A 57,671-nucleotide genomic window follows, 5' to 3' on the forward strand; every position below is an offset into this window, starting at 1 on the left:
ATGCTGTCCGAAGGCGGCTCGCCTCTGGTTCGGGAAATCCTGGCCGATGACAGGCGCGGCCCCGCTCTTCCGGTCAAGGAACGCTACGGCTGCCTGTTCACCAGTCTCGGTGCGCCGAAAAAGGACATCGTCCATATCGAGGAGGCAGAGGAGGACGACCGACGCTTCGTGCCGTGTGGCTGGGTCACCATGCGCGCCTCGGGCCTGCGGGTCGTCGAGAACTTCCTCGACATGGCGCATTTTCCCTTCGTGCACACCGACATTCTCGGCTCCGAGCCCCACACCGAGGTTCCGGGCTACCAGAGCGAAATCCGCCGCGATGTCGACGAGGTCTGGGCGACCAACTGCACGTTCTTCCAGCCGCGCATCGCCGCGACCGAGGACAAGGGAGATTTCGTCCACCTGACCTACCGCGTTCCATCGCCCTTCGTTGTCATGCTCTACCGCGTCTGTCCGACTTCGCCGAACCGGCTGGACGCGATCGCGCTCTTTATCCAGCCGATGGAGGAAGGCCTCTGCCGGGCTCAGCCGGTGATGTATCTCGTTGACCAGACCTCGACCCATAAGTCGCTTCTGAACTTCGAACAGGTCATTTTCCTGCAGGACCGGATCATCGTCGAGAACCAGCGCCCCTTGCTGCTGCCGCTCGAGCCGCGCGCCGAAATCCCGACACGGGCCGACTCGTCATCCATCGCCTACCGCCGCTGGCTCAAGGAAAAAGGCATCCGTTTTGGCACCACGGCGGGAGGGCACTGATGCGCGGCGGGCAGCTTGTGACCTTCCGAAGGAAAGGGGCCGCATGCGCGTATTGAAACCCGCCTCCCTTCAAGAGGCACTCGGCATCACCTCATCCGATCCCGACAGCCGTCTGATTGCCGGCGGTACGGCGCTGCAGCTTGAATGGGCCAGGGGCCTGCCGAAACCGTCGACGATGATCACTCTTGCGAACCTGCCCGAATTGCGGGGAATCTCGCAGGAAGGGGACTCGATCCGCATCGGGGCGCTGTGCACCCTCGCAGACCTTATCGGCGAAAAAGCCATAGCCGACCATTTGCCGCTTCTCCATTCGGCTTTCAAGATTGTCGCCGGACCGACAGTCCGCAATCTCGCGACAATCGGCGGCAATATCTGCGGGCGAAACGGCTGCCTGCTCCCGGCGCTGCTGGCACTTGATGCGGAGCTCGAAGTCGCAACCGCGAACGGAACGGAAAGAGGCACGCTGGCAGAATGGCTTGCCGCGCCAGTGGTTCAAGCCGCTGTTCTCGTTGCGATTCACCTCCGTCCGCAGCTATCGCGTGAACGCTATACATTCCGCAAAGTGGGCCTGCGCGCCGCCTTCACGCCGAGTGTGATAAACGTCGCGGGACGGTTCCGTCTTCACGAAGGACATGTCGCCGACCCGCGGTTTGCGGTCGGCGGAGGCGTCGTTCCTGTCACTCGCCTGACCGAGGCCGAAGAGATGCTGGCAGGAGCAGACGCAGGCTCCATCGACTGGGCCGCGTTGCACGCCTGCCTGCTCGACACCATTGCCGCTCCGGACGACGATTTCCGCTCCGGGAGCTACCGTCGCCGCGTCGCTGCAAACGCACTTGTTCATGGATTGGGAGGCCCCTTGCCTCCGATACGCTCGATACATCCGACCACCCCGCTTCCGCAACCAGAGCCGCTGGACAGCGAAATCGTGCTTTCCCGCGCGCGACAGGGCAACCGCTGGCACATACGGCCGGACATGGCTGACAAGATACGCGGCAGGCTCGGCTACCTCACGGACAAGCGCGAGTATGGCATGCTCGTCGGTCGCATCCTGCGGGCAGGCCTTCCACACGCCCGCATTCTCTCCATCGACACGACTGCCGCGGAAGCCCTGTCGGAGGTCGTCGCTGTTGTCACCCATCGCGATATCGCAGGATCGAACGCCTTCGGCATTGTCATCCAGGACCAGCCGGCGCTCTGTCACGACAAGGTCCGCCACAAGGGCGATCCGGTGGCGGCGGTGGCAGCCCTGGACGCGGAGACGGCAGAAAAAGCACTTACGCTGATCAAAGTGGAATACGAGCCGCTGCCGCTCGTCGACACCCCCGAGGCAGCGCTCGCCGAAAATGCCGCGCTTGTTCATGATGGTGGCAATCTGCAACGGGAGCTGTTCTTCCGCCGTGGCGACGTTTTGGTCGGCTTCGACACTGCAGCGTTTGTCCTGGAAGAGACTTACGTCACCCCGCGCCAGATGCACGGTTTCATGGAAACCGAAGGCGGTTACGCCTTCGTGGGATCAGACGGAACGCTCAACGTCTTTGTCGGTGGCCAGCACGGTGGTCGCGACCGGCTGCAGCTGTCACGGATACTGGCAATGCCTGAGGAAAAGATCCGCGTCGTCACCTCGCCCACGGGCGGCGCCTTCGGCGGCAAGGACGAACTGTCGGTCCAGCCGGCGCTGGCCTTGCTGGCGCTGAAATCGGGAAAGCCCGTCCGATTGCAACTGTCCCGCTCGGAGTCCGTGCTCGCCGGCCAGAAACGCAATCCGATGACCATCCGGATGAAGACAGCATGCGATGCAGATGGTCTTCTGCTTGCGCAGGAGGTAGAGGTCCTCGCCGATGCCGGAGCCTACGCATCCCTTGGCCCCGGCGTGCTGGAAACAGCGCTCGAACACGCGACCGGTCCCTATGCGGTGCCGAACGTGTCCACCCATGGACGGTTGGCCTGTACCAACAACGGCACCTGCGGCGCCTTCCGCGGCTTCGGCGCCAACCAGATGAACTATGCCGTTGAGTGCCAGATGGATCGTCTGGCGCGACTCACAGGACTGTCACCCACGGAAATTCGCGCCCGCAATCTCCGGTCCGCCGGAACGCCAGGCTATCTCGGACAAGTGGTCTCGAAATCGGAGCGCATCGCCGAGATGCTTCAGGCCGCCTCGGCTTCGGAACTCTGGCGCAAGGCTCAGGGAACCTCGGAGGACGGAGAATGGATCATCGGCACCGGCATGGCCATGAACTACCAGGGCAACGGCCTGGGCTCGGTTGTACCGGACCCCGCCGGTGGACGTCTGGCACTGACTTCAGACGGTTTTATCGAAGGAGCCTACGGTCTGGATGAAATGGGTCAAGGACTGCTGCCCCTGATCCGGGCGACGGTCGCCGCCGAACTCGGCTGCGCTCGCGAGGATGTGAAAGCGACCTTTGGGGACACCGCGCTAGCTCCCGAATCCGGTTCCACCACAGCCTCCCGCGGCACCTATGTCGTCTGGGAATCCGCGAGAAGGGCGGCGCCGGAGTTTTCGCGGCAAGTCCGCGCCGCGGCAGGCCGGCTGCTCGATCGCGATCCCGATACGCTTGTCTTCGCGCCCGGCGGACTGGCCGAACGCGGCTCAAACAGTGGTACCGTCCTGGTCTCCTACCGCGAGCTTGCAGCGGCCATCCCCGAAGCCGATCTACCGAACGTGACGGTCGCCTACGAATTTCCGAAGACCGATTATCCGACGGCCAATGCCCGCTACATCTTCGCATTCGGCGCCACGATAGCCCGCGTCGCGGTGAGCCGCGTCACCGGGCAGGTTCGCGTTCTCGACCTCCACCAGCACTCCGCCGCCGGTCCCGTCATGGACGTCGCCGCCTATCTTGGCCAGCTCGAAGGTGGTGCCGTGCAGGGGCTGGGCTTTACCCTGACGGAGGACACCCCGATGCGCGATGGCGGCTATCTCACCGCCAACCTCGACACGTACATGCTGCCCGGTATTCAGGACACCCCGGAAACCATGAGAATCTTCGCGCTCGAGGGACTGGATGCGGACGATGACCTCGGCCCCCGGGGATCCGGCGAGCTTGGCATCGGCGCGGTCACGCCGGCGATTGCCAATGCCGTGGCCTCAGCGATCGGCTATTCGCCCGCCGTGACCCCCGTCCCGCCCGAAGCGATTCTCGAAGCCTTGGCGGTGAGAGCATGACGACACGCTTTCATTTGAACGGTCAGCCCGTCGTCTTGGACTGCGCGCCGGACATCCGCCTTGCCGACATCCTGCGCGACCACCTTTCGTTGACCGGCACAAAGGTCGGCTGTTCTATAGGTCGTTGCGGCGCCTGTACCGTGCTGATGAACGGCAAGGCGGTGAACGGCTGCCTTCTCATGGCCTTCCAGATCGACGGTACGGAGATCGTCACCATCGAGGGTTTGAAAAGCCACGCGCTCGGTGCTGCCATTGTGGCGGGACTGGAAGAGGAAAACGCTTTCCAGTGCGGCTATTGCGCGCCGGGCTTCACGATCGCCTTGACCGCCCTTCTGGACGAGAAGCCGGATGCGACGGAAGCGGACATCCGCGCCGGGCTGGAAGGCAATATCTGCCGCTGCACCGGCTACCATTCCATCATTCGCGGAGCGCTGAATGCCGCCCGCCGCGTTCGCGAGCAATCTCGCGCCAACGGAGACTGACATGACGATCGCCATCACCAACTCCGAGCCTCGCACCGAAGGCGCGAAAGCCTTTCTCGCTAAGCGTAGGAAGCAGCTATTCATCGACGGTACCTGGCGGGACGCGTCCGACGGCGGCTCCTTCGAGACCTTCGATCCGGCATCAGGGAAGCTTCTTGCCGAGCTTGCCGGAGGAACGGCCACCGATGTCGACGCGGCCGTGGCCAGCGCCCGCTCCGCACTTGGTTCCCACGAATGGAAAGGCCTCACCCCGTCGGCCCGCGGCAAGCTACTCTGGAAGATCGCCGAACTGATCGAGGCGCATGTCGAGGAACTGGCGGAGCTCGAAACGCTGGACCAGGGCAAGAGCTACAAGACAGGTCGCTTCGGTGAGATTCCGGCTTCGGCCGAACAGTTTCGCTACTACGCCGGCTTTTGCACGAAGATATTGGGGACCACCATCCCGACGTCCATCGCCTACCAGCCCGAGGGCAAGCAGATCTTCGCCTATACGACCCGAGAGCCGATCGGAGTCGTGGCTGCAATCACACCCTGGAATTCGCCCATGCTGATGGCGGCCATGAAGCTGGCACCGGCGCTCGCCGCCGGTTGTACGGTCGTTCTGAAACCCGCGGAGGAAACCTCGCTGACAGCAAGCCGGCTGGTCGAACTCATGATCGAGGCGGGACTGCCGAAAGGTGTGGTCAATCTCGTCACCGGTTTCGGAGAAACCGTGGGTGCGGCCCTCACAGCTCATCCCGATGTGGACAAGATGGCCTTTACGGGGTCGACCGAGGTCGGCAAGCTGATCGTCAAGGTCGCCCAGGGCAACCTCAAGAAACTGACGCTCGAGCTCGGCGGCAAGTCGCCGGCGATCGTGATGCCCGACGCGGACATGGCGCTGGCGATCCCGGGCATCGCGCGCGGCATCTTCTCGAATTCCGGCCAGGTCTGCGTCGCCGGCTCACGCGTCTATGCCCATCGCAAAATCTTTGAGGAAGTCGTCGAAAAAGTATCGAAAGCTGCCAGCGCCCTGAAGCTCGGCCACGGCCTGGATGAATCCACCGATCTCGGACCCCTCGTCAACCGCAAGCAGGCGGACCGCGTGGCGGACTTCATCAACGAGGGTACCGCCGAAGGCGCTCACATCGCAGCCGGAGGCCGGCAGGACGGTGAGTTCGGCACCTTTTTCGAACCCACCGTCGTGACATCGGTCCGGCCGGACATGCGGCTGATGCGCGAGGAAATCTTTGGCCCGGTAGTCGCTGTCACGCCCTTCGACGACGTGGAGGAAGCCATCATCTACGCCAACGACAGCCCCTACGGTCTGGCTGGGAGCATCTGGACGCAGGATCTCTCCGCCGCGCACCGCCTTGCCGCCAGCGTCAAAGCCGGCACGATCTGGATCAACTGCCATTCCTATTTCTCGCCCGAACTACCCAAGGGCGGACACAAGCAGTCCGGCTGGGGATACGAGAACGGCGCCCAGGGTCTCGAAAACTACCTGGAAACCAAGACGGTGTGCGCGGTCATCTGACAAATGGCTATTGCGGCGTGATCGCGAGTTTCACCAGCCGGAACGGACTGGAGACGGTGTTGGCCGCGACGTCGAGGATGAAGCCGCCGACGCTGCTCAGATCCTGCCGTTCGGCGGTGAGCTTCGGATAGAGAGCCGCAAGCTGGACGTAACGATCGTGGTTCAGCGGATTGGTCGGCGAGATACCCGACACATCGACGAGCAGGATTTTCTCTCGTTCCGCCACCTGCGCGACCACCGGATCGGCAACGTCGAGAGCGCCGATCCGGCCGTTGCCGGTCAGGAACTGCGACGCCTGCAGCGCCCGATCGTCCTTGGAAACCAGGATCGTCAACGGCGGCGACATGGGACCTATCACTGCCATTTGCTGCCGGAACACATCGACGTCGATGTCGGGTGCCGCAAGCATGACGTTGAGTTTTGCGAGCACGTCGGACCGGTCGCTCAGCTTCAACTGCCGCAGCGTCTCGACCACGAGCCAGCCACCCATGCTGTGTCCGAAGAGAAGCACCCGGCCTTTGCCGCGACCGGCCGTCAAACGCGTCAGCGTCTCGGCGAGATAGTCCCGCGAATACGTCACGGATTCCTTGTCGGCAAGATAACCGGTCACCGCCGCCTGGGAAGGCCAGGCAAAAAGCACCGGCACGCCCTCGACATTGGCATCGGCCGACATCTGCACCACGCGGAAGAGAGACTCCTGAAAATTGAAGTTGAAGCCATGCACGAATACACCGACATCGGTGCCATCCGAAGCTTCGGTTTTGGCCTGATTGCCCACTTCCCGGTAAAACTCGTCCGCCGACAAGGTCCGTTGCGCCGTGACTGCAAATGTCTTGGCCGGATCGGGATTACCGCCTTTCGGCCACTCGATCTCGCCCGCCTTGTGCCCCGGAGGAACCGATACGGTATAAGCCGCAAAATTCAGTTCGGGTGCCTTGCCGTCGGTGTATCCGAGGCCTTCCTTGTTCTCGCGCGTGGTGGCGACGTAGACGGTGACCTGCTTGGTGTCCGGCAGCGCCGATTGAGACAGGCTCAGCGCCTCCGGCCCCGGTCTGCCGGCACAGGCGGTTAGCGATAACACCGCGCAAAGGCCAAAGACGAACTGAAAGGCGCGAACAAGAGTGATGCGCCGGGCGCCACCTGAAAACGTCATGTTGACTGCTCTTTCACCAACAGCTTGTGGGCCCGCCCAGATGCGCTGAATACCATCCTCACAGTGAAGGGCAAGGCCCCAGGCCGGCGGTCAAGCTACCCTTTATCACACGACAGCGACCGTGTCGCGAATCCAGCAGAGACGCGTCGCGAACACCGCATTGGGTGCGCTGCAAAACTGCTCTATTGTCAATCACAGGAGGTGCCGTCCGGACACGGGCGGAGAATTGGGAAGCCGGTCAGAATCCGGCGCTGCCCCCGCAACGGTGGTGGAGTGAAGAACCGGCAAATTGCCACTGGGAGGAGTCCTGGGAAGGCGTCGGTTTGGTCCGCAAGGATGCTCCAGAGCCCGGAAACCAGCCTCGGGAGATAAGTTCATTACGATCGCGGTGGGCGGTCGGGGACAGGTCGGGCACGTGCGTTTGCGCACGTGTTCAGTCCTGCTCGTCCACCGTCCATTTTTAAACGAGGACGAAGACATGGACTTGCAGAATACTGTGTTGCGGCAGTTGAAGAACCGCCGGGAAGGCTTCTCCCTCGAGCAGCCCTTTTACATCGATCCGGACTATTTCAAGCTCGATATGGAAACGATCTGGTACCGCGACTGGCTGTTTATCGGCCATGACTGCGAAGTGCCGCGCGCCGGAAACTATTTCACCGTCCAGATCGGCGATTATCCCGTCGTCGTCGTGCGCGGCAAGGACGGCGTTATCCGCGCCTTCCACAACACCTGCCGCCACCGTGGCCACCGCGTGTGCACGCAGGACAAGGGCGCATCCGCCAAGCTCGTCTGTCCCTATCACCAGTGGACTTACGACCTTGACGGCTCGCTTGTCTTCGCACGCCAGATGGGCGAGACCTTCGACAAGTCTGAATTCGGGCTGAAGCCGGTCGCCTGCGAAAGCGTCGCCGGCTACATTTTCATCTGCCTTGCCAACGAGCCGACTGACTTCGCACCCGTCCGCGCCACCATCGAGCCCTACATGGCGCCGCACCGCCTCTGGGAGGCGAAGGTCGCCGCCCGGACGACGATCATCGAAAAGGGCAACTGGAAGCTCGTCTGGGAAAACAACCGCGAATGCTACCATTGCGCCGGCAACCATCCGGAACTTTGCCGCACCTATCCGGAAGCACCGACCGCCACAGGCGTTCAGGGCGCGAAGGATGATCCCTTCATCGCCGAACACTGGAAACACTGCGAGGACGGTGGCCTTCCAAGCGAATTCAGGATGGACCCGACCGGCCAGTTTCGCGTCGCCCGCATGCCCCTCATTCAGGACGCGGTCAGCTACACCATGGACGGCAAGCCAGCCGTTCGCAGACCCCTCTCCGACGACGTAAAGATCTCGCGCATCGGCACCATGCTGCTGTTCCACTACCCGACGACGTGGAACCACATGCTCGGCGACCACGCGATCTCTTTCCGCGTCCTTCCGCTCTCGGCCGAGGAAACCGCCGTCACCACCACATGGCTGGTACACAAGGACGCCGTCGAAGGTGTCGATTACGACGTCGATCAACTGACCCATGTCTGGAACATGACCAACGATCAGGACCGCGCGATCGTCGAGGAGAACGCGTTCGGCATTCGCTCCCCCGCCTATGAGCCTGGTCCGTATTCGGTCGAGCACGAGGGTGGCGTCATGCAGTTCGTCGAATGGTATTCCAATTTCATGATCAACCGTCTGCAGGGCGATACGTCCCGCCTGTCCGCGGTGGCCTGACATGAACATAGCAGTCCCCAGCTATCGCCATGTCGACGAGATGCGCCCCTGGTCGGACCGGGAGCACATGCTCGAATGCGTCGCCGTCACGCCGGAAGCACCTGACGTCATGACCTTCACCTTCAGGCCGGATCGTTCCGGCCTGTGGTTTCGCTACCTTCCGGGCCAGTTCGTGACGCTCGAAATTCCTGTGGCCCCCGAGCCGGTGATGCGCACATACACGCTCTCCTCCAGTCCGTCACGGCCTTACACGGTGGCAGTGACGGTCAAGGCGCAGAAGGAGTCGATCGGCACCCGTTGGATGTTCGACAACCTGAAGCCCGGCATGCGGCTGAAGGCGATCGGCGCGCTTGGCGACTTCTCCTATGCAAAGCATCCCGGCCGGAAATACCTGTTCGTCTCCGCCGGCTCCGGCATTACGCCGATGATGTCGATGACCCGCGACATGAGCGACCGGGCTCCCGATAGCGACATCACCTTCCTGCACTGCGCCCGTTCGCCTGATGACATCATCTTTCGCTGGGAGCTTGAGGCCAAGGCGCGGGAAATGCCGAACTTCACGCTTGGCCTGATCATAGAACAGCTCGGTCGCGGCCAGCTCTGGTCGGGGCTCAAGGGCCGCATCGATAAGGCAAAGATCGCGCTTCTGGCGCCCGATTTCCTCGACCGGACCGTCTTCTGCTGCGGCCCCGAACCCTTCATGGCGACGGTCCGCGAGGCACTGGCCGGTGCCGGCTTCGACATGAAGAACTATCACGAGGAAGCCTTCCAGCCGGTGAAGCCGGAACCGCCGGTCGTCGTCGCCGACCATTCGGACGGCGCCCAGCCAACGAAGGTCGTCTTTGCGATGTCCGGCAAGACCGGCCTTTGCGAACCGGGGCATACGCTGTTGCAGGCGGCCCGTGCCAGCGGCGTCCGCATCGGCGCGGCCTGCGAATCCGGCCTCTGCGGCACCTGCAAGGTCATGAAGATTTCCGGGCAGGTCGAGATGAACCACAATGGCGGCATTCTCGATGACGAGATCGACGAAGGCTACATCCTCGCGTGCTGTTCGCGGCCTCTCGGCGAGGTCGAGATCGAGGCCTGAGATCGATATGAAAACGCCGGGCGTCCCGGCGTTTTTTGTGTAGCAGGCTAGGCGTCTGAAAGCAGTGCCTTCAGACTGTCAAGCGTATCCGCCTCGGCGGATGGCTTGTCCCAGCGCAGCCTCGAAATGCGCGGGAAGCGCATGGCGACGCCGGACTTGTGCCGGCTCGACCGGTTGAGCCCCTCGAAGGCGATCTCCAGCACCAGCCCCGTCTCGCGGTTCGCCCGTACCGAGCGCACCGGTCCGAAGCGGTCGATTGTGTTGTCGCGCACATATTTGTCGATCTGCCGCAACTCCTCGTCGGTGAAGCCGAAATAGGCCTTGCCGACAGGGACCAGTTGTAGCCCGTCTTCGCCCTCGTCCCAGACACCGAAGGTGAAGTCCGAATAGAGGCTCGACCGCTTGCCGTGACCGCGCTGCGCATACATCAGCACGGCATCAACGGTATAGGGATCGCGCTTCCACTTGAACCACGGCCCCTTCGGTCGTCCCGCGACATAGGCCGAGTCCTTGTGTTTCAGCATCACACCCTCGATCACCGGATGCGGTGGCGCAAGCCTCTGCCGGTCGAGATCGCTTACATCGGCATAGGAGACCTGGGGCGACAGGTCGAAGCGGCTCCGGTCGAGCCCGTCGACGAAAGCTTCCAGCAGTTTGCGTCGTTCATCGAAAGGTAACTGACGGGTATCCTTGCCGTCGAGCATCAGCAGGTCATAGAGCCGCACGAAAGCCGGATACTGCTTGATAAGCTTGTCGGGAACCGTCTTCCGGTTCAGCCGCTGCTGCAGGTCGGAAAAGGTGCCGACATGCTCGCCCGGCACGCCTACCAGCAATTCCCCGTCCAGCACCGCTTCGAAATCGATAGCGCCGAGCAGGTCCGGAAACGTGCCGGAGATGTCGTCACCGGTGCGGGTGTAGAGCCGCTGGACGCCGGCTTCCGACGAGACCTGAACGCGGATGCCGTCCCATTTCCACTCCGCGCGGTAATCGTCCGTGGTGATGCGTTCATAGTCGCCTGCCTCCAGCGGATTGGCGAGCATGACCGGGCGGTAAAGCGCCGCCGCGGCACTGACCGGCTTCGCCTCCCGGCCTTCGAGCCACGCGAAAAGCTCAAGGTAGGGCGGTTCCAGCCCGTGCCATAGCTCCTCGATTTCGGTAACGTCGACACTTCCCATATTGGCAAGCGCCTGTTTTGCGAGCCGCGCCGAGACACCGATGCGCATGCCGCCTGTCATGAGCTTGATCAGCGCATAACGGCCCGATGTATCGAGCGCGTCCATGAAGCCCACGAACTTTGCCGGTGCGGCGTTCCGTGATGTCGACTGGAGTGCTTCCACGACCTCGGCGAGTTTTGGCTCAGCCCGGTCATCTACGCCCGCATCGTCCGGCCATATCAGCGACACCGTCTCGGCCAGATCGCCGACATAATCATACGAGTAGCCGAACAGCACCTCGTCTATCCGCTCCATCGCCAGCCCGCGAATAACCGCCGGTTTGATACCGACGATATCGAGCCCGCCCGTCAGCGCCGCCAGCGCGTAACCGCGATCGGGATCCGGAGTGGAGGAGAAGTAATCCGCCATAAGCGTCAGCTTGCCGTTGCGTGACGGCGTGAGGACCAGGCGATCGAGCAGTTCGGAAAAGGCGCGCATCACTCGTTCTCGTCTTCATAGCCGACGAGGTGCAGCGGCTTGGCCCGGATCTGGTTGAGCTCGCACCAGCGCACCAGCGCTTCCTCGCGGCCATGGGTGACCCAAACCTCAGAGGCGCCCGTCTCCCGGATCGTCTGCGTAAGTTCCGGCCAGTCGGAATGGTCGGAGAGAATGAGCGGCAATTCCACGCCACGCTGCTTTGCCCGCTGGCGGATTCGCATCCAGCCCGAGGCGAAACATGAAATCGGATCAGCGAACCGCCGTGCCCAGCGATCAGCAAAGGCCGATGGTGGACCTATGACGATCGAGCCTGCGAAGTCATCCCGCCCACCCCGATCGACAGTCGCCGGTTCGAGCGGACCAAGATCGATACCGAGTCCTTGGTAGTAGTCGCAAAGTTTCTGAAGCGCGCCATGAATGTAGATCGGCTTGTCGTACCCGTTATCTCGCAACAGCCCGATCACCCGCTGCGCCTTGCCCAACGCATAGGCGCCGACGATATGAGTGCGCTCCGGAAACTGATCTACCGAATGCAGAAGCCGGCCGATCTCCTCGGCATCCGGCGGATGCGTGAAGACCGGCAGCCCGAATGTCGCTTCGGTAACGAAAACATCGCAAGGAACCACCTGGAAGGTGGCACAGGTCGGATCGGAGCGTCGCTTGTAGTCGCCTGATACGACGATCCTCAGCCCCTTGTGCTCGACGGCAATCTGCGCCGAGCCCAGCACATGCCCGGCCGGATGGAAGGAAACCCGGACTCCGTTGATGTCGACCGTCTCGCCATAGCCGATCGCCTGTCTTTCGCCGGTGAAATCCGAGCCGTAGCGGATCGCCATGATGTCGAGCGTTTCGGTCGTTGCAAGCACCTTCGCGTGTCCGGACCGCGCATGGTCCGAATGTCCATGCGTGATCGCGGCGCGCCCGACGGGACGAACCGGATCGATATGGAAATCACCGGGCGGGCAATAGAGACCCGCGGGAGTCGGGATCAGCAGTTCCGAAGGGCGGATCATGCTTTTGAAGATAGGGGCGTATTGAAGCTTTGCAAGCTGCCTCAACTTGCGGAAATGGCGGGTCCGGATGGGCCACAAAAAACGGCTCGAGGTCCGTTTCGGCGACCGCCTCGATCCTGTCCGGCGACCAGCGCGGATTGCAGTCCTTGTCGATCACCGCCGCGCGCACGCCCTCATAGAAATCCGGTAGATCGAGAATAGCCGCCGAACCGGCGAATTCCCGGTTGATGCACTCCTCCAGGCTGGCACTCGCCCTCCCCAGCCGCAACATCCTCACTGTGATCTTCAGCGAGGTTGGCGACCGCGCCAGCTGCCGCTCCCTGGTCTTCGCGGCGAACTCGCCCGGTTCGCGATCCAGGGCGGCAAGGATGTCCTCGATGGTGTCGAAGTCAAAGGCGCGGTCGATAACATCCACGTGCTCAGCCAGCGTAGGCGTTCCTGGATCGGTCGCGAACCTCAGCATAACCTCATCGACCTCCTCTCTCCCTGAATCGGAAGAAAGTGCCGCGAGAACGCCGCGAAGCTCCGGTAACCGATCGCTGGCAACGCAGAAATCAGCAAGCCCCGCAAGGATCGCATCCGCCGCGCCGATGATCTCGCCGGTCAGTCCGAGATAGGTGCCCAGCTCCCCGGCTTTCCGCGTCAGAAGCCAGGTTGCGCCGACATCGGGAAAGAAGCCGATCCCCGTTTCGGGCATTGCGAGCTTCAAACGCTCGGTCACGATCCGATGGCTACCATGGGCCGAGACCCCCACGCCGCCGCCCATCACGATCCCGTCCATGAAAGCGACATAGGGCTTCGAAAGGTGCGGAATGCGCGCATTCATGCGGTACTCTGCCCACCAGAACCGCAAACCTTGTCCGTCCGCGGCCTTGCCGCTCTCGTGCACCATGCGGATGTCGCCGCCGGCGCAAAGCCCCCTCTCCCCCGCCCCGGTGATCAGGATCGCCGCGATAGCCGGATCAGCTTCGAAATCATCGAAGGCGGCGTCCATGATATGCACCATTTCCAGGTTCAGGCTGTTGAGCGCCCTCGGTCGGTTGAGCGTGATGATGCCCAGAGAACCTTCCTTCGTGACGACAACAGGCGCTTCGTCCATGATCTTTCTCCGTGATGCTTGATGCGGATTGAAGCGTATGGGGCACCTCGTTCAAGCGCCACTTTCGTCGATTGATCAGACGATGTCGTAGGGCATCGCCCGGCGCACCGTGTGGTCGACCACAAGCTTCCGCTTGATCGGCGGCACAGCGCGGCTCGCGCATTTCGTCCGCTCGCAGATCCGGCAGGAAATGCCGATCGGGTCATAACCGGCGCGGTTGCCAAGATCGAGGTCATCGGCGTAGACGAAGGCATCGGCGTAGGAAATCTCGCAACCAAAGGCGAGCGCGTAACTGGGATGTGTCGTCCGGAAACCGCCTGCACCCTTGTTCACCTGCGTCGCAAGACAAAGGTACCGCACCCCATCCGGCGTCTCGGCCATCTGCCTGATGATCCGCCCCGGTGTCTCGAAGGCCTGGTGCACGTTCCAGAGCGGACAGGCGGCACCAAAGCGCGCGAACTGCAACTTGGCGGCGCTGTGGCGCTTGGTGATGTTGCCGGCGCGATCCACACGGGCGAAGAAGATCGGTACACCCTTCAGTCCCGGGCGTTGCAGGGTCGAAAGGCGATGACAGACCTGCTCCAGCGAAGCGCCGAAGCGGGCGCCAAGCAGTTCCACGTCGTGCCGCAACTCGCGCGCAGTGGCCAGGAACAGCCGATAGGGCAGGATCAACGCGCCGGCGAAATAATTGTGCAGGCCGATGCGACAGATTTCCTGCGCCTCCTCGGTGCGAAAAGCGGCTTGCCGCAGCACTGCGGCGATACCGTCGGCGGCCGCAAGTTGGGCGATGACCAGCGCCAGTTGGAAGTCGCGGGTCGCGGCTGGCGCATAGCGGTTGAGGGTCAGTACCTTCGTCTTGGGATCGAACCGCCTCAGCGTCTCGTCCGCCGCCTCGCCGCGCGCGACCCGGACGCCATGCTCCCTTTCGAGATAGGACACCAGCACCGCATGATTGTCGCCACCGCCGATCGAAATCCGTCCGGCAAGCGCCTCCGCCGCCATGTCGATCTCGTGGATATAGTTGTCGACGAAATGGAAGAAGTCCCGCACTTCCTCATAGGGCGTCGGCTCGACCGGCGCCACGCCCCCCAGCCGGTCGTCGAAGCTGGCAATCTGCTCGCTGGCGCGGCGATAGGCCTGGTGGCTGGCGATGAGCGCATGGGCGAAGCCCGGCGCGTTCTGCGTGACGAGCTTCAACTCCTGCAAGCTCGGCGAATAGGTTTCGTAAAGCGGATCGGAAAGCGCCTCGCTCAGCGCCGAAAGAAGCCGATCGTCCTGGCCGCTGGAGAGCGCGGTGATGTCGATCCCGAACTTCTCCGCCAGAGCGAGAAGCACGGCCGCCGAGACCGGCCGCTGGTTGTTCTCGATCTGATTGAGATAACTGGTCGAAATGCCGATCATATCGGCGAACTGCCCCTGCGTGGCGCCGTTCGTCTGGCGGATTTCCCGCACCTTGCGACCGATGAAGAGCTTGCCGACAGCCATTTTGCAATTTCGCAATTTACACTTCGCAAATTTATAATTCCGCAGTTGCACCTGTTCAATCATTTTCTTTGCCAACAGGGCCGGATATCTGCAGAAATCGAGAGGGTAAAACCTCTTTGGAAAGGCTTTTGGGATGTCGGGAGGAAACATGCGCGCCGTACTCGATCAGCTTGCCGCCCGTCGGGCCGAGGCCCATCTGGGTGGCGGCCAGCGCCGCATCGACGCGCAACACGCCAAGGGCAAATTGACGGCGCGCGAACGCATCGACGTTCTGCTCGATGAGGGCAGCTTCGAAGAATACGACATGTACGTCACTCACCGCTGCGTCGATTTCGGCATGGGAGACCAGAAAGTGCCGGGCGATGGCGTGGTCACCGGCTGGGGCACGATCAACGGCCGTCAGGTCTATGTCTTCTCCCAGGATTTCACCGTGCTCGGCGGCTCGCTGTCGGAAACCCATGCCCAGAAGATTTGCAAGATCATGGACATGGCGATGAAGGTGGGCGCCCCCGTGATCGGTCTCAACGATTCAGGTGGCGCTCGTATTCAAGAGGGTGTGGCCTCGCTGGCCGGCTATGCCGACGTCTTCAAGCGCAATGTCGACGCCTCGGGCGTCATCCCGCAGATCTCCGTCATCATGGGCCCCTGCGCCGGTGGTGCCGTTTACTCGCCCGCCATGACCGACTTCATCTTCATGGTCCGCGACAGCTCCTACATGTTCGTCACTGGCCCGGACGTCGTAAAGACCGTCACCAACGAGATCGTCACGGCGGAAGAGCTCGGCGGCGCCTCGACCCATACGAAAAAATCCTCCGTCGCTGATGGCGCCTACGAGAACGATATCGAAGCCTTGGAACAGGTCCGCCTGCTCTTCGACTTCCTGCCGCTGAACAACCGCGAAAAGCCGCCAGTCCGCCCATTCCACGACGATCCCGCCCGGGTCGAAAACCGTCTCGATACGCTAATCCCCGACTCGTCGAACAAGCCGTACGACATGAAGGAACTTGTCCTTGCGCTGGCCGACGAGGGTGATTTCTTCGAGATTCAGGAAGCTTTCGCCCGCAACATCATCACCGGCTACATCCGCATCGAGGGCCAGACCGTCGGCGTGGTCGCCAACCAGCCGATGGTGCTCGCCGGCTGCCTGGACATCGATAGCTCACGCAAGGCGGCCCGCTTCGTCCGCTTCTGTGATGCCTTCAACATTCCGATCCTCACGCTGGTCGACGTGCCGGGCTTCCTGCCTGGCACCGCCCAGGAATATGGCGGGGTCATCAAGCACGGCGCCAAGCTCCTCTTCGCCTACAGCCAGGCGACCGTGCCGATGGTCACGCTGATCACCCGCAAGGCCTATGGCGGCGCTTATGACGTTATGGCCTCCAAACATATTGGCGCCGACATCAACTATGCCTGGCCAACCGCCGAAATCGCTGTGATGGGCGCCAAGGGGGCAGCCGAAATCCTTTACCGCTCGGAACTCTCCGACCCCGAGAAGATCGCGGCGAGAACAAATGAATACGAAGTCAACTTCGCCAACCCGTTCAAGGCCGCCGAACGCGGCTTCATCGACGAGGTGATCATGCCGCACTCGTCACGTCGGCGAATCGCGCGGGCCTTTGCCAGCCTGCGCAACAAGCAGGTCGGCACGCACTGGAAGAAACACGATACCATACCGCTCTAGAGGCGGAGCGGAAACGACGGCTGAATAATTTTGAGTTGACGGATAAAAGGGAGGTCGGATCGAACTATTGCAGCGACAGCCACCTATATGGGGTACGTCACGCAATTTCGTGGACCGAGAAAGGACCGATTTCCATGAGCGACTCGAAATTTCCGCCCGAGAAGAACCTGCCCGCCGGCTACGTGCCGCCGAAAGTCTGGACCTGGGAGCCCGGCAACGGCGGGGCCTTCGCCAGCATCAACCGCCCCACCGCCGGTGCCCAGACCGAGAAGGAGCGCCCGGTTGGCAAGCATCCGCTGCAGCTCTACTCGCTGGCAACGCCGAATGGCCAGAAGGTAACGATCCTGCTTGAGGAACTGCTTGCCGCCGGCCATTCCGGCGCTGAATATGATGCCTGGCTGATCAACATCGGTAAGGGCGACCAGTTCGGGTCCGGCTTCGTCGAGGTCAACCCCAATTCCAAGATCCCGGCCCTGATGGACCACGCGCCCAAGGATGGCGGCAAGCCGATCCGCCTGTTCGAGTCCGCCTCAATCATGACCTATCTGGCCGAAAAGTTCGGCGCCTTCCTGCCGACGGATCTGCGCGCCCGCGCCGAGACCTTCAACTGGCTGTTCTGGCAGATGGGCTCCGCCCCTTTCCTCGGCGGCGGTTTCGGGCACTTCTATTCATACGCGCCGATGAAGATCCAGTACGCCATCGACCGCTATGCGATGGAGGTAAAGCGCCAGCTCGACGTGCTGGACCGTCATCTGGCCGACAACGAGTTCATGGCCGGCAGCGAGTATACTATCGCCGACATGGCAATCTGGCCGTGGTACGGCCGCATCGCCTTGCATGGCGCCTATGACGATGCCGGCACGTTCCTGTCCGTCGATGACTACAAGAACGTTCAGCGCTGGACCAAGCAGATCGCCGCCCGTCCCGCTGTCAAGCGCGGCGTCATGGTCAACAAGACCTCGGGCGACCCGTCCGAACAACTGCACGAACGCCACGACGCCTCCGACTTCGATACGAAGACGCAGGACAAGATCGGCAAGGCGTAAGGAGAACGCGGATGGCGAACCTGCCCGACATGACCAAACATCGCGGATTTCCGGGAGGCATGCCGGGCACCGGCGTCCAGTTCACCATCCGCCGCGCCAATCCCAGGGGTGTCACGCCCCTGAAAGCCCTGCCGCGCAAGGCGCGGCCGGGCACCAAGGAACACCGCATCGACGCCGCCTTCCTTCATGCGCTCTGGCATCACTTCGGATCGGAGCCGTTTGAGCGCGGCAACCTGGATGCAGCTCGACTGAGCCTGCTGTTCGGCCGCGAGGTGGTCCCCGCAGACAAGGATTTCGACCCGCTGTCATACGAGGCGATGCTTGTCATCGACGAGAAGGTCGCCCGGCAGAACTTCCCCGAATCCTTCGACGACGTGTTCGAGGTCTGACGGATGGCGAAGGAACCACTCATGCCGAAACACCAGGGCTTTCCACTCGGCCTGCCAGGCACGCAATGGCAATACACCCTGCGTCGTGCAAACCCGAAGGTCACCCCGCTCAGCAACTGGCCGCGCCACCGCACGATGGACCAGACGGTGGCCCTTGCCGACATTGGCTTCGTCCAGGCGCTCTGGCAGGCTTTCGGCACCGAACCCTTCGAGCGCGGCAATCTCGACGGCGAACGTCTGTGCCGTCTCTTCGGCCGGGAGGTGGTCGCCGCCGAACGCGGCTTCGATCCACAATCCTACTTCGCCAAGCTGAAGATCAACGAGCCGCTCGCCCGCAAGAATTTTCCCGAAGCCTTCGGCGAGGTGAAGGACGAGCAGAGCGTGTCCAAGGGCTTGAAGAGGAAGATCAGGGAATAGCGGGGAAGATGGACGGGGAAATGCGATGCTCGATCGTCTCTATGGCAACTGGGTCTATGGTGGAGCGCTGTCCGCCGTGCTGCTCCTTGCCCTCTGCCCCCTGTTCCTGTCCGGCTGGTCGGTTGCGATGATCGCAGTCTTCCTGCAGCTTCCGATCTACATGATCCATCAATATGAGGAGCATGATGACGGGCGCTTCGGGCGCTTCATCAATGCTGAGATCGGTGGAGGCAAAACCGTCCTCTCCGACGTTGCGATTTTTGTGATCAACGTTCCGGGCGTATGGGGCGTCAATGCTCTGTCGATCTGGCTGGCTACTTTGTTTGGCGTGGGTTTCGGTTTAATCGGCGTATATCTGACGCTGGTCAACGCCCTTGTGCATATCGGCCCTACGATCCGGATGAGGAGATCCAATCCGGGCCTGATCACTGCCGTCCTGCTTTTCCTGCCGGTCGGCCTCTGGGCCCTGATGGTTGTGGCCGCCGAGCCGGGTGTCAGCCTCGGCCACCACGCCCTTGGCATCGCCAGCGCCGTGCTCATCCATCTGGCCATCGTGGCCTTTGTCTTCAGCAACCGTCGTCGTCACAACGGGGGAACAGTCGTTCGATGATCCAGAAAATCCTTATCGCCAACCGCGGCGAAATCGCCTGCCGCGTGATCAAGACCGCGAAGAAGCTCGGCATCAAGACGGTCGCCGTCTATTCAGACGCCGACCGCAATGCGCTGCATGTCGAGATGGCTGACGAGGCGGTTCACATCGGCCCGGCTCCGTCCAACCAGTCCTATATCGTCATCGACAAGATCCTCGAAGCGATCAGGCAAACAGGCGCCGATGCCGTTCATCCCGGCTATGGCTTCCTCTCGGAGAATGCCGCCTTTGCCGAAGCGCTGGAAAAGGCGGGCGTGACCTTCATCGGCCCGCCGGTGAATGCGATACAGGCCATGGGCGACAAGATCACCTCGAAGAAGCTCGCAGCCGAAGCCGGCGTCTCGACGGTGCCCGGCCATATGGGCCTGATTGCCGATGCCGACGAGGCAGTGACGATTTCCGACCAGATCGGCTATCCCGTGATGATCAAGGCGTCCGCCGGCGGCGGCGGCAAGGGCATGCGCATTGCCTGGAATGCCGATGAGGCGCGCGAAGGTTTCCAGTCGTCGAAGAACGAGGCGAAGAATTCCTTCGGTGACGACCGCATCTTCATCGAAAAATTCGTCACCGAACCGCGCCATATCGAAATCCAGGTGCTCGGCGACAAGCACGGAAACACGCTCTATCTCGGCGAGCGCGAATGCTCGATCCAGCGGCGAAACCAGAAGGTCATCGAAGAGGCCCCCTCGCCCTTCCTCGATCCTGCCACCCGCAAGGCGATGGGCGAGCAGGCTGTCGCGCTCGCCAAGGCTGTCGGGTACCACTCGGCCGGCACGGTGGAATTCATCGTCGATGGCAGGCAAAACAAGTTCTACTTCCTCGAGATGAACACGCGCCTGCAGGTCGAGCATCCCGTGACCGAGCTCATCACCGGGCTTGATCTCGTCGAGCAGATGATCCGCATCGCCGCCGGCGAGAAGCTGAGCTTCGGCCAGGACGACGTGAAACTCAACGGCTGGGCGATCGAAAGCCGGCTCTATGCCGAAGACCCCTACCGCAACTTCCTGCCGTCGATCGGCCGCCTCACCCGCTATCGCCCGCCGGCAGAGGGCACGACCGCCGCAGGCACCGTTATTCGCAACGACACGGGCGTTTTCGAAGGCGGCGAGATCTCGATGTACTACGACCCGATGATCGCAAAGCTCTGCACCTGGGCGCCTGATCGCCTTGCAGCCATAGACGCGATGAGCGAGGCGCTGGACAGCTTTGAGGTCGAAGGCATCGGCCACAATCTGCCCTTCCTCTCCGCCGTTATGCAGCAAGAGCGTTTCCGCTCCGGCAAGATCACCACGGCCTATATTGCCGAGGAGTTTAAGGACGGTTTTACCGGTGTAACGCCGGATTCGGCCTCGGCGGAAAAGCTCGCCGCTATTGCCGCCGTGATCAACCACCGCCTTCAGGCCCGCGCCATCCAGATCTCGGGCACGATCGGCAACCACGCGCGGAAGCTTGGCGAGGACTGGGTTGTCAATCTCGCCGGTGGCGACCATGCACTGGCTATTACCGAAGGCACCGGCAATACCCGCGTCGTATTCGAGGCCGGCAACGAGCTTGTGATCGCCACCAACTGGCAACCGGGTCAGACACTCGCCCATGTCGACATCGGTGGCGACACACTCTCCGTTAAGGTTGACCTGAAGGGCCCGGCCATCAGGCTGCGCTGGCGTGGCATGGATATGACCGCTCGCGTCCGCTCGCCGCGTGTCGCGGCACTCGCCAAACTGATGCCCGAAAAGCTGCCGCCGGACACCTCCAAGATGCTGCTCTGCCCGATGCCGGGCGTCATCACCGGGGTTGCTGTCAAGGAGGGCGAGACGGTCGAGGCGGGCCAGGCGCTTGCCACGGTCGAGGCAATGAAGATGGAGAACATCCTGAAGGCCGAACGCCGTGGCACCGTGAAGAAAATCGTCGTCAAGCCCGGCCAGAGCCTGGCGGTGGATGAATTGATCATGGAGTTCGAAGGCTAATCGCCAAGTGCAGGAATGGATCGGTTCGCAGTCCATGCGGAGCAGGGAGAAGACCGGATGACCAAGAAAACCATCGCCGACTGGCAGGCGCTTGCCGAGAAGGAATTGAAGCGTCCGGCAGAGAGCCTCGTCTGGGAGACGCCGGAGGGCATTCCGGTAAAACCGCTTTATACGGCAGACGACATCGCCGGCATCAACCATCTCGACAGCCTGCCGGGCTTTGCCCCCTTTGTGCGCGGTCCGCGCGCCACAATGTATGCTGGTCGGCCCTGGACGATCCGGCAATATGCCGGCTTCTCGACGGCGGAGGAGAGCAACGCCTTCTACCGCAAGGCGCTTGCCGCCGGCCAGCAGGGCGTCTCCGTCGCCTTCGATCTCGCCACCCATCGCGGCTATGACTCGGATCATCCCCGCGTCGAGGGCGATGTCGGCAAGGCGGGTGTGGCGATCGATAGCGTCGAGGACATGAAGATCCTGTTCGACGGCATTCCGTTGCAGGATATCTCGGTGTCGATGACGATGAACGGTGCCGTCATCCCGATCCTGGCGAACTTCATTGTTACGGGTGAGGAACAAGGTGTCTCGCGCGACAAGCTGTCCGGCACCATCCAGAACGACATCCTCAAGGAGTTCATGGTCCGCAACACCTATATCTATCCGCCCGAGCCCTCGATGCGGATCATCGCCGACATCATCGAATACACGACGAAGGAGATGCCGAAGTTCAACTCGATTTCGATCTCCGGCTATCACATGCAGGAGGCAGGCGCGACGCTGGTGCAGGAGCTTGCCTTTACGCTGGCCGACGGGCGCGAATATGTCCGCGCGGCTATTGCCAAAGGGCTCAATGTCGACGACTTCGCCGGCCGGCTATCGTTCTTCTTCGCGATCGGCATGAACTTCTTCATGGAGGCCGCCAAGCTGCGCGCCGCCCGACTGCTCTGGACCCGCATCATGCAGGAATTCGAGCCGAAGAAGGCGTCGTCCCTGATGCTGCGCACCCACTGCCAGACTTCGGGCGTGTCGCTTGCCGAACAGGACCCATATAACAACATCATCCGCACGGCTTTCGAGGCGATGTCGGCAGCCCTTGGCGGCACCCAGTCGCTGCACACCAATTCCTTCGACGAGGCGATCGCCCTGCCGACGGAATTTTCCGCCCGCATCGCCCGCAACACCCAGCTGATCCTGCAGAATGAGACCGGCGTGACCAAGGTCGTCGATCCGCTCGCCGGCTCCTACTATGTCGAGAGCCTGACCAACGAACTCGCGGAAAAAGCCTGGGCGCTGATCGAGGAGGTCGAAAGCCTGGGAGGCATGACCAAGGCTGTCGATGACGGCCTGCCGAAGCGCCTGATCGAGGAAGCGGCCACCCGCCGCCAGGCCGCCATTGATCGCGGCGAGGAAGTGATCGTCGGTGTCAACAAGTTCCGCCTGGAAAACGAGGCGCCGATCGACATCCTCGAAATCGACAACACTGCCGTCCGCCTGTCGCAGATCAAGCGTATCGAGCAGACGCGCCGCCAGCGCGATCCACAGCGGGTGGAGGCGACACTCGCACGCCTCACCGAAATCGCCCGCAGCGGAAAGGGCAATCTGCTCGAAGCCGCGGTCGAGGCCGCCCGTGCCCGCGCCACCGTAGGCGAAATCTCGGATGCCATGCGTGCCGTCTTTGGCGACCATGCCGCAACACCTGAGGTCGTGCATGATATCTACGGCAAGGCCTATGAAGGCGATCCGGAAATGGAGACGCTGACCAATCGTCTGAAGGAGTACGGCAAGGCCGCTTCCAAGCCGCGCATCCTGATCGCCAAGCTCGGCCAGGACGGCCATGACCGGGGCGCCAAGGTCATCGCTTCCGCCTTCGGCGATATCGGCTTCGAGGTCGTCGCGGGCCCTCTCTTCCAGACTCCGGAGGAAGCTGCCGATCTCGCCATCGCCCACAAGGTCCAGGTCGTCGGGATGTCTTCCCTTGCCGCTGGCCATAAGACGCTGGCCCCGCAACTGGTTGAAGCGCTGAAAGCCAAAGGTGCGAACGACGTCATCGTGGTCGTCGGCGGCGTCATCCCCCGCCAGGACTACGATTTCCTGCTGGAGCACGGTGTCTCCGCTGTCTTCGGTCCGGGCACCAATGTCATGGATGCCGCACGCTCGGTGCTTGACCTCCTGGAGGGGCGGCTCCGAAACAGTTGACGCGGGGCGCCGGGAGGGAGACGGATGCTGCAATACGACTACATCGTCATCGGGGCCGGCTCGGCGGGCTGCGTGCTGGCCAACCGTCTGTCCGCCGATCCAAGACATCGCGTCCTGCTCCTCGAAGCCGGCGGAAGCGACAACTACCACTGGATCCACATCCCTGTCGGTTATCTCTACTGTATCAACAATCCCCGCACCGATTGGTGTTTCCAGACCGAGAAGGAAGAGGGGCTGAACGGTCGCGCGCTCAGCTATCCGCGCGGCAAGGTTCTCGGCGGCTGTTCCTCGATCAACGGCATGATCTACATGCGCGGACAGGCCCGCGATTACGACCTCTGGCGCCAGATGGGATGTGAAGGCTGGGGCTGGGACGACGTGCTGCCGCTGTTCCGCAAGTCGGAGGACTTCCACAAGGGCGCCGACGAGATGCATGGCGCGGGCGGCGAATGGCGCGTGGAAAAAGCCCGCGTTCGCTGGGCCGTACTCGACGCCTTCCAGCAGGCGGCGGAAGAAGCTGGCATCCCGCGAACAAGCGATTTCAATCGAGGTGACAACGAGGGCTCAGGCTATTTCGAAGTCAACCAGCGCTCCGGCATCCGCTGGAATACCGCAAAGGCCTTCCTTCGCCCGGCCGTCAAGCGGGGAAACCTGAACGTCCTCACGAAGGCGCATGTCATGCGCCTGATCGTTGAGGACGTTGTGGTGACAGGCGTCGAGGTTCAGCACGACGGGATGGCAAAACGCTTTTTCTCGCGCCGGGAAGTCGTCCTGTCTGCCGGAGCTATCGGCTCGCCTCAGATCCTCGAACTGTCCGGCATCGGTCGCGGCGACGTCTTGCAAAACGCGGGTGTGGAGGTGATCAAGGAGCGACCATCCGTCGGCGAAAATCTTCAAGACCACCTGCAACTGCGCCTCGCCTTTAAAGTAACCGGCGTTCCTACACTGAACGAAAAGGCTTCGCGGCTGCTCGGCAAAGCAGCCATTGGACTGGAATATGCGCTACGTCGCTCGGGACCTATGGCGATGGCTCCGAGCCAGCTCGGCATTTTCACCCGTTCCGGTCCCGACAAGGAGACGCCCGATCTGGAATTCCATGTCCAACCCGTCTCGCTGGAAAAGTTCGGCGAACCGGTCCACGCCTTCCCGGCGATCACCGCAAGCGTCTGCAATCTGCGGCCGGAGAGCCGCGGCCACGTCCACATCAAATCGGCGGATTTTGCGTCACAGCCCGCGATCACACCGTGCTATCTTTCAACGGAAGGCGATCGCGAGGTCGCCGTTCGGTCGATCCGCATCGCTCGCAATATCGCAGAACAGCCGTCTTTCGCCCGCTTTTTCCCGGAAGAGTTCAAACCAGGCCTCGCCTTTCAGTCGGATGAGGAGTTACGGACGGCCGCAGGAAACATCGGCACCACCATCTTCCACCCCGTCGGCACCTGCCGCATGGGCGCCGATCCCGACAGCGTTGTCGATCCGCGTTTGCGGCTAAGGGGATTGCGCGGGCTGCGCATTGCCGATGCTTCGATCATGCCGACGATCACCTCCGGCAACACCAATTCTCCGACGATCATGATCGCCGAGAAGGCGGCCGAGATGATCCTCGCCGACAATCGTTGAGGGAACCCATTCGGCATCCGGCGTGTTGAGTGCGAGATCCAGTCTCTCGGAGAATCCCATGGCGCCGCGCGTCTTCTGGAAAGGCTACCTCAAGCTCTCGCTTGTGACGTGTAGGGTGACGATGACACCCGCCGTTACCGAATCCCGCAAGATCCGCTTCCACAACGTCAATCGACGCACCGGCAACCGTGTGCAGAGCGACTACATCGATGCGGCGACCGGCAAGCCGGTGGATGACGATGACCAGCGCCGCGGTTATGAATATGAGGACGGCAAGTTCGTGCTCTTCACCGACGACGAACTGGCGGAGGTGGCGCTGGAGAGCACCCGCACGATCGATATCGCGAAATTCGTTGACATCGACTCGATCGACTGGATCTGGTTTGACAGCCCTCATTACCTCGCCCCGGCCGACAAGGTCAGCCAGGAGGCTTTTTCGGTTATTCGGGAAGCGATGTCGAAAACCGGTACCGGCGCGATTTCCCGCATCGTGCTTTACAGACGGGAGCACCCCGTGCTGATCCTGCCACGTGATCGCGGCATGATCGCCTGGACACTGCGCTATGGCGACGAAGTTCGCGCGGTAGACCAGGTTGACGCTCCGGCCTTTGGAAAAAGGCCCGCCCCAAAGATGCTTGGCATGATGACCGATCTCATCGAAAGCCAGCGCCAGACGTGGTCGCCGGACCTCGTGAAGGACCCGGTGGAGAAGAAGCTCCGTTCGATCATCAACGCACGCAAGAAGTCCGGAAAAGCCAAGTCGGAACCGGCGAAGAAGCCGGAGACGGGTCCGCGCGGGGACAATGTCATCGACATCATGAGCGCTCTGAAACGCAGCCTGGAAAGCGAAAAGAAGGGCAGCAAAGCCAAACGCTGATCAGCCTCCCGACTTTGTAGCCTTTGCTTTCGTCTCCGACGTGATTGGCGCGGCCGCAGCGCGAAAATCGGCCCACGGATCGTTTTCCAGGGCATCCAGGCGCGCAGGCAGATTGTCGACCGTGAAGTGCGCCGGCCCGATATCGGGCGTCAGTTCGTCCCACGCAAGCGGCGTCGATACCGGCGCGCCCGGCCGCGCTCGCGTAGAGTAAGGCGCAACGGCCGTCGACCCGCGACCATTGCGCAGATAGTCGATCAGGATCCGCCCGTTCCGCTTCGCCTTGCTGACCGTCGAGACGTAACGTTCCGGATCATCCCTCGCCATGGCGTCGGCCAGCGCCTTCATCGCCGCCTTGACGGTCGCCCAGCGCGCTTTCCGCTCGAGCGGCGCAACCACATGCAAGCCTTTGCCGCCAGAGGTTTTCAGAAACCCCGTAAGTCCGATACGTTCGAAACGCTCGCGCACCTCGATCGCGGCGTCGATCACGGCCTGCCAGGCAACGCCGGGACCGGGATCGAGGTCCATGATCACCATGTCGGGGCTTTCGATCGCACTGAAGGTCGAACCCCAGGGATGGATCTCCAGCGCCGCGCCCTGAACAAGGGCGATCAGGCCGTCGAGATCGCGGATTCCGATATAGTCCTCGCCGTTCTTGTCTTTGGGATCCTTGAATCGCAGAATCTCCTTGCGCATTCCACGCCAGGAATGCTTCTGGAAGAAGGATTGCCCCTCTATACCCTCCGGACAACGCAACAATGCCAGCGGGCGATCGACGATAAAGGGAGCAATGCGGGGCCAGACCAGTTCGTAGTGGCTCGCAAGCCCTTCTTTGGTGACACCCGCATCCGGCCAATAGATGCGTTCGGGATGGGTAAGCTGAACCGTGCGCTTCGGCATCTCGGTTTTTCCCGACACGGGTTTCTCCCTTACGACGGCTTTTGCCGGCTTGTCTTCTCGAAGGCCGCGGAAGGAAGCATGGCGCAGATGCTGGTCCGCCGTCCAGCCGCGAAACTCCACCTCGGCGATGCACTCGGGCGAGACGAACTGCACATCCCGGCGTTCGAGGCCCGTCAGCCGGCTGGCGAATGGGCTCTTGTCTTGGCGGAGCGGCTGCAGGTGTTCGAAAACATCGCGGGCAGCAGCCTGGGAATAACCTGTTCCGACACGACCGACATGGCGGAGTTTGCCGTCCTTTTCGAACACGCCCATCACGAGCGATCCGATTGCCGAAGGGTCGACGGAAGACGGGACATAACCACCGATCACCAGTTCCTGGCGCGCGCTGCACTTGGATTTGACCCAGTCGTTTCCTCTTCCCGATTTATAGAGTCCGCCTGTACGTTTGGAGATGATCCCCTCAAGGCTCAGCCGGCAGGCGTGTTGAAGCACCATCTTGCCGCTTTCCTCGAACTCCTCGCTGTAGCGAAGGGGGGCGGAGACCCTGCCCAAAAGCGCACGAAGACGTTCCTTCCGCTTCACGAGTTCGACCCTTCGCAGATCGAAACCATCAAGGTAGAGAAGATCGAAGGCATAAAAGGAAAAGCGGTCAAAGCGCCCTTCGGACAGGTCTTTCTGCAACAGGGAAAAATCGCTGACGCCGGAACCGTTTTCGACAACGACTTCCCCATCGATCAGAGCTTCCTCCACACTAAGCTCGGCAAAAGCGGAGACGAGATCCCTGCCGAAGCGGTCGGTCCAGTCGAGCCCGCCACGCGTCAGGAAACGGACGTCGCCGCGCTCGATACGGACCTGCAGCCGATAGCCATCAAGCTTGATCTCGTGCAGCCAGCCCGGACCCGTGGGTGCGGATTTGACGAGTTTCGCGAGCTGAGGTTCGATGAAATCAGGAAGCAACCCGCGCGTGTTGCCGGGAAGGGCCGACTTTGCCTTCATCCTGGAGCCTGCCGCCTTGGCCTTTGTGGGTCCTTTGCCCTTGCCTTTTTCTTGCGTTTTCTTGCCGCCAGCCAAATCGTCGATGCTGCGATCGCTGACGACGGATAGCGGCAACTCCTCAAGAATATCCGGATCGTCCTCCTGCCGGGCAAATTCGTCATCAGACTTGATCAGCAGCCAGTTCTCCCGGCTCTCCTCCCGCGTCTGCATCCGCACCAGGTGCCAGCGACCCTTGAGCTTTTCTCCGTCGAGGGTGAATTCTATATGGCCTTTCTTCAGCGCCTTGCGAATGTCCCCCTCGGGCCACCAAGTGCCGCGGTCCCAGACGATAACCTCGCCCGCGCCATAATGACCTGCGGGAATCGTGCCTTCAAAGCCGCCATAGTCGAGAGGGTGGTCTTCCACATGGACGGCAAGGCGCTTTTCCGCCGGAACCAGGCTTGGTCCCTTCGTGACCGCCCAGCTTTTAAGGACGCCGTCCACTTCCAGACGGAAATCATAATGCAGGCGTCGCGCAGCATGTTTCTGGATCACGAAGCTGCGTCCCTTCGACGGGCCCGTTTTTCCCTGTGGTTCCGGCGTCGCCTTGAAGTCCCGCTTGCGATTGTAGGTAGCAAGAGACATCAGCCAGCCTTTCTCCTGCTTCCGCTATCGCTTGCAGCGGCCTTCTTTCGGCTCTTGTTTTTTCCGCCTTCTCCTGCGCTTTGCCTAAGCGCATCCATAAGGTCGGTGACATTGGAGGCAGCGCGGCGCGGCAGCTTCTTCGGCTTGCGGCCTTCGATTTTCGCCTTCACCAGTTCGGCAAGCGCGTCGTCGTAACGGTCCTCGAAGTCGGCGGGATTGAATGCGCCCTGCTTGGTGCTGATGATATGCCGCGCGAGATCCAGCATCTCGCGAGAGATCCGGATATCCGGGACGGATTTCAGTGCCTCGTCAGCGCTCCGCACCTCGTAATCATATTGCAGGGTGGTGGCGATCATGCCATCCGCCGTCGGCCTGATGAAAAGGTTTCGCAAGCGCCGGAAAAGGACCGTCCTCGCCAGGGCGCCAACCTTTTTCTTTTCCATGCCACGACGGATCAGCTCGAAAGCCTCGGCGGAGTCCTCATCGGAAGCCACGAGAAAATAGGGACGCTCGAAGAAAACAGGATCGATCTCGTCGAAACCAAGAAAGCCCTGCACATCGAGCGCCTTGTCGCTTTTCGGAACGAGCGATGTGATCTCCTCCGGTTCGAGAATGACAGTCTTGCCGTTCGACGTCTCGTAGCCTTTGACGATCTCGTCGCGCTCAACCTCGCGGCCCGTGTCGCTGTCGACCATCCGCCGGCTGACCCTGTTGCCGGTCTTCCGGTTGATGATGTGAAAGGAAACCCGTTCAGCGGAAGACGTCGCTGCATAGAGCGCGACCCCGCAGCTCAGCTCATCGACCGACAACTCGCCTTTCCACAACGCACGATAGGCCATGTCCAGCTCCACCTTGATGGGCGGTGAATGCGGCACGGCGATTATTGTTCCTGCCTGCCCCTTCAGTTGAGATCGCGCAGCAGACGCCCATGGCGACGAACCTCGGTCAGCACCTCGCCGAACCGTTCGATACCCTTTGCCTGCATCATCGACTTGAGCTTGATGAAGGCGTCCGCGGTGGCGATCGTATCGCCAAGTGCAGTGTGCCGGTCCTCGTCGGCGATCGTGATCCCCAGCCGCTGCGACAGGGCGTCGAGACTGTGAGTCTCGCTCTGTCCGAAGACGACAGCCGAGAGCAGAACCGTATCCAGGATCGGATTGGCGAAGTGAATGCCAACTTCGCGCTCGCGGCGCCGCAGGAACTCCATGTCGAACGGCGCATTATGCGCCACCAGCACCGATCCCTCGGCAAACTTGTGAAAGCGCTCGATCACCTCACGCACCGGTGGCGCATCGGCGACCATGGCGTCAGAGACTCCGTGCACGGCTGTTGACGCCGCCGGGATTGGACGGCCGGGATTGACCAGCGTGTCGAACACCTCACCCTGCACCCTTTTGCCATTGACGACGCGCACGGCGGCGATCTGCACGATCTCGTCACCCTGTTCTGGCAGCAGGCCGGTCGTCTCGGTATCGAACACGACATAGGTGAGGTCGTCGAGGCGCGCCTCGCTGATACGATCATATTGCAGTCGGGACAGCAGGTCGAAGTCATAGACGACGAAGCGGTCGTTACCGTGCCGGGACACCTCGCGCCGCTCCGCCTCCGGCAGGCGCAGGACAACGCACTCGTCGGGAGGCACCTGACCGCGAAACAGGGATGCCCCGTGACCGGCCACGACAGCAAGACCCGTCAGGCCGCCGCCAGTCCCGTCCAGCGGCTCCGCCAACCATTCGCCCAGGCGTTCGTCGGATATCCGCCCGCCGCGCCAGGACAGGCGAAGCTGCGCGCCCTTTTCCTCCGGTACGAAAGTCAGGAAAAGATCCTGTGCCGAGCATTCCCGCACCACGCGCTCCGTCACGTGCCGGATCAGCGCCACCATATCGAAGCTGTTGCAGCGAACGGCATAGGCACCCCAGGGCCCGCCAAATTCAGGCGCCATCTCTGCCAGACTGGAGCGAAGATCACGGCTGATCAACGCGGCGTCGATCAGCGTCATCGGCCATGTATCGGAACGACAGATTGCATATCGATCTTCAAGGTCCGCAGCCTTGGACAGCAAATCCGCGAAACCGGGCGATCCTGCATCGCTTGCGCTCGCCTTCAATGTTGGCAGGAACTGCTCGAACACTTCGGCGAGCAGCGCATCCCGGCGGGCATAGGACGACAGTTCTGCCGACACGTCGCGCAGTGTCATCACATAGGCGCCCGGATCGTCTCCCGCATCCCCGACGAGCCGCATGCGGGCGGCAAGCCTGCGGTGGCCGGAGGGTGTTGTGCAGAGAAGCTCCATCGCCGACCGGTGGCCGGTTTCCAGGAGCCGGTGATGCGCCTGGCGAATCGTGCTGTCATCGAGATAGTCGAACAGGCTCTTGTCGAGGCAGACGGGCCGCTTCTCGTCCGACAGAAGTTGCACGGCCGCGCTGTTGTAGAACACCAGATGATGCCGCCCGGTGCAGAGCAGAACGCCGGGAGGAACATCGGCGAGCAGATCCTCCAGCTTGCCCTTGTCGGCGGATAGGCGGGCGGTTTCGCGGGCGACCGACTCCGTTAAGGCACTCCTTGTTCGCGTCAGGGTCACGGCAGCGGCAGAGGCAGCCGTTGCGAGTTCACCAAGATAGCGCGCCGACTCCGGGTTAAGGTCTTCGGCCACATCGGCATGCGTGCGGGCCAGAATGGCGCCCGCCAATCCCTGCATGGGCCGCGCCAGATGCGTGTCGAACAGATACCAAACCCAGGTGATCAGCCCCACCATGGCGAATGCAGCCGCCACACCACCCTGGATGAAGGCGTTCAGCATCTCGGGGGCACCCTGGCGGTGATAGCCGAACCAAAGTCCCACGGCGAGCGCCACCACCGACCCCGCCGCCAGCGCGGCGAAGAATAGCAGGATACGCACCCGCAGGCTCAGCTTCTTGAGTACCGCCTCCTCCAAGGTCTCCTCCCTAGCTTCCTTGAAACAGCATACAGCAGACGCGGCATCTCGGTTTGATCAGGATCAGGAGCCACCTGACAGCATCAGCTGCAGGCCGCGCGCAACACGGGATCATCCGCAGGCAGATCCGTCCATGTCGCCCCGCTGATTGCTCCGTTTTCCTCGACCTTGACATCCGAGGTCAAAAGATCGGCGCGACGGTTCGCCTTGCAGTCGAACAGCACCTTTACCCGCGCCACGCGCTGCCAACGCGATGCCAGGATGACATCCACCAGAACCTGATCGGGAAGATTGGCATTGCGCTGGATGGTGCGCTTGTCGACCGCGGTAAATCGGTTGATCACCGGCTTGTAGTAGGACCATGGTCGCCACGGTGCGGTTGTCTCGTTTTTCCATGCGATCACCACCTCAGGCGGCGAGCCTGCGATCATACGTCCATACCAGCTGTATTCGCTCCACACCGTATAGGTCAGCATGGCAAGGCCTGCGCAGGCCGGCACGATCCATTTCGGCAAGCGCCCCTTGCTCATCCACAGCAGACCGGAAGCAATACCACCCGCGGCGAAGGCGGACACGATCGCCGCGATAAACTCGTAGAACATGATGAAACCTCAAACGGGAGCACTGCGTCCGTGGCCGAGTGCCGATTGCATTGTCCGGACGACAACGAAGGCATCGCGCAGATGCGATCGTTCGAAGTCACCGAAATCATAGGGGGCGAGGAAGTTGTCTGGCTTGCGTCCCGCGCGAATTTCGGCCGCCTGATTGCGAAGCCGCATTTCGGCAATCAGATCATAGGCGGCAACGAGATCCTTTGCACCGGCGCCGGAGATCACGCCTGCCTCTTCGGCCGCAAGCAATCGTGCTCGAGTATTCACCGGCGCCAGCCTGCCCTGCAGCGCATACACACGCCCGAGGTCGACCACCGGAACAACACCATTATGCTTCATGTCGATCTGGTTGCGATGCTCGCCGCTACGCACGGTGGCAAACCCTCGCAGGAGACCAAGCGGCGGGGCATGCTTGAGAGAGTTTGCGATCATGTGCGCAACGAAAAGCTCGTTCTTGCTGGCATGTTCCAGCGTTTCCCCCTGCAATTCGTCGAACAATGCCCGCGTCCCGCTGATCGGACGGAGGTCAAACATCACGCTTGCCAGCATCTGCGCCATCGGATCGGGCCTGCTGATCCAGCCGGAGAAGTATTCCCGCCACACCCGCACCGGCTGGCACCAGCGCTCGTTCGTCGCCATCATGTCACCTGGGCAGAAATAGTAGCCGCAGGCATCGAGGTTGTGGCTGACGAAACGGGCGAGCTTTCTGTACCACTCACGATCGGAGTCCCGGACCTCATCCGAAATGAAGATGCAATTGTCCTGGTCACTGACGCCGGTCTGCTCCTGACGCCCCTGGCTGCCGCAGGCCAACCAGACATAGGACACCGGTGGCGGCCCGAGCTCACGCTCGGCCATCACGATCAGCCGGCGCGTCACGGCGTCGGCGATGTCAGTGATATGCCGGGTCACCACCTCGTGTGCGCTGTTGCCGCCGACGAGTTGCACCAGCAATTGAGGGATGCGGCCGGTGATTTCCCGCATCTCTTCGACCGTTTGAGCCGTGGCGATCTCGTGCACAAGCCGCGCAGAGGACACAGCCTGGAACCGTGTCAGATCTGTCTGCGTCACCATCCCTTCGAGCCGCTGCCCGGAGAGGACGGGTAGATGGCCGACCTTGTGCTCCAGCATCAGGTGCAGCACGTCAGAGCCGAGGGCGTCGGGGGGAAGACCGCTGACGTCGCGGGTCATCACGCTCCGGACCGCGGTCTTCGAGACGTCCAGCCCCTCAGCGACCACACGCGTCGCAAGGTCGCGAACGGTAAGCATGCCGACGAACGCTCCGTCCTCGATCACACCGAGGCTGGAAACCCGGCAGTCGCGCATGATTTCGGCTGCCAGTTTGACCGTATCGGAAGGCGCGCATGTGATCGGCGGCTTCGACATCAGGTCGGCCACCTTCAGCGTATTCAGATCGCTGCGCCGCGTATCGTTTGTCCGGCCGCGGGTAAAGAAGCGCTGGTAGGCCGGATGGTCGGCCATCAGGCGCTTGAACTCGGACGTCGGCAGAAGAAGTGCCGTGGTGTCCGTCCGTGCCGTCGCGCTGGTCACCGCCAGGCCGTCGCGCAGCAGACCACGTTCGCCGAGTGAATTGCGCGGCGAAAGTTGCGAGACGACCGTCCCGGTCGCATCCCGCACTTCGACCGAGCCTTCCATTATCAGGAAGAGCCCCGGCAATGGTTCGCCATGCGTATAGATATCGGCGCCGGCGTTGAAACGAAGACTGGAAAAGCGGCTCGCGACGAGAGCAAGCTCGTCACCCGGAATGGTGTCGTAGGGATGGACAGTCTCGAGAAAACGGACGATGTCGGTTGTGCTCAGTCCCATGGGCCCCTCATGCGATCGCTACGCGACCGTCCCCGCCGGAGGGAAAAGACAAGGGCGGCTTTCGCCGCCCCTGCCGATATTTGGATCGTCTCAGTGAGCGATCGCCGCACTTGCACCTCGCGGAACGCGGATCGATTCGACGAGGTCCTGAACTTCCTGCGGCGGCTCCGCAGTCATCATCGAGACTACGTAGGCGACGGCGAAGTTCAGCAGCGCGCCGATCGGACCGAAGGCGGTCGGCGGGATGCCGAACAGGTAGTTCGCCGGCACATTCTCCATCATGTTCGTGCCGGCAATGAAGAACCAGCCGAGATACGTGAAGAGATAAAGGCAGGTAACCACCAGACCGACGATCATGCCGAGCGTGGCGCCGGTCGAGTTGATGCGCTTCGAGAAGATGCCCATCATCAGTGCCGGGAAGATCGTCGCTGCAGCCAGACCAAAGGCGAGAGCCACCGTTTGTGCCGCAAATCCCGGAGGATTGAGGCCGAGCAGGGTAGCGACCAGGATCGCGCCTGCCATGGCCACGCGGGCGACCATCAGTTCGTTCTTTTCAGAAATGCCCGGAACCAGCCAGTCCTTGATAAGGTCGTGGCTGACGGCCGAGGAGATCGCGAGCAGAAGACCTGCTGCGGTCGACAGAGCCGCTGCGAGACCGCCGGCAGCGATCAGGGCGATGACCCAGCCCGGAAGCTGTGCGATTTCCGGATTGGCGAGAACGAGGATGTCGTTGTTGATGGTAAGCTCGTTACCAGCCCAGCCCCGCTCCGTCGCTGTCGTGGCGAACGAGTCGGCCTTATCGTTGTAGTACTGGATGCGGCCGTCGCCGTTCTTGTCCTCGAACTTCAGGAGACCGGTAACTTCCCAATTCTTCATCCAATCCGGACGCTCTTCATAGAGAACCGCATCCTGGCTGGTGCCGTTGGGGAAGATCGTGTCGATGATGTTGAGGCGCGCCATCGCACCCACGGCCGGAGCGGTGAGATAGAGAAGCGCGATGAACACCAGGGCCCAACCGGCGGACCAACGGGCGTCGGCCACCTTCGGAACGGTGAAGAAGCGGATGATCACGTGCGGAAGACCCGCGGTACCAATCATCAGCGACAGCGTGAAGAGCGTCATGTTGAGCATGGAGCCCTGCGCCGTATAGGCATTGAAGCCGAGGTCGGTCACCACCTGGTCGAGCTTCGTCAGCAGCGGAACACCGGCTTCGGCATGAGTCGAGAACAGACCCAGCGGCGGAAGCGGATTTCCGGTGAGCTGCAGCGAGATGAAGATCGCCGGAATGGTATAAGCGATGATGAGAACGACGTACTGTGCAACCTGGGTATAGGTGATGCCCTTCATACCGCCGAGAACGGCGTAGGCGAACACCACGGCTGCCGCGATCCAGAGGCCGGTCGAGACTTCGACTTCGAGGAAGCGCGAGAAGGCCACGCCGGCACCGGTCATCTGACCGATAACGTAGGTGACCGAGATGATGATCAGGCAGACCACCGCGACCAGCCGGGCAGACTGGCTGTAGAAGCGGTCGCCGATGAACTGCGGAACGGTGAACTTGCCGAACTTGCGCAGATATGGAGCGAGGAGCAGGGCCAGCAGAACGTAGCCGCCTGTCCAGCCCATCAGATAGGTGGAGTTGCCGTAACCCACGGCGGCGATGAGGCCGGCCATGGAAATGAACGATGCCGCGGACATCCAGTCGGCGGCGGTGGCCATGCCGTTCAGGACAGGATGAACACCGCGGTTTGCCGCATAGAACTCCGCCGTGGAACCGGCCCGGCTCCAGATGGCGATGCCGATGTAGAGCGCGAACGACGCGCCCACAATCAGCAGATTAAGCGTATACTGATCCATGTTCGTGCCTCACTCCTCGTCGACGCCGTATTCGCGGTCGATCTTGTTCATGTAATTCGCGTAAACGAAGATCAGCGCAATAAAGACCAAGATCGATCCTTGCTGCGCAAACCAGAATCCAAGATCGGTCCCACCGACCGGAATGCCCGACAGCATGGGACGCAAAAGTATGCCGAAGCCATAAGAAACGACTGCCCAGATCACCAACGAAATGTAGATGATGCGTTTGTTGGCAGCCCAATAGGCATTGGACGAAGACTTGTCCGCCATGTGCAACTCCCTTTTTTCCTCCAAAACCGGCGCATCAAATCGAAGCACCGTCCCCTTCCACACACCGGCTGCCCTTATTGCTGATCCTCGACAGCAGGCGGCGATATTGGAATTTCAACTCTTAAAGAAGGAAATTTCGGGCGTACACCCTTGCCTTGGTATTAGACGGGAGTGGCTTGACGAACGCCATTTCCTTTTGAGTCGGCAACATGCGCAGCCAGCAGCTTGTGGGCCGTCAGGCTTCCGAGATGCGATGGAGTTGGTGTTGCGCCGATCGTCAGGGCGAGCGGAAGGGTGGAGGAGCGCACCGGGGGGCAGGCGCGCTCCTCCCACGGCACCGTGGTATCAAACGCCGTCTGGCATGGGGGGCAAAGACGGCATTGCACGGCACCGTGACGGCCTTCCCGAAGGAAGGCCGATGGGAAATCCGAAAAGGCTGGATAACTCCCCGACGCGCGGGAGCGCCCGGACGGAGAGGGAACGGGAGATGTGGAGGATGGAGCAGCGGGGCGAATGCGCGATACCCGCATCCGGACGGATGCTCGGCCCGCAAAAAGCCAGTGATCCCGCGCTTTGCGCAGGTCTAACCATGCACGTCATGTGCGCTTCAGTCCTCATCTTTCAGTTCCACGCGACATCATCCGCGGGCTCCCCAAACCGGGGACGACCCAGCGATAATTGGCAAAACTAAAGGATTTCCTAATCGCGTGAGCGCTCAAAACGGTCCGGCAGTTAATTCCGGGTTAAGCCGGTTTGCCACCCGGCGCGATGCTCGCCCGTTAACTCCGGATAAAGGCCTCTCCTGCAGGACGACCTGTGCCAAAACGGGACTCTTGTATGGTCCGACGCCTGTGAAGAAACCACGGAGTGGTTGCAAACACCGCCGTCTCGGAGAGTCCCGGAGCAAGTTTCGCCACCTGAGTGACGGCATCCGGCCATATGTGGATATGGCGGCAATCCGCAGAAATGGGAAAAGCCGACCCTGTTTTTCGGAGGGCCGGCCTGGATTTGTTTTGATGTGGGCTTCTGGCGCCGCGAAGCTATCCGATCGTCATCAAGCTGGCATTGCCGCCGGCCGCCGCCGTGTTGATGGAGACGGAGACTTCTTCGAGAAGCCAGTTCAGGCAGTACGCATCCGTACGACCTGCGGCATCGCCACTAGCCGCCTGCGTCAGCACGAGCGGTCCTTCCAGGGCTGCGATCTTTGCCTGAACGGCGAGTACCCTTTCGGAGTCACCTTCTACGAGAGCGCCGGCAAACGGACCATCCTTCGCCCAGTCCGACGACCACGACAACCGCGCCACCACCGAGGCCGGCAGACCGGCAAGAGTGTCCCGCAATCCCGAACCCGCATCTACGACGGCGAAATTCCCCGTTGCAAGCACGGAACCGATTTGACCGATCAACCCTTTCTCGCTCTGCGGCACAAGAAGAATACGCCCGCGCGGGTGAAGGCTGTAGAGATTGGCCTCGCCGACGGGACCCGGCAATTGCGTCTCAAGTCCCAGGGCAGCCTCGCCCCCTTTGTCCCGCGCGATTGCCGCCTCCCCTGTACGCCCTGTCTCTTCGAGCCAGCGGGCGAAGTCGACCAGCGCCGGATCGATAGCGTTCGAGCCGTGGCGGGGCGGAACGGGCGGAGTTTCCACAAGTCGGCCAATGTATAGCGGCCCGCCGGCCTTTGGGCCCGTACCCGAGAGACCCCGGCCGCCGAATGGCTGCACGCCGACAACCGCGCCGATGATGTTGCGGTTGACATAAAGGTTGCCGGCCTTCACGCGCGACGTCACGTGGGCGATGGTCTCGTCGAGCCGCGTATGCAGACCGAACGTCAACCCATAGCCGGTGGCATTGATGTCATCGATCAGCCGCTCGAGATCGGCACGCCGGTAACGGATGACATGCAGGACCGGCCCGAAGACTTCGCGTTGAAGATCCTTCATCGACTGAAGTTCGATAATCGTCGGTGCCACGAAGGTTCCTGCATCGGTTTCGGGAGGCATCCCGATCTGCTCGACCTTGCGGCCGTTGGCGCGCATGCTGTCGATGTGGCGTTCGATGTTTGCCTTCGCCTCCGCGGTAATGACCGGACCAATATCCACGCTAAGGCGGTCCGTACGGCCGATGCGCAATTCGTGCAATGCACCCTTCAGCATGGCCAATATCCGGTCGGCAACATCTTCCTGGAGGCAAAGCACGCGAAGCGCTGAACACCGCTGTCCGGCACTGTCGAAAGCCGAAGCAATAACGTCCGCCACAACCTGTTCGGCAAGGGCCGAGGAGTCGACGACCATCGCATTCTGTCCGCCGGTCTCGGCGATCAGCGGGATAGGCCGGCCATTCGCCAGCGTCCGGACCGACAATTGCTTCTGGATCAGGCGTGCTACCTCAGTCGACCCCGTGAACATCACTCCGGCCGTCTTGGGCGAACCGACCAGCGTCGCGCCGGTGCGGCCGTCTCCGGGCAGGAACTGCAGGGCACCCGCCGGGATCCCCGCCGCGTGCAAGAGGCGCACGGCCTCCGCAGCGATCAGTGGCGTTTCCTCGGCCGGCTTCGCCAGCACCGGATTGCCGGCGACGAGCGCTGCGGCGATCTGGCCGGTAAAGATAGCCAGCGGGAAATTCCAGGGACTGATGCACACGACGGGTCCAAGCGCCCGGTGCGCCGGCCCCAGCGTGCGCCGTGCCTGTTCGGCATAGTAACGCAGGAAATCGATCGCCTCACGAACCTCCGCGATGGCATTGGGCAAAGACTTGCCGGCTTCACGCACGATAAGTCCCAGGAGGATCGGCATGCGATGCTGCATCGCATCGGCGGCTCGATCAAGCATTGCCGCACGTTCCGCGGGCGCTACGAGGCTCCATTCGCTTGCGGCATCGGCGGCCAGATCCATGGCGCGAAGCGCATCTGCTTCAGACGGTTCAAGCACCTCGCCGACAATATCGTTGTGGTCTGCCGGATTGAGAACGTTCCGCACCTCCCCGCCGGTGTGACCGGTCGCCAGCAGCGGCTCGGCCTTCCAGATCATGGAAGCGCTCTCCATCAGTGCCGTAGACAGTGCGGCGAGCGTCGCCTCGTTCGACAGATCGAGACCGGCCGAATTCGTCCTGCCCTTGCCGAAAATCTCCTCCGGCAGCGCGATCAGGTCATGTTTGGCGCCGGGTTGAGCGTGGGCGCGGACGACATCCACGGGATCGGCGACGAGTTCATCCACGGAGACCTTGGGATCGGCGATACGATTGACGAAGGACGAGTTCGCACCGTTTTCGAGGAGGCGACGCACGAGATAGGCAAGCAACGTCTCGTGCGTACCGACAGGTGCGTAGATACGGCACGGCCGTGCGAGCTTCTCCGCGCCGACCACTTCTTCATAAAGGGGCTCACCCATGCCATGCAGGCACTGGAATTCGTAGTCGCCCACTGTGAACGCGGGACCGGCAAGATGATAAATCGCGGCCAGCGTCTGGGCATTGTGGCTGGCAAATTGCGGGAAGATGACATCCCGCGCGGCAAGCAGCTTTCGGGCGCAGGCGATGTACGAGACGTCCGTGTGGACTTTGCGCGTGAAGACAGGAAAATCCTCAAGCCCATCGAGCTGCGCCCGCTTGATCTCTGCGTCCCAGTAGGCGCCCTTCACCAGTCGCACCATGATGCGTCGATCGGATCGACGAGCCAGGTCTATGATGTAGTCGAGCACGAACGGGCAGCGCTTGCCGTAAGCCTGTACCACGAAGCCAAGCCCGTTCCAGCCCTTCAGATCATTATCGAGGCTCAGATCCTCCAGCAGATCCAGCGACAGCTCCAGCCGATCGGCCTCCTCGGCATCGATGTTGAGGCCGATGTCGTACCCCTTTGCGATCGCCGCCAGCGCCTTCACCTTGGGCAAAAGCTCGCCCATGACGCGACCAACCTGCGCGCGGCTGTAGCGTGGATGCAGCGCGGAAAGCTTGATGGAGATGCCTGGCCCTTCATAGATGCCGCGTCCTCCTGACGCCTTGCCAATGGCGTGAATGGCCGTCTCGTAATCGCGGTAGTACCGTTCAGCATCTTCCGCCGTGGTCGCCGCCTCGCCCAGCATGTCGTAGGAATAGCGGAAGCCCTTGTCTTCCATCTCGCGGGAGCGCCGCAGCGCTTCATCGATCGTTTCCCCCGTGACGAACTGTTCACCCATCATCCGCATCGCCATATCGACGCCGCGGCGGATAACAGGTTCGCCGCACCGGGCGATCAGGCGCGTGAGAGCAGCCGACAGGCTGCGGTCATTGACCGTCGCGGTGAGCTTGCCGGTAACGACAAGCCCCCAAGTGGCGGCATTCACGAAGAGCGAGCGTCCGCCGCCGAGATGTGACTTCCAATCGCCTTCGGAGATTTTGTCGCGGATCAGCGCGTCGCGCGTGGCATTGTCGGGAATGCGCAGCAAGGCTTCCGCAAGACACATCAGAGCCACGCCCTCCTGGCTCGACAGCGAATATTCGTGCACCAGCCCCTCGACACCCGAACCTCTGTGTTTCGCTCTCAGCGCCTGTATAAACTGACGGGCGGTCTGGGCGATTTCACCCTTCATCCCGGCATCGATGGTTGCTGCAGCGAGAAGCGGCGCCATGCACTCAGCCTCCGGCTTGCGGTAGGCCATGGTGATCGTTCGCCGCAATTCGCTTTGCGGCCCGACCGGCGGCGCGAATTCGGCAAAGGGCGCTTCGTTGAGCGTTATCGTGTCGGAAGAGCGAGCGGCGTCAGCGGTCATATCGTCACCTGAGTGGAGGAAGCGCCCGTGCGGGCGGATCGGACTAATCATACCGTGGAACAGCGAAAGTTTCCGACTTGATTTGACAGCAAATTAAGGTGAACTGAATGGAAAATTAGCAAAATGAAGGAAAAGCGACCATGGAACCGCTTCACGACAGTGAACTTGACCAGTTTGATTTGAGAATCCTCGAAATCCTTCGGCATGAAGGCCGTATTTCAGTGACCGAACTTGCGTCCCGTGTCGGTCTGTCCAAGACGCCATGCCAGGTCAGAATGAAGCGGTTGATCGACACCGGCTATATCGAGGGCTTCAAGGCTATCCTGAACCCTCAGAAGCTTGGCCTCGACCACGTTGCTTTCGCCGAGGTGAAACTCTCGGACACGCGTGAGGAAGCATTGAATGCATTCAACGCGGCTGTCAGGAAGATTCCCGAGGTTGAGGAGTGCCACATGATCGCCGGCCGCTTCGATTATCTCCTCAAGGTACGAACGCCCAACATACGCCGTTACCGTCATGTGTTGGGCGAAAAGATTTCAAGCCTGCCCTTCGTCGCCAACACTTCGACAAATGTAGTGATGCAGTCGATCAAAGAGAACTGGAATTAGGGATTTCTTTGCGGCGGTATGCAACCGGACTACCGCAACAATCCCTGACCGCCATCGACCCAGATAGGGGAACCAGTCACATGGCGGGACGCATCGGACGCGAGAAATGAAACCACTTCGCCGACGTCCTCTGCCTTCGCCGGAACGCCATCAGTTAACGGAATATCGCCTTCCGGCCATTCGACGGGGATTGCCGTTTCATCCTCATGGCGCCTCGACGTGTTGTCGTCGATGTCCGTCTCCACTGCGCCGGGGCATACCGCGTTGATGCGAATCCGGTGGCGGCCGAGCTCGAGGGCCAATTGCTGCACCATTGCCACCTGCGCCGCCTTGGTCGCGGAATAGGCGGTGGCGCCGGGAGAGGTGAAGGTGCGGGTACCGTTGATCGAAGAGATGACGATGATGGATCCGCCTTGGCGTTTGAGCAGCGGAACGGTGAGGTGAACGGTCAGAAAGGTTCCCCGCAGGTTGACGGCGATCGTCTTGTCCCATTCGTCCGGCTTGAGATCGTCAATCGGAGCCCACACACCGTTGATGCCGCCGCTGGCCACCACGACGTCCAGTCTTCCGAACCGCTCTTCCAGATCGTTAAGCGCGCCCCGCATCTGGTCCTCATCCGAGATATCCGCTCCCAGCGCCATGGCGTCCCCACCCGCTGCCTTTATCTCGGCGACCGCACGCTGGTTTTCGGAATCCGTTCGCCCAAGAATCGCGACGGCATAACCCGCCTTCGACAACGCGAATGCCGATGCCTTGCCGATCCCCGACGCACCGCCTGTCACCAATGCCACTTTCGCCATCTGACGCCTCCCGAGATGATCTGACCGGCAACACCCGGTCCTCTCCTCCAGAACGCCGCTTGCGTCAAAACGATCCCGTGCGGTCGATGCGGACCAGTCAATTGTGACAGTCCACGAAACTTTGCCGCCTCCCTTCCGTTGTCCAGTAAGCACCTTGGTGGAGGAAGCAAAATGAAGACTGCGGTTGAAGAGCTGGAAGGCAGGTTGAATGCGCAGCGCGAGGTTCTGATTTCGCTGCTGGCAATGATCATGAAGGACCGGCCGCCACCGGACCTGCGCTGGCTGGAAGACGATGCCGTTCCCCGCAACGGGGAGGAAGATCCGGGCGTTGTGCCGTCGGTCGCTTTTGCAACCCACGGAGCAATGGCCACCGAGATGAGAGCAATTCTGGATGCCGCGCGCTCACGCGCCAATGCAGGATGATCATCCGAGCCATGGGACTGCGTGGAAGTAATCCCACTATGCGCAAGAAAGGAGAAAACCGATGACGATTTCAGAGCGAAGCCGGAAACTGCTCGCTGCGGCCGGAACGGTTGCCCTCGCCGCCTTTCCGGTTCACACCACGTGGGCACAGGAAAACGCTGATACGCCTGATACAGCCACTGAGACTCGGCAGCCTGCAGATACGTGCACGATCACACCCGACAGTGAGGAGAAGGTCGAGACGGATACCACGCAACTCTCCGAGACGCTGGACGAGTGCGGAAGTGTGCTGGAACCGCCGACCGTTGGTGATCAGGAACTCGTCGAACCCGCTCCGCCAGTCGGCGAGACGCCGGTCATCGAACCCGATGAACTGCCCGCGAACCCCTGATGCTTGGGCCTTGTCTCTTCAGTAAGGATCCTTGAGGACCTTACGAAGATAGGCACCATAAGCGCTCTTGCCATAAGCTGTGGCAAGAGCCTCCATCTTCGCCTCGTCGATGAAGCCGGAGCGGAAGGCAATTTCTTCGGGGCAGCAGATCTTAAAGCCTTGGCGACGTTCGAGCGTAGCGACGAAATCGCTCGCGTCACGCAGGCTGTCCGGGGTGCCAGTATCGAGCCAGGCATATCCTCGACCCATCAGCTCCACATTGAGTTTGCCTCGTTCGAGGTAGGCCTTGTTTACATCCGTGATTTCGAGTTCACCGCGTGGCGAGGGTTTCAAGTTGGCGGCGATCTCCACAACCTCCGAATCGTAGAAGTAAAGCCCTGTCACCGCCCAGTTGGACTTTGGCGCAACAGGCTTTTCCTCAATCGACAAGGCCTTCATACCGGCGTCGAATTCGACAACGCCGTACCGTTCCGGATCATTGACGTGATAAGCAAAGACCGTGGCGCCATCCGGTCGTGAGGCTGCACTCTTCACCAGGTCGGTAATTCCGTGACCGTAGAAGATATTGTCGCCAAGCACGAGACAGGACGGCGAAGAGCCGACGAAATCCGCACCGATGATAAAGGCCTGCGCCAACCCGTCCGGCGAGGGTTGAACGGCATAGGACAAGGAGATGCCGAGCCGCGAACCATCGCCGAGCAGTGCTTCAAAGCTCGGCAGGTCGCGCGGTGTCGAAATGATCAGTATGTCCCGGATGCCGGCCAGCATGAGCGTCGACAGGGGATAGAAGATCATCGGCTTGTCGTAGACAGGAATGAGCTGCTTCGACAGGACCGACGTCATCGGATGGAGACGCGTTCCGCTTCCGCCCGCAAGAATGATGCCCTTCATGATCTTCTCCGTAAATCCGAACAAACTGGAAGTAATTGGTGGTCAGGCAAGCAGCCGTTGGACGATGCTCGCCGTGGAAACCTGCCATTGCGGCAGCATGACGCCGTGAGCATCGTGGAGCCGCGAGCAGTCGAGCCGCGAATTGGCCGGCCGCTTCGCCGGTGTCGGATACTCGCTGGACGGAATGGGGTTCACCTGGGCAAACGGCCCATTAAAGGTTTTGGAAGCCGTGAATATCTCAGTAGCGAACTCCGCCCAACTGGCCTCGCCCTGCCCGGTCATATGGAACACGCCCCGCAAGCCTGCGCTTCGGTCCGAAATCAGGTTTCTGCCAACCGCGAGAATGCATTCGGCGATATCAAGCGCCGACGTCGGATTGCCGACCTGGTCAGCCACCACGGACAGTGTGTCCCGGCTTTCGGCGAGCCTCAGCATCGTCTTGAGGAAATTCTTGCCGAACGGACTGTAGACCCAGGCGGTCCGAAGAATCGCATAATTGTCGGTAACTTGCTGGATCGCCATTTCTCCGGCGAGCTTCGAACGACCGTAAGCGCCAAGGGGGGCGACCGGATCATCCTCGCGGTAAGGCGCGGGCTTTGAACCATCGAACACATAATCGGTCGACACATGAACGAGCGGGACGCCGAGTTTGGCCGCTGCCTTGGCGATCTCCCCAGCGGATATACCATTGATCCGCGTCGCGAGTTCTTCCTCGGTTTCCGCCTGGTCCACCGCGGTATGCGCCGCAGCGGAAATGACGAGATCCGGTCGTGTCGCCTGGATGGCGGCAGCCACTCCGTCAGGCTGAGCAAGATCGAGATCCGGACGGCCGATCGCGACGATCTCGATGTCGCCGGCCGCTCCACCGCGCTCGATCAAGGAAGTGACCACCTGCCCTTGCAGTCCAGTAACGACAAATCGCAGACGCGTCATGCGGTTGCCTTCTTCGGCTCGATCAAACCGAGACGAGTACCGGAATAGCCTGCGCGCAAAGGCTCCCACCACCAGCGGTTTTCGAGATACCAGGCAGCCGTCTTCTCGATCCCCGTGTCGAAATTCTCCTGTGCCTTCCAGCCCAGTTCCTCTTCGAGTTTTGTCGCATCGATCGCATAGCGGGCATCATGACCCGGACGATCGGTCACATGGGTGATGAGGCGTGCATGGGGCGCGCCGGCGGGATGGAGCTTGTCCATCAAGGCGCAGATCCGCTCCACCACATCAATATTGCGGCGCTCGTTGCGGCCGCCGACATTGTAGGTCTCGCCTATCCGACCGCGTTCAGCGATCAGATCCAGTGCGCGCGCGTGATCCTCGACATAGAGCCAGTCGCGAATATTTGTTCCGTTGCCGTAGACCGGCAACGGCTTGCCATCCAGGGCATTCAGGATCATCAGGGGAATGAGCTTTTCCGGGAAGTGGTAGGGGCCGTAGTTGTTCGAGCAATTCGATACAACGACCGGAAGCCCATAGGTCCGCTCCCACGCCTTGGCCAAGTGGTCGGACGATGCCTTTGAAGCGGAATACGGCGAACTGGGATCGTAGGGCGTTTGCTCGGTGAAGAGCCCCTCCTCACCCAGCGAACCATAGACCTCATCCGTGGAGACGTGCAGGAACCGGAAGGCCTCACGCTCGTCCATCGGCAACGCCGACCAGTAGGTCCGCGCGCATTCCAGCATGTTGAAGGTACCGATCACATTCGTCTCGACGAAATCCCTCGCACCGGTGATCGAACGGTCGACGTGACTTTCGGCCGCCAGATGCATCACCCGCTGAGGTTTGAAGCTTTCGAAAGCTTCCACAATCGCCGTACGATCGCAGATATCCGCTTTCAGGAAACGATGGTTCTGCTGGTTATCGACCGCCTTCAGCGAAGTCAGGGTTCCGGCATAGGTGAGCTTGTCGACGGTCAGGACCTCGTAGCCCTTCTCCAGCACCAGATAGCGAACGACAGCCGAGCCGATGAACCCAGCTCCTCCGGTTACCAATACACGCATGGTCTTCTGTCCTTTCGCCCGCTTCAGCCGGCTGCCGATGAAAATGTGAATGCGGTTTCGAGATCGCGCAGCTTCGGTTGCTGGTTGTCCTTTGCAGACAGGACCGCCTTGTCCGGCGCGACCGGCCAGGCGATCGCAAGGTCGGGATCGTCAAAGGCAAGGCCGCGATCATGCTCGGGACTATAATAGTCAGTGACCTTATAGCTGACCTTGGTGTCCGGCTGCAGCGTGCAGAAGCCATGCGCGAAGCCGGGCGGAACCCAAAGCATGCATCCGTTTTCAGCCGACAATTCCGCTCCCACATGGCGGCCGTATGTGGGGGAGCCGACGCGGATATCGACCGCCACGTCGAGGATCGCTCCCGCGATACAGGACACGAGTTTGCCCTGCGCTCGGGGCTCAAGCTGGAAATGCAGACCCCGGATCGTTCCAGGATCCGCCGAGAGCGACTGGTTGTCCTGCACGAACTCGAACGGACCCACCATCTCCTCGAACAGGCTCTTTCGGAAGGTCTCCATGAAATAGCCCCGTGCGTCGCCGAACTTCTTCGGCGTCAGGAGCACGACTTCAGGTATCTCCAGTCTTTCGAACTGCATGCTATTCATCCATCTATAGGCCAAGACCCGTTTAAGAAATTGCCTTCTGGGAAGCGACGGCGTCGATTGGCGATGACCAGCGCTTGCCGCGTCCACTGCGGACGATCGTAGAGACCCCCGGCGACTTGAACACCGGCAGGCAGAAGCGTCGGGCGAAGAGCAACAGGCTGCGGATATGCGCGCGGCCGGCAAAACTCAGCGGGCTCGCAGCACTCTGTCGTTGGTGATCATGCACGAGCGCAAAACCCGGAAAATAGACCACTCGGCGACCGCTCATCCAGATCCGCGCGCAGAGATCGACATCTTCCATGTAGAGGAAATAGCTCTCTTCCATGCCGCCAAGGCGCGCAAAGAGATCGCGCCGGATGATGAAGCCGGTGCCCATTACCCATTCGGCATCGAACGGACGACCCTTGTCCGTCTCTTCCACCATAAGGTGACGATCGACGCGCTTCGGCATCATGCCCTCGAGGCCCTTAAGCCGCCGCATCGCGATGTCGAGGATGGAATAGAAGCGACGCGCGCCGTACTGTCGGCTACCGTCAGGATTGACAAGATCGAGGCCTGCAAGCCCGATATCATGCATTTCGTCGAGCTGATCGAGCACCGGCGTCACGGTGTCCGAATCGAAATAGGTATCCGGATTGAGCACAAGCAGGTAGTCAGCATCGATACCTTCGGCGCCGAAATTGACGCCCGCGCCGAAGCCGCCGTTCACAGGCGATACCTTGATGCGGATATCCGGCATCGCCGCCGCCATTTTCTCGACCGAATCGTCACCCGAGCGGTTGTCCACTACGGTGATGTTGTCGGGGCCGGCAATGCCGCGCTTGCGAAGGGATCCGACGCTTCGGATCGTCAACGCCGGCGTGCGGAAGTTGACGAGAATGACGTGCAGTCTTTGTCTCTCGGCCATAGCTCTGTCCTCAGGTTACGATACGGTTGCTTCATGCCGCCGTATCCTTCACGAGTTGCCAGAGGCGCTGCGCCGAACTATCCCAATCGAAGTCCTCACGTCTTCGTCGACCGCCTGCTATCAATCGCATTCTCAGGTCCTCGTCGGATGTGATCCGATCCAGACCCTGTTTTATCTCCTCCACGGATTCAGGGTTGACCAGTAGGGCGCCCTCCCCGGCGACCTCCGGCATTGCTGAGACGTTCGATGTCAGGACCGGCACACCGCAGGCATAGGCCTCGACGATCGGCAGTCCGAAACCTTCGAACAGTGAGACATAGGCTACAGCCAATGCACCACGGTAGAATGACGGAATCTCTTCCGAAGGCAACCTTCCGGCAAAAACAACATCCGAGCCGACGGAGAGATTATCGGCAAGTGTGGCAAGTTCATCGTTGCGCTTGCCGGTCAGAACAAGCTTGATGCCTCGGGAAGGCAAAGTTGAGGCAGCGAATGCCTTTATGAGCCGGTCGAGATTCTTGTAGGATCGATGATTTCCACCGTAGAAAACATAGGGATATCCCGGCTGGTGGACCGGTCCTGCCTCATTGAAACAGGATTCGTAGCCATTGTAGACGAGATGCACCTTCTCCGCCGGCATGCCCGACCACTCGAGAAACTCCTGCCGCGTGAACTCCGAAACGCAGATAACGGCGCTGCAGCGCCGGTAAAGCGGCTTGTAGACGAGATCATAGTAGGCCCGCTTGGCAGCACCATAGAACCGGCGATGCGTCAGGTCGTGGACGATGACGACCGACGGCAGACGCGAGAACACCGGTGGCACGAAACCTGCGCTGTAGAAAACGCCCCTGCTGCCGCGCCCCATCAGCGCACCACTGATCGCAAGCGGCGATAACGGCGAGCCGATGCGTCCGCCGACGCCGATATCGACGATCCGCATATTGGCAGGCAGCCGCGCCTCCAGTTCAGTCTGAACCTTGCCGATCCCCGTTTCGACCGGCCAACGGCGGTCGGCAAAGATCGTTACGGTCTTGCTATCGGTTTCACCAGAATGCACGCATTATTCCTTTGCTCTTTCCTGCCGTCAGAATGAACCTGCACATCAGGATGGACTGCCGAGCAGCGCGCTCCGGAAGGCCGGGACGAGACGCTTGTTGCCGAATTCGTTGAGATGGTTGTCGTCGTAAAACAGCGGATGGCCGCCCGGTGCTGCCTCGCAACTTCCGCCCGGCGGGCAGAAGGCTTCGAAACTGTCGATCGGGGTGATGCCGCAATCCTCGGCCAGGCGGTCGATCAACCGGTTGGCTTTGCGGAACGTCGAGTCATATGCGGTCCGAGAGAACTGCACGGCCGGCGCCTTGCCCGTCCACATCAGCGAATAGGCGACATGCCGCGGCAGATAGCTTCCCGGCGCCGGAACCGGCCGCAGCATGAAGACTTTCCGGTAACGGCTGGCTCCGCAGGCGAAGGTGCCACGGCCATTCTCGACCGGCGTTCCGAAATCCAGCCGCGGCTGCAGCACTTCGTCGAAGCTTGCCACCTGAGCGGCCATGAAATCGTTCGTCAGCGTCTCCGGGCCGTAGTCGGCGCGGTTGACGATCACGAGCGGGATCGACGGATCCTCCGTCTTCAACCGCTTGAAGACAAGCCGGTTGAAGATGCCGCATTCGACGCTTTTATAGCTTCCGACACCAACCATGGAGGGGCATCCGGAAAGGGCGAACACGCGAACCGATCCATGCCCCGCGAGCGCCTCAACCAGTCCGGTCGCGACCGCATCGGCGTGGCTGTCCCCCATAAGGAAGGCTTTAACGGGTCCTGTGCCCAGAACGCAGTCAGCCAGAGCCCGCCCATCCGAGCTATCGGAAAGGCAATTCGAGCGAGATGGATTCATCTCTGCTGCGGCCCCGTCAGCAAGCACAATTTCAGGCGAAACCCTCGCCGGCATGCCGCCGCTACGACTGACGGCAACTCCTGAGAGGATTGGGATTCCGATGAGAACGGCAGCCAATGCCGTCTTGGAAACACCCCCGCCCCGGCGGAAGAAGTTCTGCGCCGGCACTTCGACGAGCGTGTACGACAAAAATCCGAGAAGCACGGACAGACCCAGACCCACGACGATCCATCGTGGATCCTGGATCACCTCGCCGAACCGCATCATCACCGCGACCGGCCAGTGCCACAGATAGATGGAGTAGGACCACAGTCCGAGATAGTGGATAGGCACGAAACGGCCAGCGACGCCGCTGACATGACCGGAGCCGATCACCAGCGCGGCGCCGAGCGTCGGCAAAAGCGCGTAGGCGTTCGGCCACGCACCATCATGGAGCACCACCATCGAAAGCAGTAGCGCAAGCCCGCCGTAGAGCGCTGCTTTCGCCAGAAAGGCATTACGCAGGATCGTCTCGCGATGCACGGCGAGAAGGCCGCCGAGCAGCATCTCCCAGGCGCGCGTCGGCAGGAGGAAGAAGGCAGCGGACGGCTTCCAACCTGATGCGTAGATGCAGAGCCCCAGCGACAGCAGGAAACCCGCCCAGAGCAGCGGCGTCCGGATCCGGCGGAGGAGAGCCACCTTTTCGACCACCAGCAGCGCGATCGGATAGATCATGTAGAACTGCCACTCGACCGATAGCGACCAAGTGTGGAGCAGCATCTTGTATTCGGAGCCGGTGTTGAAATAGCCCTCCTGCTGCCAGAACACGACATTTGAGTAGAACAGCGCTGCGGCGAAGATCTGGTTGCCGATGCGCTCGTAATCGAACGGCGGGATGAGAAAATAGCCGCCAACGAGAACGACGGCGCAGAGGGTGGCCAACGCCGGATAGATGCGGGTGAAGCGGGCCCTGTAGAAGCTCCAGAGCGTAAAGCTCCGCCGGTTAAGACCGGAGAATATGATCGTCGTCATCAGGTAGCCCGAGATGACGAAGAAGACGTCGACACCGATAAAGCCGAAATCGAAGCCGGCAACCTGAAAGTGGAAAAGGACGACGATCGTCACCGCCAGCGCGCGCAAGGCGTTGATCGAATGATCGAACCCGTCGCGGGCAGGAATGAAAATCCCCGACAGCATTGGCGTCGCCATGCCGTCCCTGAGAAGCAGAGAACCCGACTTTGCGTTCATCGCAAGACCTACCTTCCCCTTCAGCGGCAAAACGCCAGAAACGGTCAATTCAGTCTGTCGGCCCACCCCCGCAGGCGCTCGCGAAACGCGCTCGCCCGGTAACGCGCCTGCCCGACATGCCCCTTGGCAAGCGACGCAGCAGCGCCGACCAGAGGGCGTCCGGCCATATAGGCAACGAACCAGATGGGGTAACCTTCCATGCGCATGACACGGCCAAAGCCGCGATTGTAGCGGCGGCCCCGATCGAAGGCCGCCTGATCGAAGACCGCCAGCGGCTCGGGATGCATGATCCGCAGCGCCGGATCATAAAGACCTTTGGCGCCCTTGCGCAGCGCCCTCAAAAGCAGTTCGGTCTCTTCACCCGCACCCCAGATGGTGCCGGAGCCGACACCGAGATCTTCGTTGAAGAGACCAGCGGCACGGAGCGTGCTCGCGCGATAGAAGGTGGTGTAGGAGGTCTGACTGGTCCAGATGTTGAACCGGTCGATGACATGCGGCTCCGTCCCCCAGCGTCCCTGTGAAGGCACGCCGGCCGGCGTGATGCTCATGCCGGTATAAACACCGAGATCGGGATCGCCCTCGAACGCCGCGCGCACGCGCTCCAGCGTATCGGGGGGATAGATGCAGTCATCGTCAGGAAAGGCGACGATCTCGCCCGTGATGTGCGCAAGCCCGAGATTACGCCCCCGGGACAGCCCTTTGCGGGGATCGCGGAGGTAAAGCACAGAGAGACGCCCCTCGAACGCCTTCACCGCCGTTTCCGTGTCATCGTCAGCACTCTGATCGACAATGATGATCTGCGACGCCTGAACGGACTGTATTTCCAGCGATTCCAGAAGCTCCCGGATCTGCCGGGACCTGTTCATCGTAGAAGTTACAAGCGATATATTCAATCAACACCCTGCCGTCGATGGTTTATCCACCAATGGCTCCATCAGAACTCGACACGTTAGCAGTTTATCAACCCCTTTCGGCGCCGCAAGAAAATTCTTTTGCGATGCAACATAAGAAGAAATATTAATTTTAATATGTTTCAGCTTTTTGAAAGACTTCTGGAGCGAATGGCCTGAATTATCATTGTCCGCTCATCCTTGTTGAGAAGAAGCAGCACATAGACACCGGTCCAGACAAGGCACAGAAGCTTCAGCGGCATGTAAAATTCGATCTCCCGGAAAAACAGCTCAAAGACGGAGACCGGCAAAAGAGCGGGCAAAGCCAAGGCAAGGTTTTTCCAGTAGAGCGCACCTTTCCCTGCAGCCCAGTAGAGCAAAGCACCGTCAAGTAGGGCGCGAAAAACCCAGGCTGCGGCAGCGCCGACAACCCCTGCCTGATCGACCGCGACATAAAGCAAAGGCACGAAGAGGACGAATTCGACGGCATAGGCGCGGGCGGGAACGCTGGCGCGACCTCTTGCTTGAAACAACGCAAGCGGCATGAACGTCATCGCGTAGAACCAGAAACCGGCCATCAGAAGTGTTCCAGCCGGAACCGCCTGTTCGGAAATCTCTCTTCCGACCCAGAGGTCGAGGAACGGCTTGAGAATGACGAGACCGCCGACGGTTATCGGCGTGATCGCAAGCAACAGTACCCGGCTGCCGAAGACAAGAATTCCCCTGGCCTCGTCATCGTCTTTGGCAGCGGCAAAGCGAGGAAACAGAACGGAGAACCAGCTGTAAGGGATCAGGGTCGCGCGGATTATAACGTTGTACGGCAAGCTATAGATTGCCACCGCGTTGACGGAAGACACCGCACCAATAACGAATCTGTCCATCGTCAACATAAGCTGATTGATAACCCCGGACGCCATCGTCCAGCCACCGAAGCTTAGCATCGGCCGCACATCCTGAGCGCTGAAACGCGGCGTTCGAGCCTCGGAAGAGGACAACATGCAATACGCTAAAAGGAGAAAAACACCTCCCAGACGACCGAGAAGAGCACCTACCGCCAGCCAAGGCAGTTCCACCGAAACCATCCAGCCCACCAACAAGGGAGCAGTTTGGAAGAGGATGGTGCCCGCCGATTGCGCTAGGTTTAACTTTCCGAACTGCTCACGTCCCTGCAGGTAGCCGGTAAGGACGGAGGATATGGTCACCAAAGGCAAGATGGCCATCAACGTCAGCAGCGCAGCTGCGATCTCACCGCTCAGTTCAGAACTGACCGAGAAAATCTGATCGAAAAAGAACCGACTGATGCCGTATGCGATTAGAGCTCCAGCGGCTCCACCAAGGCCGCTCAAAACAAGGCCGGTCCACAGAAACTCCGAGCGACGCCGTTCGTCGGAGTCGCGGGCAACCGCACTTGCGACGGTACGCCCAAAACCGAGATCGAAGATACCGAGATATCCAAGCAACAGCCACACGAGCGACAACACGCCAAAGCGCTCAAGACCGATCAGATGAAGATAGAATGGCGTGACAACCAGTGTCACGGCCATAGGCACCAAACCTCCGGCAACGTTGGCCGAAAGTCCACGCATCAATCTGGATGTCATGCTTCCTCCGAAGATATCAGGCGGAAGTAATCAACGGCGAATCGGAAAGCCATTTCGAATAGTATCGATGGAGTTTTCGATACTTGTTATTTCGATCATCGAAATACACGGGCATTGAGAGTAGCGCGGCTAGAATCAGGCCATGAAGCCGATCAGTTTCCAATCGCCCATATTTTTGAAAATGGTTGATGCCTTTCTCAACCAGTCGGTCGCGCTCAAAATACCAGACGCTTGAACTCGGGATGAGACGCGGGACAGGATTTACACGACGGAAAGCGGAGAAAGCGAGATGAAATGCACGATCGACACCCGATATTGTGTCGTCCCAATCGAACGTATCGCCCTCAGCAACGCGCTCAGCGCCTTCCTTGTCATTCCGGACCTGCCGTAGAAGCTTGCCGTCCTTCGAGAGAGTACTCGGGAATGCGTTAGATGAACGCCAAAGATGATGAGCCATATCTGGAAGCAATTGGCCGGGAATTCCGCTAGCCTTAACGAACTCCATCGAAGGCTCGTCGCGAACGAACAAGGCGACATTTCCATGATCGGAGAAAAGTTTGGCAGAGGCCTCGTACTTGCGAGGATCAGCAAACTGAACCGACTGTGGAAATACGACCGTCTTAACTCCCTTGTAACGCTCAAGCAAAGCTTCGCGGAGTTTATGATGGTGAGACCATAGATCTCCAAAACTTCCACCGCCGTGAAGCGCCAAGACAGCACCTTTGGCAACGTCTTCATCAAGCTGATTTATATGTCGACCAACAACAAATACATCAGAAGCCGGATCGTATTTACCCAGATCCCCTATTGAGTATCGAGAGTAAAGAAACGAATTGCTTTTTTTAAAAAACTCTTCTGTTCCCTGATTTATCAGAAGGTCTCCCGTGTTGAAATACGCCGGATAGTCTATCAGCGCAACCTTAGTTCCATCACCGAGAATATCATCAATAACACGATGCTGTGCTTTTAGGGAGTCCATCACCAAAAAATGCTTTTCAGAATCAGCATCATACTGAATAGTCATAGCAAGGATCCCGTTATATTTACTTTGAGCTGGGGAAAGCGATAACGCGTTTAAAGCGCTTTGACCAGACGGCTCGTGCGTTTTCATCCTATTGTCACCTCAGCATAGTCGCGACATGGCGAAAAGTGTGGCCATTGGGCAAGCTGGATTGGAGGCCGTTCCTCCACGCTAAGCAGCCGACGATAAAGTCTCTCATGCTATCGGTCGGAACCTGGCCAAGAGCTAGGCAGTCGTAAAATGTGCCCCGCCAACCACGAACAGCTGCGGGGTCATCCTGCACCGCTCCCGCCCCGCGTCCCAGCGACCAAAGTGCAGACACCGGGACCCCCTGCAGTTCCACCAGGCTCTTGGGCAGCGGCAGCAGCGTCGCCGAGGGTGTGGGCGCGGCGTTCTTGCGGGCGGTGCCGGTCCAGACCGAGGTCTGGAAGAGGTTGGCGGTGCCGCGTTCGCCCATGACTCGGTTCGGCGAGGCGCCGCTGGAGATGATCGCCGGATAATCGCCATCCGGCACCGCGGCTTCGCTCGGGAAAGTGGCGACGGTGCCGTTGCGATAGCGCATCACGAAGATCCAGTAGGCGGGTGCGAAGGGCGCCGCAGGCGCGAGAAAGCGGGTGTTCGCCGTTTCCGGCCAGACGATCGCCGGTCCGCCATCCGAGGCGGCCGGTGTGTAGTCGGGCTGGTTGGCCACCGTGGCCTGCACCATCGGCCGCACGCCGAACTGGTCGGCGATGGCGCTCACCCGGCCGCTCGACGTCGTGATGCCGCGCTTCGGGTCCCACCATCCTCCATTGAGGCGGTAGCTCGCCGGCAGGTCCGTCGGCATCCACATCTTGATCGTATTGCTGGTCTGCGGCCCGAGCCGGTAGGTGATGGCCGCTCCTTCAAGTGCCATGGTCATGGTCCATTCGGGCCCGGACGCGCCGGCGACCGGCACGCCGTCGGCATGCCATTGGCCGCCGGGCCGGCTCGCCCGATAAAGCGATCCGGCATAGCCGCCGCCGGACGCGATGGCGATGGTGAGCGAAGGAGAAGAAAGGTGGCTGGTGATATCGAGCGAAAGTGAAAGCATGGCTGTCTCCTTTGGTTGGCAGACAAGTCTAGGGGCGCTCGGAAAAGGGGGGACGCGAGCCTCGGAAAAATTGTCGATCAACCGAAAAAAGATTTCGCCTGCCCAGCCACCGCCTTTATTGCACTGCACTCTGCCCGTTCAGTCAGCGTACTCACCATCTACCCTCACCCCTCCCAAGGAGTTGATGATGAAGCCCTTTTCGCGACTCGCCGCCGCCTGCATCTCCGCAGCGCTGACGTTTCTCCCGTTCACGGCGATCGCCCAGGATCAGGGAAATCTCGTCGCCAATGGCAGCTTTTCGGGCGGTCTTTCGCCGTGGTGGCGGCAGGGATCTTCGGTCAGGGTGCAGGAGGTCGATGGCCGCAACGCCGCCCTCGTTCCCGCCGGCATGATGGTTCAGGAACGAATAGCGGTGACGGGCGGCCGCAACTATCGTCTGTCGATGGACATCCGTGGCGAAGCGACAGACCCCGGCACCATCTACGTGCAGATGAGCTTCCGCGGATCTGGCGTGTCGGCGGACTGGCGCGGCCCTTCCGTGGTGACCCTCGACGGCCGCAGTGACGGCAACTGCGCCGCCGCTCCCGCTCCGCGAACCGAGCGGGCTGCGCTCGTTGCCGGCGGCGGACCGGCCGAGTGGCGAACCCGTGACGTCGTCTTTACCGCGCCCGCCAACTCCGACCAGATGATCCTCTATCTGCGCAAGGCGCCTTGCTCACCCGGTGCGGCCGCCTTCACCGGCGTTTCCGTTAGGCCGACGGACGCGCCGGCCACCTCGTCCGCCGAGGCCGTCCGGCTCGCGCTGGCCGCTGAGCGACTTCCACGCCCAGCAGGCACACCGGAAAACGACACGCTGCTGCAGAGCCAGATCACCCGTGCCGCCCCGTCCGACGGCCGCCACCGGCTGGCCGCCGGCGGCGCCATGGCCATGCGCGTTCACGTCGGCTCGCGGGAGGATCTCATGACCCTGCAGGCGGCCGTGGACCTTTCCGATTTCTCGGCCCGTGTCGCAGGCGCCACCGCGCCGGCCCACCTGTCCACAGACGAGGCCGTGGCGCGGGAGCCGCTGCTCATCGTCGGCCGCAGCAATGCGCTTTCGCAGCGCGCCTTCACCGATGCGGACTTCGCAAACCTCGGCGAAGACGGCTTCCTGATCCGCTCGTTTGGCCCGCATATCGCAATCGCCGGTCGAACCCCGCGCGGCACCATGTACGGGGTCAACTGGTTTCTCGACCGCCGGCTTGGCATCCGCTGGCTTGCACCCGATGTGACCCACTGGCCGCGAAAGCCGGACATCTCGCTTGGCGTCCAGCGTGAGCGGCAAGTGCCGCGCTTTACCTTCCGCGAGGTGCTGAGCATCGAGGCGCAGGACAAGGCCTGGCGCCAGCGCAACCTGATGAACGGCGAGTCGCACGGTCCGTCCTTCCAGCCCTCGCCGCCAGCAATCGACAGCTGGAACCGCAGCTGGGCGAGCCAGGGGATCATCGCCAACTTCTACGAACTTCTGCCACCTGCCACTTACCAGACCGCCCATCCGGACTGGTACGCCGGCGGACAGCTGGCGATGATGAACGGCGAGATGCGTGCGGAGATGGCGCGCGTCGTCGCCGAACGCCTGCGCGCCCTGCCGGACTATCGGAGCATCTGGTTTTCCATCCACGACATGGACTGGGGCTGGGACATGGATGCGGAAAGCGCCGCCTTCGCCGCCCGCCACGGCGGCCACCCGTCCGCGCCACGGCTCGACATGATGATCGACGTGGCGGCGAAGGTTCGCGCCGAACTCCCCGGCGCCCGCCTCGCCTTCAACGCCTATCACTGGAGCTTCACGCCGCCGGAAGGCATGACCGTTCCGGACCATATCCTGGTCTATCCGATGACGATCCACGTCAATTACCGGGACGCGCTGAACGGTCCGGCGAACGAGGCCCTAGGCCGCGATATCGCCGGCTGGAATGCGATCGCGAAAAACGTACTCGTCTGGGACCACATCACGAACTTCGCCGGCTTCATCCAGCCGACACCAAACATTTTTCCCATCGGCCGCTCGATCCGCTGGCTCGCGTCCCTCGGCAACGTGCAGGGCTATATGGGGGAAGGCAGCTTCAACACCCCAGGGGCCGAGTTCGCGGCACCCCGGGCCTGGCTGATTTCCCGGCTTCTCTGGAACCCGAACCAGGACGTCGAGACGTTGGTGCGCGAGTTCTGCGACCTCTATTACGGGCCGGGCGGCTCGGCGGTCATGGAGTACATCCGCTTCTACCACGACAAGATCGCCCGCACCGACGACGTTCTTGCGGAAAAGACGACCGTCGACATGGCCATGTTCGACGCCGAGTTCGTGCGGCGCGCCGAGGCGATATTCAACACGGCGGAGGCAGCCGTTCGCGGCACGCCGTTCGAAGCGCGCGTCCGTGAGGCGCGCATGCCAGTCGACTACGTCATTCTGCTGCGTCGTGCGGAATATTCCGCGCTCCGCAACGAGATCGGTTTCGATGTCATATCGACGCTCGAGCAGCGTCGTGAACGGTTTCGACGCGCCATCACCGAAAGCGGCGTGACACAGTACATACAGGGCGACGGCATCGCCGCCTTG

The 57,671-nt window shown here is 61.2% G+C and carries 44 protein-coding genes and 1 riboswitch (2 of these 45 cut by a window edge); of the genes, 19 read left to right on the plus strand and 25 right to left on the minus strand.

The window, feature by feature from the left end:
- The 4 genes in view from J5J09_RS20665 to J5J09_RS20680 are tightly spaced (at most 43 nt apart) and all read left to right on the plus strand, a layout consistent with a single transcriptional unit that may run on beyond the window.
- Nucleotides 1–756, plus strand: partial view of an aromatic ring-hydroxylating dioxygenase subunit alpha gene (locus tag J5J09_RS20665; protein WP_208554114.1) — the 3' portion only. 111 nt of this gene lie to the left of the window's left edge; 756 of the gene's 867 nt are visible here — the last part of the coding sequence; the start codon falls outside the window, past its left edge; the stop codon is at nucleotides 754–756.
- A gap of 43 nt (nucleotides 757–799) precedes the next feature.
- Complete coding sequence (locus tag J5J09_RS20670; RefSeq protein WP_208554115.1) at nucleotides 800–3,943, plus strand: molybdopterin cofactor-binding domain-containing protein; 3,144 nt, start codon at nucleotides 800–802, stop codon at nucleotides 3,941–3,943.
- On the plus strand, nucleotides 3,940–4,425 hold the full coding sequence (locus tag J5J09_RS20675; RefSeq protein ID WP_208554116.1) for a (2Fe-2S)-binding protein: 486 nt from the start codon (nucleotides 3,940–3,942) through the stop codon (nucleotides 4,423–4,425). Before J5J09_RS20670 ends, J5J09_RS20675 begins: the two co-directional genes overlap by 4 nt.
- Before the next feature lies 1 nt (nucleotide 4,426).
- A complete protein-coding gene (locus tag J5J09_RS20680; protein WP_208554117.1) occupies nucleotides 4,427–5,941 on the plus strand; it encodes an aldehyde dehydrogenase family protein in 1,515 nt (504 codons plus the stop codon).
- Nucleotides 5,942–5,948: 7 nt separating this feature from the next.
- On the opposite strand, the gene J5J09_RS20685 is transcribed toward J5J09_RS20680, so the two are convergent.
- Nucleotides 5,949–7,094: an alpha/beta fold hydrolase gene (locus J5J09_RS20685; RefSeq protein WP_208554118.1), complete on the minus strand. Its 1,146-nt coding sequence runs from the start codon at nucleotides 7,092–7,094 to the stop codon at nucleotides 5,949–5,951.
- A gap of 182 nt (nucleotides 7,095–7,276) precedes the next feature.
- Nucleotides 7,277–7,473, plus strand: a riboswitch (cobalamin riboswitch).
- Between the two features lie 99 nt (nucleotides 7,474–7,572).
- Between J5J09_RS20685 and J5J09_RS20690 the strand changes: the two genes are divergently transcribed.
- Nucleotides 7,573–8,817 (plus strand): aromatic ring-hydroxylating dioxygenase subunit alpha, encoded by a 1,245-nt coding sequence (locus tag J5J09_RS20690; protein ID WP_208554119.1) that lies wholly within the window; start codon nucleotides 7,573–7,575, stop codon nucleotides 8,815–8,817.
- Between the two features lies 1 nt (nucleotide 8,818).
- Entirely contained in the window at nucleotides 8,819–9,904 is a 1,086-nt protein-coding gene (locus J5J09_RS20695) for a hybrid-cluster NAD(P)-dependent oxidoreductase (RefSeq protein ID WP_208554120.1), read from the plus strand.
- Nucleotides 9,905–9,951: 47 nt separating this feature from the next.
- Here J5J09_RS20695 and J5J09_RS20700 read toward each other — a convergent pair whose 3' ends face one another.
- The 4 genes from J5J09_RS20700 to J5J09_RS20715 form a co-directional block, all read right to left on the minus strand.
- The gene (locus tag J5J09_RS20700; protein ID WP_208554121.1) at nucleotides 9,952–11,556 is read right to left on the minus strand and encodes a cisplatin damage response ATP-dependent DNA ligase; all 1,605 of its coding nucleotides are present in this window, start codon (nucleotides 11,554–11,556) and stop codon (nucleotides 9,952–9,954) included.
- On the minus strand, nucleotides 11,556–12,566 hold the full coding sequence (locus tag J5J09_RS20705) for a ligase-associated DNA damage response exonuclease (RefSeq protein WP_208554463.1): 1,011 nt from the start codon (nucleotides 12,564–12,566) through the stop codon (nucleotides 11,556–11,558). The genes J5J09_RS20700 and J5J09_RS20705 overlap by 1 nt, the downstream gene beginning before the upstream one ends.
- Nucleotides 12,508–13,668, minus strand: a complete 1,161-nt coding sequence (locus tag J5J09_RS20710; protein ID WP_208554122.1) for an enoyl-CoA hydratase/isomerase family protein — start codon at nucleotides 13,666–13,668, stop codon at nucleotides 12,508–12,510. Before J5J09_RS20710 ends, J5J09_RS20705 begins: the two co-directional genes overlap by 59 nt.
- A gap of 75 nt (nucleotides 13,669–13,743) precedes the next feature.
- Nucleotides 13,744–15,153, minus strand: coding sequence for an XRE family transcriptional regulator (locus tag J5J09_RS20715; RefSeq protein ID WP_208554123.1), 1,410 nt, complete (start codon nucleotides 15,151–15,153; stop codon nucleotides 13,744–13,746).
- Nucleotides 15,154–15,301: 148 nt separating this feature from the next.
- On the opposite strand from J5J09_RS20715, the gene J5J09_RS20720 reads away from it, so the two are divergent.
- The 9 genes from J5J09_RS20720 to J5J09_RS20760 all read left to right on the plus strand — a co-directional run bounded on the left by J5J09_RS20720 (nucleotide 15,302) and on the right by J5J09_RS20760 (nucleotide 25,992).
- Nucleotides 15,302–16,834 (plus strand): acyl-CoA carboxylase subunit beta, encoded by a 1,533-nt coding sequence (locus J5J09_RS20720; protein WP_208554124.1) that lies wholly within the window; start codon nucleotides 15,302–15,304, stop codon nucleotides 16,832–16,834.
- A 134-nt stretch (nucleotides 16,835–16,968) separates the two neighbouring features.
- Complete coding sequence (gene yghU, locus J5J09_RS20725; RefSeq protein ID WP_208554125.1) at nucleotides 16,969–17,880, plus strand: glutathione-dependent disulfide-bond oxidoreductase; 912 nt, start codon at nucleotides 16,969–16,971, stop codon at nucleotides 17,878–17,880.
- Nucleotides 17,881–17,891: 11 nt separating this feature from the next.
- A complete protein-coding gene (locus J5J09_RS20730) occupies nucleotides 17,892–18,269 on the plus strand; it encodes a hypothetical protein (protein WP_208554126.1) in 378 nt (125 codons plus the stop codon).
- A 3-nt stretch (nucleotides 18,270–18,272) separates the two neighbouring features.
- Nucleotides 18,273–18,686, plus strand: a complete 414-nt coding sequence (locus J5J09_RS20735; RefSeq protein WP_208554127.1) for a hypothetical protein — start codon at nucleotides 18,273–18,275, stop codon at nucleotides 18,684–18,686.
- A 25-nt stretch (nucleotides 18,687–18,711) separates the two neighbouring features.
- Complete coding sequence (locus tag J5J09_RS20740) at nucleotides 18,712–19,296, plus strand: HXXEE domain-containing protein (protein ID WP_208554128.1); 585 nt, start codon at nucleotides 18,712–18,714, stop codon at nucleotides 19,294–19,296.
- A complete protein-coding gene (locus J5J09_RS20745; protein ID WP_208554129.1) occupies nucleotides 19,293–21,302 on the plus strand; it encodes an acetyl/propionyl/methylcrotonyl-CoA carboxylase subunit alpha in 2,010 nt (669 codons plus the stop codon). Before J5J09_RS20740 ends, J5J09_RS20745 begins: the two co-directional genes overlap by 4 nt.
- Before the next feature lie 57 nt (nucleotides 21,303–21,359).
- The gene (gene scpA / locus J5J09_RS20750) at nucleotides 21,360–23,495 is read left to right on the plus strand and encodes a methylmalonyl-CoA mutase (RefSeq protein WP_208554130.1); all 2,136 of its coding nucleotides are present in this window, start codon (nucleotides 21,360–21,362) and stop codon (nucleotides 23,493–23,495) included.
- A 24-nt stretch (nucleotides 23,496–23,519) separates the two neighbouring features.
- Entirely contained in the window at nucleotides 23,520–25,115 is a 1,596-nt protein-coding gene (locus tag J5J09_RS20755) for a GMC family oxidoreductase N-terminal domain-containing protein (protein WP_208554131.1), read from the plus strand.
- 58 nt (nucleotides 25,116–25,173) lie between these two features.
- The gene (locus J5J09_RS20760) at nucleotides 25,174–25,992 is read left to right on the plus strand and encodes a Ku protein (RefSeq protein ID WP_208554132.1); all 819 of its coding nucleotides are present in this window, start codon (nucleotides 25,174–25,176) and stop codon (nucleotides 25,990–25,992) included.
- On the opposite strand, the gene ligD is transcribed toward J5J09_RS20760, so the two are convergent.
- From ligD to putA, 8 genes are all read right to left on the minus strand, one after another.
- The gene (gene ligD, locus J5J09_RS20765) at nucleotides 25,993–28,509 is read right to left on the minus strand and encodes a DNA ligase D (RefSeq protein WP_208554133.1); all 2,517 of its coding nucleotides are present in this window, start codon (nucleotides 28,507–28,509) and stop codon (nucleotides 25,993–25,995) included.
- Entirely contained in the window at nucleotides 28,509–29,348 is an 840-nt protein-coding gene (locus J5J09_RS20770; RefSeq protein WP_208554134.1) for a Ku protein, read from the minus strand. The genes ligD and J5J09_RS20770 overlap by 1 nt, the downstream gene beginning before the upstream one ends.
- A 62-nt stretch (nucleotides 29,349–29,410) precedes the next feature.
- Nucleotides 29,411–31,444: an exonuclease domain-containing protein gene (locus tag J5J09_RS20775; RefSeq protein ID WP_208554135.1), complete on the minus strand. Its 2,034-nt coding sequence runs from the start codon at nucleotides 31,442–31,444 to the stop codon at nucleotides 29,411–29,413.
- A gap of 83 nt (nucleotides 31,445–31,527) precedes the next feature.
- The gene (locus J5J09_RS20780) at nucleotides 31,528–32,046 is read right to left on the minus strand and encodes a hypothetical protein (RefSeq protein WP_208554136.1); all 519 of its coding nucleotides are present in this window, start codon (nucleotides 32,044–32,046) and stop codon (nucleotides 31,528–31,530) included.
- Between the two features lie 9 nt (nucleotides 32,047–32,055).
- On the minus strand, nucleotides 32,056–33,882 hold the full coding sequence (locus tag J5J09_RS20785) for a DUF294 nucleotidyltransferase-like domain-containing protein (RefSeq protein WP_208554137.1): 1,827 nt from the start codon (nucleotides 33,880–33,882) through the stop codon (nucleotides 32,056–32,058).
- Between the two features lie 90 nt (nucleotides 33,883–33,972).
- Nucleotides 33,973–35,739, minus strand: a complete 1,767-nt coding sequence (locus tag J5J09_RS20790; protein ID WP_208554138.1) for a sodium:solute symporter family protein — start codon at nucleotides 35,737–35,739, stop codon at nucleotides 33,973–33,975.
- A gap of 9 nt (nucleotides 35,740–35,748) precedes the next feature.
- Complete coding sequence (locus J5J09_RS20795; RefSeq protein ID WP_208554139.1) at nucleotides 35,749–36,009, minus strand: DUF4212 domain-containing protein; 261 nt, start codon at nucleotides 36,007–36,009, stop codon at nucleotides 35,749–35,751.
- A 1,040-nt stretch (nucleotides 36,010–37,049) separates the two neighbouring features.
- Nucleotides 37,050–40,751: a trifunctional transcriptional regulator/proline dehydrogenase/L-glutamate gamma-semialdehyde dehydrogenase gene (gene putA / locus J5J09_RS20800; RefSeq protein WP_208554140.1), complete on the minus strand. Its 3,702-nt coding sequence runs from the start codon at nucleotides 40,749–40,751 to the stop codon at nucleotides 37,050–37,052.
- A 140-nt stretch (nucleotides 40,752–40,891) separates the two neighbouring features.
- Here putA and J5J09_RS20805 point away from each other — a divergent pair, with 140 nt between their 5' ends.
- On the plus strand, nucleotides 40,892–41,359 hold the full coding sequence (locus J5J09_RS20805; RefSeq protein WP_208554141.1) for an Lrp/AsnC family transcriptional regulator: 468 nt from the start codon (nucleotides 40,892–40,894) through the stop codon (nucleotides 41,357–41,359).
- A 29-nt stretch (nucleotides 41,360–41,388) separates the two neighbouring features.
- Here the strand turns inward: J5J09_RS20805 and J5J09_RS20810 are convergent, their stop codons facing one another.
- On the minus strand, nucleotides 41,389–42,159 hold the full coding sequence (locus J5J09_RS20810; protein WP_208554142.1) for an SDR family NAD(P)-dependent oxidoreductase: 771 nt from the start codon (nucleotides 42,157–42,159) through the stop codon (nucleotides 41,389–41,391).
- Between the two features lie 171 nt (nucleotides 42,160–42,330).
- On the opposite strand from J5J09_RS20810, the gene J5J09_RS20815 reads away from it, so the two are divergent.
- Both J5J09_RS20815 and J5J09_RS20820 read left to right on the plus strand, forming a co-directional pair.
- The gene (locus tag J5J09_RS20815) at nucleotides 42,331–42,582 is read left to right on the plus strand and encodes a hypothetical protein (RefSeq protein ID WP_208554143.1); all 252 of its coding nucleotides are present in this window, start codon (nucleotides 42,331–42,333) and stop codon (nucleotides 42,580–42,582) included.
- 61 nt (nucleotides 42,583–42,643) lie between these two features.
- Nucleotides 42,644–42,973: a hypothetical protein gene (locus J5J09_RS20820; protein ID WP_208554144.1), complete on the plus strand. Its 330-nt coding sequence runs from the start codon at nucleotides 42,644–42,646 to the stop codon at nucleotides 42,971–42,973.
- 18 nt (nucleotides 42,974–42,991) lie between these two features.
- Here J5J09_RS20820 and rfbA read toward each other — a convergent pair whose 3' ends face one another.
- The 11 genes from rfbA to J5J09_RS20875 form a co-directional block, all read right to left on the minus strand.
- Nucleotides 42,992–43,864 carry a glucose-1-phosphate thymidylyltransferase RfbA gene (gene rfbA / locus J5J09_RS20825; protein WP_208554145.1) on the minus strand — a complete coding sequence of 291 codons (873 nt, stop codon included), beginning with the start codon at nucleotides 43,862–43,864 and terminating at the stop codon, nucleotides 42,992–42,994.
- Nucleotides 43,865–43,906: 42 nt separating this feature from the next.
- On the minus strand, nucleotides 43,907–44,797 hold the full coding sequence (rfbD, locus tag J5J09_RS20830) for a dTDP-4-dehydrorhamnose reductase (protein WP_208554146.1): 891 nt from the start codon (nucleotides 44,795–44,797) through the stop codon (nucleotides 43,907–43,909).
- Entirely contained in the window at nucleotides 44,794–45,858 is a 1,065-nt protein-coding gene (gene rfbB / locus J5J09_RS20835) for a dTDP-glucose 4,6-dehydratase (protein ID WP_208554147.1), read from the minus strand. Before rfbB ends, rfbD begins: the two co-directional genes overlap by 4 nt.
- Before the next feature lie 23 nt (nucleotides 45,859–45,881).
- Nucleotides 45,882–46,463 (minus strand): dTDP-4-dehydrorhamnose 3,5-epimerase, encoded by a 582-nt coding sequence (gene rfbC, locus J5J09_RS20840; protein ID WP_208554148.1) that lies wholly within the window; start codon nucleotides 46,461–46,463, stop codon nucleotides 45,882–45,884.
- Nucleotides 46,464–46,485: 22 nt separating this feature from the next.
- Nucleotides 46,486–47,370, minus strand: a complete 885-nt coding sequence (locus tag J5J09_RS20845) for a glycosyltransferase family 2 protein (RefSeq protein WP_208554149.1) — start codon at nucleotides 47,368–47,370, stop codon at nucleotides 46,486–46,488.
- Between the two features lie 31 nt (nucleotides 47,371–47,401).
- Nucleotides 47,402–48,427, minus strand: a complete 1,026-nt coding sequence (locus tag J5J09_RS20850; RefSeq protein ID WP_208554150.1) for a glycosyltransferase family 1 protein — start codon at nucleotides 48,425–48,427, stop codon at nucleotides 47,402–47,404.
- 45 nt (nucleotides 48,428–48,472) lie between these two features.
- Nucleotides 48,473–50,491, minus strand: coding sequence for an acyltransferase family protein (locus J5J09_RS20855; protein WP_208554151.1), 2,019 nt, complete (start codon nucleotides 50,489–50,491; stop codon nucleotides 48,473–48,475).
- 44 nt (nucleotides 50,492–50,535) lie between these two features.
- Nucleotides 50,536–51,384, minus strand: a complete 849-nt coding sequence (locus tag J5J09_RS20860) for a glycosyltransferase family A protein (RefSeq protein WP_281436296.1) — start codon at nucleotides 51,382–51,384, stop codon at nucleotides 50,536–50,538.
- A gap of 140 nt (nucleotides 51,385–51,524) precedes the next feature.
- Nucleotides 51,525–52,982 carry an oligosaccharide flippase family protein gene (locus tag J5J09_RS20865; protein WP_208554153.1) on the minus strand — a complete coding sequence of 486 codons (1,458 nt, stop codon included), beginning with the start codon at nucleotides 52,980–52,982 and terminating at the stop codon, nucleotides 51,525–51,527.
- Between the two features lie 16 nt (nucleotides 52,983–52,998).
- Nucleotides 52,999–54,093, minus strand: coding sequence for a polysaccharide pyruvyl transferase family protein (locus J5J09_RS20870; protein ID WP_208554154.1), 1,095 nt, complete (start codon nucleotides 54,091–54,093; stop codon nucleotides 52,999–53,001).
- A gap of 7 nt (nucleotides 54,094–54,100) precedes the next feature.
- Nucleotides 54,101–55,075: a hypothetical protein gene (locus tag J5J09_RS20875; RefSeq protein WP_208554155.1), complete on the minus strand. Its 975-nt coding sequence runs from the start codon at nucleotides 55,073–55,075 to the stop codon at nucleotides 54,101–54,103.
- A gap of 187 nt (nucleotides 55,076–55,262) precedes the next feature.
- On the opposite strand from J5J09_RS20875, the gene J5J09_RS20880 reads away from it, so the two are divergent.
- Nucleotides 55,263–57,671: the 5' portion of a DUF4838 domain-containing protein gene (locus J5J09_RS20880; RefSeq protein ID WP_208554156.1), read on the plus strand. The gene runs 534 nt beyond the window's last position; 2,409 of the gene's 2,943 nt are visible here — the first part of the coding sequence; its start codon is at nucleotides 55,263–55,265; the stop codon falls past the right edge of the window.

Origin of the sequence: Ciceribacter sp. L1K22, assembly GCF_017599385.1 — a bacterium.
Lineage (GTDB): Bacteria > Pseudomonadota > Alphaproteobacteria > Rhizobiales > Rhizobiaceae > Allorhizobium.

What these genes read in the sequence shown, in the direction of transcription:
- J5J09_RS20770 (WP_208554134.1), bottom strand. Translation starts at nt 29,348, where the DNA reads ATGGCCTATCGTGCGTTGTGGAAAGGCGAGTTGTCGGTCGATGAGCTG.
- yghU (WP_208554125.1), top strand. Translation starts at nt 16,969, where the DNA reads ATGAGCGACTCGAAATTTCCGCCCGAGAAGAACCTGCCCGCCGGCTAC.
- J5J09_RS20790 (WP_208554138.1), bottom strand. Translation starts at nt 35,739, where the DNA reads ATGGATCAGTATACGCTTAATCTGCTGATTGTGGGCGCGTCGTTCGCG.
- J5J09_RS20795 (WP_208554139.1), bottom strand. Translation starts at nt 36,009, where the DNA reads ATGGCGGACAAGTCTTCGTCCAATGCCTATTGGGCTGCCAACAAACGC.
- J5J09_RS20760 (WP_208554132.1), top strand. Translation starts at nt 25,174, where the DNA reads ATGGCGCCGCGCGTCTTCTGGAAAGGCTACCTCAAGCTCTCGCTTGTG.
- J5J09_RS20875 (WP_208554155.1), bottom strand. Translation starts at nt 55,075, where the DNA reads ATGCTTTCACTTTCGCTCGATATCACCAGCCACCTTTCTTCTCCTTCG.
- J5J09_RS20670 (WP_208554115.1), top strand. Translation starts at nt 800, where the DNA reads ATGCGCGTATTGAAACCCGCCTCCCTTCAAGAGGCACTCGGCATCACC.
- J5J09_RS20700 (WP_208554121.1), bottom strand. Translation starts at nt 11,556, where the DNA reads ATGCGCGCCTTTTCCGAACTGCTCGATCGCCTGGTCCTCACGCCGTCA.
- J5J09_RS20780 (WP_208554136.1), bottom strand. Translation starts at nt 32,046, where the DNA reads ATGTTCTACGAGTTTATCGCGGCGATCGTGTCCGCCTTCGCCGCGGGT.
- J5J09_RS20685 (WP_208554118.1), bottom strand. Translation starts at nt 7,094, where the DNA reads ATGACGTTTTCAGGTGGCGCCCGGCGCATCACTCTTGTTCGCGCCTTT.
- J5J09_RS20855 (WP_208554151.1), bottom strand. Translation starts at nt 50,491, where the DNA reads ATGAACGCAAAGTCGGGTTCTCTGCTTCTCAGGGACGGCATGGCGACG.
- J5J09_RS20745 (WP_208554129.1), top strand. Translation starts at nt 19,293, where the DNA reads ATGATCCAGAAAATCCTTATCGCCAACCGCGGCGAAATCGCCTGCCGC.
- rfbB (WP_208554147.1), bottom strand. Translation starts at nt 45,858, where the DNA reads ATGCGTGTATTGGTAACCGGAGGAGCTGGGTTCATCGGCTCGGCTGTC.
- J5J09_RS20735 (WP_208554127.1), top strand. Translation starts at nt 18,273, where the DNA reads ATGGCGAAGGAACCACTCATGCCGAAACACCAGGGCTTTCCACTCGGC.
- J5J09_RS20810 (WP_208554142.1), bottom strand. Translation starts at nt 42,159, where the DNA reads ATGGCGAAAGTGGCATTGGTGACAGGCGGTGCGTCGGGGATCGGCAAG.
- J5J09_RS20710 (WP_208554122.1), bottom strand. Translation starts at nt 13,668, where the DNA reads ATGGACGAAGCGCCTGTTGTCGTCACGAAGGAAGGTTCTCTGGGCATC.
- J5J09_RS20870 (WP_208554154.1), bottom strand. Translation starts at nt 54,093, where the DNA reads ATGAAAACGCACGAGCCGTCTGGTCAAAGCGCTTTAAACGCGTTATCG.
- scpA (WP_208554130.1), top strand. Translation starts at nt 21,360, where the DNA reads ATGACCAAGAAAACCATCGCCGACTGGCAGGCGCTTGCCGAGAAGGAA.
- J5J09_RS20755 (WP_208554131.1), top strand. Translation starts at nt 23,520, where the DNA reads ATGCTGCAATACGACTACATCGTCATCGGGGCCGGCTCGGCGGGCTGC.
- ligD (WP_208554133.1), bottom strand. Translation starts at nt 28,509, where the DNA reads ATGTCTCTTGCTACCTACAATCGCAAGCGGGACTTCAAGGCGACGCCG.
- J5J09_RS20805 (WP_208554141.1), top strand. Translation starts at nt 40,892, where the DNA reads ATGGAACCGCTTCACGACAGTGAACTTGACCAGTTTGATTTGAGAATC.
- J5J09_RS20740 (WP_208554128.1), top strand. Translation starts at nt 18,712, where the DNA reads ATGCTCGATCGTCTCTATGGCAACTGGGTCTATGGTGGAGCGCTGTCC.
- J5J09_RS20820 (WP_208554144.1), top strand. Translation starts at nt 42,644, where the DNA reads ATGACGATTTCAGAGCGAAGCCGGAAACTGCTCGCTGCGGCCGGAACG.
- J5J09_RS20785 (WP_208554137.1), bottom strand. Translation starts at nt 33,882, where the DNA reads ATGGGACTGAGCACAACCGACATCGTCCGTTTTCTCGAGACTGTCCAT.
- J5J09_RS20730 (WP_208554126.1), top strand. Translation starts at nt 17,892, where the DNA reads ATGGCGAACCTGCCCGACATGACCAAACATCGCGGATTTCCGGGAGGC.
- putA (WP_208554140.1), bottom strand. Translation starts at nt 40,751, where the DNA reads ATGACCGCTGACGCCGCTCGCTCTTCCGACACGATAACGCTCAACGAA.
- rfbD (WP_208554146.1), bottom strand. Translation starts at nt 44,797, where the DNA reads ATGACGCGTCTGCGATTTGTCGTTACTGGACTGCAAGGGCAGGTGGTC.
- J5J09_RS20865 (WP_208554153.1), bottom strand. Translation starts at nt 52,982, where the DNA reads ATGACATCCAGATTGATGCGTGGACTTTCGGCCAACGTTGCCGGAGGT.
- rfbC (WP_208554148.1), bottom strand. Translation starts at nt 46,463, where the DNA reads ATGAATAGCATGCAGTTCGAAAGACTGGAGATACCTGAAGTCGTGCTC.
- rfbA (WP_208554145.1), bottom strand. Translation starts at nt 43,864, where the DNA reads ATGAAGGGCATCATTCTTGCGGGCGGAAGCGGAACGCGTCTCCATCCG.
- J5J09_RS20695 (WP_208554120.1), top strand. Translation starts at nt 8,819, where the DNA reads ATGAACATAGCAGTCCCCAGCTATCGCCATGTCGACGAGATGCGCCCC.
- J5J09_RS20720 (WP_208554124.1), top strand. Translation starts at nt 15,302, where the DNA reads ATGCGCGCCGTACTCGATCAGCTTGCCGCCCGTCGGGCCGAGGCCCAT.
- J5J09_RS20690 (WP_208554119.1), top strand. Translation starts at nt 7,573, where the DNA reads ATGGACTTGCAGAATACTGTGTTGCGGCAGTTGAAGAACCGCCGGGAA.
- J5J09_RS20815 (WP_208554143.1), top strand. Translation starts at nt 42,331, where the DNA reads ATGAAGACTGCGGTTGAAGAGCTGGAAGGCAGGTTGAATGCGCAGCGC.
- J5J09_RS20715 (WP_208554123.1), bottom strand. Translation starts at nt 15,153, where the DNA reads ATGGCTGTCGGCAAGCTCTTCATCGGTCGCAAGGTGCGGGAAATCCGC.
- J5J09_RS20675 (WP_208554116.1), top strand. Translation starts at nt 3,940, where the DNA reads ATGACGACACGCTTTCATTTGAACGGTCAGCCCGTCGTCTTGGACTGC.
- J5J09_RS20845 (WP_208554149.1), bottom strand. Translation starts at nt 47,370, where the DNA reads ATGGCCGAGAGACAAAGACTGCACGTCATTCTCGTCAACTTCCGCACG.
- J5J09_RS20680 (WP_208554117.1), top strand. Translation starts at nt 4,427, where the DNA reads ATGACGATCGCCATCACCAACTCCGAGCCTCGCACCGAAGGCGCGAAA.